At 71.0% G+C, this 56,400-nt stretch carries 56 protein-coding genes and 1 pseudogene (1 of these 57 only partly in view); 22 read left to right on the top strand and 35 right to left on the bottom strand.

Features of this window, described 5'->3' with window-relative positions; translation table 11 throughout:
- The 4 genes from DEI95_RS05170 to DEI95_RS05185 form a co-directional block, all read right to left on the bottom strand.
- Positions 1-411: transglycosylase family protein (locus DEI95_RS05170; RefSeq protein ID WP_146243600.1), on the bottom strand; the 411-nt coding region annotated here is incomplete at its 3' end.
- 338 nt (positions 412-749) lie between these two features.
- Positions 750-1,901 (bottom strand): 23S rRNA (uracil(747)-C(5))-methyltransferase RlmC, encoded by a 1,152-nt coding sequence (gene rlmC / locus DEI95_RS05175; RefSeq protein WP_111059601.1) that lies wholly within the window; start codon positions 1,899-1,901, stop codon positions 750-752.
- A 17-nt stretch (positions 1,902-1,918) separates the two neighbouring features.
- Positions 1,919-2,824: an SMP-30/gluconolactonase/LRE family protein gene (locus DEI95_RS05180; RefSeq protein WP_258367470.1), complete on the bottom strand. Its 906-nt coding sequence runs from the start codon at positions 2,822-2,824 to the stop codon at positions 1,919-1,921.
- Positions 2,825-2,918: 94 nt separating this feature from the next.
- The gene (locus tag DEI95_RS05185; protein WP_181419504.1) at positions 2,919-3,539 is read right to left on the bottom strand and encodes a DedA family protein; all 621 of its coding nucleotides are present in this window, start codon (positions 3,537-3,539) and stop codon (positions 2,919-2,921) included.
- A 215-nt stretch (positions 3,540-3,754) separates the two neighbouring features.
- Between DEI95_RS05185 and DEI95_RS05190 the strand changes: the two genes are divergently transcribed.
- Genes DEI95_RS05190 through mnhG form a run of 6 tightly spaced genes read left to right on the top strand, consistent with a single transcriptional unit; the run spans position 3,755 to position 10,190 of the window.
- Positions 3,755-6,628, top strand: coding sequence for a Na+/H+ antiporter subunit A (locus DEI95_RS05190; RefSeq protein WP_111059603.1), 2,874 nt, complete (start codon positions 3,755-3,757; stop codon positions 6,626-6,628).
- Positions 6,625-7,110 (top strand): Na(+)/H(+) antiporter subunit C, encoded by a 486-nt coding sequence (locus tag DEI95_RS05195; RefSeq protein WP_111059604.1) that lies wholly within the window; start codon positions 6,625-6,627, stop codon positions 7,108-7,110. The genes DEI95_RS05190 and DEI95_RS05195 overlap by 4 nt, the downstream gene beginning before the upstream one ends.
- Positions 7,107-8,840 carry a Na+/H+ antiporter subunit D gene (locus DEI95_RS05200; RefSeq protein ID WP_111059605.1) on the top strand — a complete coding sequence of 578 codons (1,734 nt, stop codon included), beginning with the start codon at positions 7,107-7,109 and terminating at the stop codon, positions 8,838-8,840. Before DEI95_RS05195 ends, DEI95_RS05200 begins: the two co-directional genes overlap by 4 nt.
- On the top strand, positions 8,837-9,418 hold the full coding sequence (locus DEI95_RS05205) for a Na+/H+ antiporter subunit E (protein ID WP_111059606.1): 582 nt from the start codon (positions 8,837-8,839) through the stop codon (positions 9,416-9,418). Before DEI95_RS05200 ends, DEI95_RS05205 begins: the two co-directional genes overlap by 4 nt.
- Positions 9,415-9,828, top strand: a complete 414-nt coding sequence (locus DEI95_RS05210) for a hypothetical protein (RefSeq protein WP_111059607.1) — start codon at positions 9,415-9,417, stop codon at positions 9,826-9,828. Before DEI95_RS05205 ends, DEI95_RS05210 begins: the two co-directional genes overlap by 4 nt.
- Positions 9,825-10,190 carry a monovalent cation/H(+) antiporter subunit G gene (gene mnhG / locus DEI95_RS05215; protein ID WP_110825610.1) on the top strand — a complete coding sequence of 122 codons (366 nt, stop codon included), beginning with the start codon at positions 9,825-9,827 and terminating at the stop codon, positions 10,188-10,190. Before DEI95_RS05210 ends, mnhG begins: the two co-directional genes overlap by 4 nt.
- A gap of 126 nt (positions 10,191-10,316) precedes the next feature.
- On the opposite strand, the gene DEI95_RS05220 is transcribed toward mnhG, so the two are convergent.
- Positions 10,317-11,405: a glycoside hydrolase family 26 protein gene (locus DEI95_RS05220; RefSeq protein ID WP_258367471.1), complete on the bottom strand. Its 1,089-nt coding sequence runs from the start codon at positions 11,403-11,405 to the stop codon at positions 10,317-10,319.
- Positions 11,406-11,594: 189 nt separating this feature from the next.
- Entirely contained in the window at positions 11,595-12,035 is a 441-nt protein-coding gene (locus DEI95_RS05225; protein ID WP_111059609.1) for a hypothetical protein, read from the bottom strand.
- A gap of 196 nt (positions 12,036-12,231) precedes the next feature.
- Here DEI95_RS05225 and DEI95_RS05230 point away from each other — a divergent pair, with 196 nt between their 5' ends.
- The gene (locus DEI95_RS05230) at positions 12,232-12,849 is read left to right on the top strand and encodes a hypothetical protein (protein WP_111059610.1); all 618 of its coding nucleotides are present in this window, start codon (positions 12,232-12,234) and stop codon (positions 12,847-12,849) included.
- 28 nt (positions 12,850-12,877) lie between these two features.
- Here DEI95_RS05230 and DEI95_RS05235 read toward each other — a convergent pair whose 3' ends face one another.
- From DEI95_RS05235 to mgrA, 3 genes are all read right to left on the bottom strand, one after another.
- On the bottom strand, positions 12,878-14,101 hold the full coding sequence (locus DEI95_RS05235; RefSeq protein WP_220036622.1) for an MFS transporter: 1,224 nt from the start codon (positions 14,099-14,101) through the stop codon (positions 12,878-12,880).
- A gap of 183 nt (positions 14,102-14,284) precedes the next feature.
- Positions 14,285-15,463, bottom strand: a complete 1,179-nt coding sequence (locus DEI95_RS05240) for a Fic family protein (RefSeq protein WP_111059612.1) — start codon at positions 15,461-15,463, stop codon at positions 14,285-14,287.
- 110 nt (positions 15,464-15,573) lie between these two features.
- The gene (mgrA, locus tag DEI95_RS05245) at positions 15,574-16,617 is read right to left on the bottom strand and encodes an L-glyceraldehyde 3-phosphate reductase (protein ID WP_110825616.1); all 1,044 of its coding nucleotides are present in this window, start codon (positions 16,615-16,617) and stop codon (positions 15,574-15,576) included.
- A 54-nt stretch (positions 16,618-16,671) separates the two neighbouring features.
- Here mgrA and DEI95_RS05250 point away from each other — a divergent pair, with 54 nt between their 5' ends.
- Complete coding sequence (locus DEI95_RS05250) at positions 16,672-17,130, top strand: iron chaperone (protein WP_111059613.1); 459 nt, start codon at positions 16,672-16,674, stop codon at positions 17,128-17,130.
- Here the strand turns inward: DEI95_RS05250 and DEI95_RS05255 are convergent.
- The 6 genes from DEI95_RS05255 to DEI95_RS05280 all read right to left on the bottom strand — a co-directional run bounded on the left by DEI95_RS05255 (position 17,111) and on the right by DEI95_RS05280 (position 24,342).
- Positions 17,111-17,836 (bottom strand): phosphatase PAP2 family protein, encoded by a 726-nt coding sequence (locus DEI95_RS05255; RefSeq protein ID WP_111059614.1) that lies wholly within the window; start codon positions 17,834-17,836, stop codon positions 17,111-17,113. The two genes, DEI95_RS05250 and DEI95_RS05255, sit on opposite strands and share 20 nt — an antisense overlap.
- A 106-nt stretch (positions 17,837-17,942) precedes the next feature.
- Entirely contained in the window at positions 17,943-18,860 is a 918-nt protein-coding gene (locus DEI95_RS05260; RefSeq protein WP_111059615.1) for an ROK family protein, read from the bottom strand.
- Positions 18,857-20,602 (bottom strand): ABC transporter ATP-binding protein, encoded by a 1,746-nt coding sequence (locus DEI95_RS05265; RefSeq protein WP_111059616.1) that lies wholly within the window; start codon positions 20,600-20,602, stop codon positions 18,857-18,859. The genes DEI95_RS05260 and DEI95_RS05265 overlap by 4 nt, the downstream gene beginning before the upstream one ends.
- A complete protein-coding gene (locus tag DEI95_RS05270; protein ID WP_110825621.1) occupies positions 20,599-21,495 on the bottom strand; it encodes an ABC transporter permease in 897 nt (298 codons plus the stop codon). Before DEI95_RS05270 ends, DEI95_RS05265 begins: the two co-directional genes overlap by 4 nt.
- Positions 21,492-22,451 carry an ABC transporter permease gene (locus DEI95_RS05275; RefSeq protein WP_110825622.1) on the bottom strand — a complete coding sequence of 320 codons (960 nt, stop codon included), beginning with the start codon at positions 22,449-22,451 and terminating at the stop codon, positions 21,492-21,494. Before DEI95_RS05275 ends, DEI95_RS05270 begins: the two co-directional genes overlap by 4 nt.
- A 94-nt stretch (positions 22,452-22,545) precedes the next feature.
- Complete coding sequence (locus DEI95_RS05280; protein WP_110891196.1) at positions 22,546-24,342, bottom strand: peptide ABC transporter substrate-binding protein; 1,797 nt, start codon at positions 24,340-24,342, stop codon at positions 22,546-22,548.
- Between the two features lie 188 nt (positions 24,343-24,530).
- Here DEI95_RS05280 and DEI95_RS05285 point away from each other — a divergent pair, with 188 nt between their 5' ends.
- From DEI95_RS05285 to DEI95_RS05295, 3 genes are read left to right on the top strand one after another with little or no spacing between them, the layout of a single operon-like run.
- Complete coding sequence (locus DEI95_RS05285; RefSeq protein ID WP_111059617.1) at positions 24,531-25,715, top strand: ROK family transcriptional regulator; 1,185 nt, start codon at positions 24,531-24,533, stop codon at positions 25,713-25,715.
- On the top strand, positions 25,708-27,246 hold the full coding sequence (locus DEI95_RS05290; RefSeq protein ID WP_111059618.1) for a M81 family metallopeptidase: 1,539 nt from the start codon (positions 25,708-25,710) through the stop codon (positions 27,244-27,246). The genes DEI95_RS05285 and DEI95_RS05290 overlap by 8 nt, the downstream gene beginning before the upstream one ends.
- A complete protein-coding gene (locus DEI95_RS05295; protein ID WP_111059619.1) occupies positions 27,243-28,016 on the top strand; it encodes a copper homeostasis protein CutC in 774 nt (257 codons plus the stop codon). Before DEI95_RS05290 ends, DEI95_RS05295 begins: the two co-directional genes overlap by 4 nt.
- A gap of 88 nt (positions 28,017-28,104) precedes the next feature.
- On the opposite strand, the gene DEI95_RS05300 is transcribed toward DEI95_RS05295, so the two are convergent.
- Positions 28,105-29,106 (bottom strand): AraC family transcriptional regulator, encoded by a 1,002-nt coding sequence (locus tag DEI95_RS05300; RefSeq protein WP_220036623.1) that lies wholly within the window; start codon positions 29,104-29,106, stop codon positions 28,105-28,107.
- A gap of 137 nt (positions 29,107-29,243) precedes the next feature.
- On the opposite strand from DEI95_RS05300, the gene glgX reads away from it, so the two are divergent.
- From glgX to DEI95_RS16610, 3 genes are read left to right on the top strand one after another with little or no spacing between them, the layout of a single operon-like run.
- Positions 29,244-31,262, top strand: coding sequence for a glycogen debranching protein GlgX (glgX, locus tag DEI95_RS05305; RefSeq protein WP_110825627.1), 2,019 nt, complete (start codon positions 29,244-29,246; stop codon positions 31,260-31,262).
- A 35-nt stretch (positions 31,263-31,297) separates the two neighbouring features.
- The gene (locus tag DEI95_RS05310) at positions 31,298-32,185 is read left to right on the top strand and encodes an SDR family oxidoreductase (protein ID WP_110825628.1); all 888 of its coding nucleotides are present in this window, start codon (positions 31,298-31,300) and stop codon (positions 32,183-32,185) included.
- A gap of 39 nt (positions 32,186-32,224) precedes the next feature.
- A complete protein-coding gene (locus tag DEI95_RS16610) occupies positions 32,225-32,398 on the top strand; it encodes a hypothetical protein (RefSeq protein WP_181419503.1) in 174 nt (57 codons plus the stop codon).
- A gap of 105 nt (positions 32,399-32,503) precedes the next feature.
- Here DEI95_RS16610 and DEI95_RS05315 read toward each other — a convergent pair whose 3' ends face one another.
- The 3 genes from DEI95_RS05315 to DEI95_RS05325 are packed head-to-tail and all read right to left on the bottom strand — an operon-like array spanning position 32,504 to position 35,402.
- Positions 32,504-32,959, bottom strand: a complete 456-nt coding sequence (locus tag DEI95_RS05315) for a DUF4396 domain-containing protein (RefSeq protein ID WP_258365852.1) — start codon at positions 32,957-32,959, stop codon at positions 32,504-32,506.
- Complete coding sequence (locus DEI95_RS05320; protein WP_110825629.1) at positions 32,956-35,175, bottom strand: cation-translocating P-type ATPase; 2,220 nt, start codon at positions 35,173-35,175, stop codon at positions 32,956-32,958. Before DEI95_RS05320 ends, DEI95_RS05315 begins: the two co-directional genes overlap by 4 nt.
- On the bottom strand, positions 35,175-35,402 hold the full coding sequence (locus DEI95_RS05325) for a heavy-metal-associated domain-containing protein (protein ID WP_181419502.1): 228 nt from the start codon (positions 35,400-35,402) through the stop codon (positions 35,175-35,177). The genes DEI95_RS05320 and DEI95_RS05325 overlap by 1 nt, the downstream gene beginning before the upstream one ends.
- 89 nt (positions 35,403-35,491) lie before the next feature.
- Between DEI95_RS05325 and DEI95_RS05330 the strand changes: the two genes are divergently transcribed.
- The gene (locus DEI95_RS05330; RefSeq protein ID WP_110825631.1) at positions 35,492-35,812 is read left to right on the top strand and encodes a metal-sensitive transcriptional regulator; all 321 of its coding nucleotides are present in this window, start codon (positions 35,492-35,494) and stop codon (positions 35,810-35,812) included.
- 116 nt (positions 35,813-35,928) lie between these two features.
- On the top strand, positions 35,929-36,393 hold the full coding sequence (locus DEI95_RS05335) for a DUF4383 domain-containing protein (RefSeq protein ID WP_110825632.1): 465 nt from the start codon (positions 35,929-35,931) through the stop codon (positions 36,391-36,393).
- An 81-nt stretch (positions 36,394-36,474) separates the two neighbouring features.
- Here the strand turns inward: DEI95_RS05335 and DEI95_RS05340 are convergent, their stop codons facing one another.
- On the bottom strand, positions 36,475-36,831 hold the full coding sequence (locus DEI95_RS05340; RefSeq protein ID WP_110825633.1) for a VOC family protein: 357 nt from the start codon (positions 36,829-36,831) through the stop codon (positions 36,475-36,477).
- Positions 36,832-36,988: 157 nt separating this feature from the next.
- Between DEI95_RS05340 and DEI95_RS05345 the strand changes: the two genes are divergently transcribed.
- Positions 36,989-37,288, top strand: a complete 300-nt coding sequence (locus tag DEI95_RS05345; protein ID WP_110825800.1) for a Dabb family protein — start codon at positions 36,989-36,991, stop codon at positions 37,286-37,288.
- A 56-nt stretch (positions 37,289-37,344) separates the two neighbouring features.
- On the opposite strand, the gene DEI95_RS05350 is transcribed toward DEI95_RS05345, so the two are convergent.
- The 5 genes from DEI95_RS05350 to DEI95_RS05365 form a co-directional block, all read right to left on the bottom strand.
- Complete coding sequence (locus DEI95_RS05350) at positions 37,345-37,803, bottom strand: BLUF domain-containing protein (RefSeq protein ID WP_110825634.1); 459 nt, start codon at positions 37,801-37,803, stop codon at positions 37,345-37,347.
- Between the two features lie 152 nt (positions 37,804-37,955).
- Positions 37,956-38,687, bottom strand: a complete 732-nt coding sequence (locus tag DEI95_RS05355; protein ID WP_110825635.1) for an OBAP family protein — start codon at positions 38,685-38,687, stop codon at positions 37,956-37,958.
- A 3-nt stretch (positions 38,688-38,690) separates the two neighbouring features.
- Positions 38,691-38,858 carry a hypothetical protein gene (locus DEI95_RS16615; RefSeq protein ID WP_181419501.1) on the bottom strand — a complete coding sequence of 56 codons (168 nt, stop codon included), beginning with the start codon at positions 38,856-38,858 and terminating at the stop codon, positions 38,691-38,693.
- 35 nt (positions 38,859-38,893) lie between these two features.
- Positions 38,894-39,610 carry an NADPH-dependent F420 reductase gene (locus tag DEI95_RS05360; RefSeq protein WP_111059620.1) on the bottom strand — a complete coding sequence of 239 codons (717 nt, stop codon included), beginning with the start codon at positions 39,608-39,610 and terminating at the stop codon, positions 38,894-38,896.
- Positions 39,607-40,686 (bottom strand): LLM class flavin-dependent oxidoreductase, encoded by a 1,080-nt coding sequence (locus tag DEI95_RS05365; RefSeq protein WP_110825637.1) that lies wholly within the window; start codon positions 40,684-40,686, stop codon positions 39,607-39,609. The genes DEI95_RS05360 and DEI95_RS05365 overlap by 4 nt, the downstream gene beginning before the upstream one ends.
- Positions 40,687-40,771: 85 nt before the next feature.
- Here DEI95_RS05365 and DEI95_RS05370 point away from each other — a divergent pair, with 85 nt between their 5' ends.
- Positions 40,772-41,281: a MarR family winged helix-turn-helix transcriptional regulator gene (locus DEI95_RS05370; RefSeq protein WP_110825638.1), complete on the top strand. Its 510-nt coding sequence runs from the start codon at positions 40,772-40,774 to the stop codon at positions 41,279-41,281.
- A 25-nt stretch (positions 41,282-41,306) separates the two neighbouring features.
- On the opposite strand, the gene DEI95_RS05375 is transcribed toward DEI95_RS05370, so the two are convergent.
- Positions 41,307-43,034: an AMP-binding protein gene (locus tag DEI95_RS05375; protein ID WP_111059621.1), complete on the bottom strand. Its 1,728-nt coding sequence runs from the start codon at positions 43,032-43,034 to the stop codon at positions 41,307-41,309.
- Positions 43,035-43,233: 199 nt separating this feature from the next.
- Between DEI95_RS05375 and DEI95_RS05380 the strand changes: the two genes are divergently transcribed.
- Positions 43,234-44,223, top strand: a complete 990-nt coding sequence (locus tag DEI95_RS05380) for a helix-turn-helix transcriptional regulator (RefSeq protein WP_181436203.1) — start codon at positions 43,234-43,236, stop codon at positions 44,221-44,223.
- Between the two features lie 22 nt (positions 44,224-44,245).
- On the opposite strand, the gene DEI95_RS05385 is transcribed toward DEI95_RS05380, so the two are convergent.
- Positions 44,246-44,581 carry a hypothetical protein gene (locus tag DEI95_RS05385; RefSeq protein WP_110825641.1) on the bottom strand — a complete coding sequence of 112 codons (336 nt, stop codon included), beginning with the start codon at positions 44,579-44,581 and terminating at the stop codon, positions 44,246-44,248.
- 158 nt (positions 44,582-44,739) lie between these two features.
- Here DEI95_RS05385 and msrA point away from each other — a divergent pair, with 158 nt between their 5' ends.
- Positions 44,740-45,261, top strand: a complete 522-nt coding sequence (gene msrA / locus DEI95_RS05390; protein ID WP_111059623.1) for a peptide-methionine (S)-S-oxide reductase MsrA — start codon at positions 44,740-44,742, stop codon at positions 45,259-45,261.
- Between the two features lie 104 nt (positions 45,262-45,365).
- On the opposite strand, the gene DEI95_RS05395 is transcribed toward msrA, so the two are convergent.
- The 5 genes from DEI95_RS05395 to DEI95_RS05415 all read right to left on the bottom strand — a co-directional run bounded on the left by DEI95_RS05395 (position 45,366) and on the right by DEI95_RS05415 (position 47,553).
- Entirely contained in the window at positions 45,366-45,872 is a 507-nt protein-coding gene (locus DEI95_RS05395; protein WP_111059624.1) for an ATP-binding protein, read from the bottom strand.
- An 81-nt stretch (positions 45,873-45,953) separates the two neighbouring features.
- Positions 45,954-46,253, bottom strand: a complete 300-nt coding sequence (locus tag DEI95_RS05400; protein WP_146243601.1) for a hypothetical protein — start codon at positions 46,251-46,253, stop codon at positions 45,954-45,956.
- 158 nt (positions 46,254-46,411) lie between these two features.
- Positions 46,412-46,675, bottom strand: a complete 264-nt coding sequence (locus DEI95_RS05405) for a DUF4190 domain-containing protein (RefSeq protein WP_220036624.1) — start codon at positions 46,673-46,675, stop codon at positions 46,412-46,414.
- Between the two features lie 122 nt (positions 46,676-46,797).
- Complete coding sequence (locus DEI95_RS05410; RefSeq protein WP_111059627.1) at positions 46,798-47,325, bottom strand: GNAT family N-acetyltransferase; 528 nt, start codon at positions 47,323-47,325, stop codon at positions 46,798-46,800.
- 48 nt (positions 47,326-47,373) lie between these two features.
- Positions 47,374-47,553, bottom strand: coding sequence for a hypothetical protein (locus DEI95_RS05415; RefSeq protein WP_111059628.1), 180 nt, complete (start codon positions 47,551-47,553; stop codon positions 47,374-47,376).
- A gap of 365 nt (positions 47,554-47,918) precedes the next feature.
- On the opposite strand from DEI95_RS05415, the gene DEI95_RS05420 reads away from it, so the two are divergent.
- Positions 47,919-48,347, top strand: coding sequence for a hypothetical protein (locus tag DEI95_RS05420; protein WP_146243602.1), 429 nt, complete (start codon positions 47,919-47,921; stop codon positions 48,345-48,347).
- A gap of 680 nt (positions 48,348-49,027) precedes the next feature.
- Here the strand turns inward: DEI95_RS05420 and DEI95_RS05425 are convergent.
- Positions 49,028-50,188: pseudogene (locus DEI95_RS05425) on the bottom strand (IS3 family transposase).
- 240 nt (positions 50,189-50,428) lie between these two features.
- Here DEI95_RS05425 and DEI95_RS05430 point away from each other — a divergent pair.
- Positions 50,429-52,912 carry a hypothetical protein gene (locus DEI95_RS05430; protein WP_146243603.1) on the top strand — a complete coding sequence of 828 codons (2,484 nt, stop codon included), beginning with the start codon at positions 50,429-50,431 and terminating at the stop codon, positions 52,910-52,912.
- A gap of 1,220 nt (positions 52,913-54,132) precedes the next feature.
- Here the strand turns inward: DEI95_RS05430 and DEI95_RS05435 are convergent.
- Together DEI95_RS05435 and DEI95_RS05440 are read right to left on the bottom strand one after the other, a co-directional pair.
- Positions 54,133-55,683, bottom strand: a complete 1,551-nt coding sequence (locus DEI95_RS05435) for a hypothetical protein (protein WP_111059631.1) — start codon at positions 55,681-55,683, stop codon at positions 54,133-54,135.
- Positions 55,684-55,970: 287 nt separating this feature from the next.
- A protein-coding gene (locus DEI95_RS05440) for a GIY-YIG nuclease family protein (protein WP_146243604.1) crosses the window boundary here: on the bottom strand, positions 55,971-56,400 show its 3' portion. Its footprint extends 206 nt past the window's final position; only the last 430 of its 636 coding nucleotides appear in the window; its start codon lies beyond the right edge, outside the window; its stop codon occupies positions 55,971-55,973.

Consider the following 56,400-nt stretch of genomic DNA (forward strand, 5'->3'; position numbering starts at 1 on the left):
CGCCGGGGCGGCGGGGGCCGGTGCCGGCGCGGCCGGCTGCGGCACCGGTGCCGGAGCGGCGCCGGTGGTGCCGCTCAGGCCCAGCTTCGCGGAGCAGGCCGGCCATGCGCCCCAGCCCTGGGAGGCGAGGACGTTCTCGGCCACCGCGATCTGCGTCTCGCGGCTCGCGGCGGCCGGGCTGCCGGTGCCGCCGTTGGCGGCCCAGGTGCTCTGCGTGAACTGCAGTCCGCCGTAGTAGCCGTTGCCGGTGTTCGCGGCCCAGTTGCCGCTGGCCTCGCATGCTGCCAGGGCGTCCCAGGTCGAGCCGCTGGCCGCACTCGCCGGTGCAGCCGCGAGACCGACGCCCGTCGCGGCGAGGCCGGCGAAGGCGAGTCCGCCGACGAGGGCGCGGGTTCGGGTGTGGTTCTTCATGTCGTTGCTCCACCGGGGCCGCACTCGTCGTTCCCGACGCCGGCTGCCCACCCCGACCGATCGCGGTCAGTCTGATGGCGTCACCGGGGGCAGCCTCCGCGCCGGTGTCACGGTCGGCCACCATAGGAAACTCTGGCTCGTTATCAAACCGAGACAAATGGTTCTGCCCATCAGTGGTATGTACCCCTCGGCGGAACCTGGGTGTCACGATCGCCGCGCCTGCGGCGATCGGGGTGTACCCGGGTACACGACCTTCCGAGTTCCCTGGCAATCCCGGCCCGACGATGTGCGAGGCGGACGGGAGGCCCGGGACGGACCCGAACCGCGCCTCCCGGCCGTCAGGCCCGCGAGAGCAGCGTCACGGCCTCGAGGTGCCCCGTCTGCGGGAACATGTCGAGCACGCGCGCCCGCCGCAACCGGTACGACGGCATCGCCGCGAGGTCACGCGCGAGTGTGACCGGATTGCAGCTCGAGTACACGACGTGCCGGACGTCCGACGCCTCGAACCACCCCGCGAGCTCGGCACCGATGCCGCGCCGGGGCGGGTTCACGACCACGAGTTCCGGGGTGGCGCCGGGACGAGCGCGGAGGGCGTGCGCCGTGGCGTCGTCCGCGGCGAACCGGACGTCGGCCAGACCCGCTTCACGGACGGACTGCTTGGCGGACACGATCGCCTCCCGGCTCGTCTCGATGCCGGTCACCGCGCGACCCGGCCGGGCCGCGTGCAGGGCGAACCCGCCGACCCCGCAGTACAGGTCCCACATCGACGCCGGGTCGACCTCGTCGATCCACGCGGACGCCTGCGCGTACAGCTGCGTCGCGACGGCCGTGTTCGTCTGGAAGAAGCTCTGCGGGCGCAGGTGCATCGTCACGGAACCGAGGCGCATCGGGAGGGTCTGCTGCTCGGTGAGCACGACCTCCCGGTCCCCCTCCGTGACGGCCTTGTGCTCCGGCAGGAGGTTCGCGGTCACGACGACCGCCTGCGGCAGCACCCGTCGGAGCACGTCGAGGTGGTCGCGGAGGCGCGGGAGCTGTCCCTCCGAGCGGAGGACGAAGCGCACCATGAGCTCGGCGTCGGGCGACTCGGTGACGAGCACGTACTTCAGCTCACCACGGCGCTGGCGGACGTCGTACGGGATGAGCCCGGCGGTCGAGACGAACTCGGCGAGCACCGGGAGCGCCCGCTGGATGCCCGGCGTGCAGATCCCGCAGTGCCGCAGGTCGACGCCGCGCTGACGGTCGTCGAGGATCCCGACGGTGGGGTGCTGCACGGAGCCGCCGACCACCATCTTCGCCTTGTTGCGGTACCCCGACTCCGGACTCGTGACCGCGGGGAGCCACTCGACCGCTCCCGGGCCGCCGGCGGCCTCGACCGCGTCGTGGAGGAGCTCCCGCGTCCGGAGTTCCTTGTCGAGCACCTGGTCGCCGTATGGCTGACCCATGAGGGTGCACGACCGGCACACCCCGCGGTCGAAGTAGTCGCACTGCATGGCCGGGTCAGGATACGTCAGCGGCGGGCGGCGTCCCGGGTCGTGGTCCGGATTCGGTGCACCGAGGTCGTCGCCGTGATGAAGAGGGTCCGGCCGTCGTCGCCGCCGAAGCAGAGGTTCGACACGACCTCGGGGACCGGGACCGTCCCGATCCGGACCCCGTCGGCGGAGCAGACGACCACCCCGAGGGCGGAGGACGACCAGATCCGTCCGGCTTCGTCGACGCGGATGCCGTCCGGCACGCCCTCGTCCGGAGCGAAGCGCACGAGGTCGCGGCCGTTCTTCACCCGCACGGCCGGGGCTCCGGCCGCGTCCGGGTCCACCACGACGTCGTACACGCGGATCACCGGCCGGTCACGGTCCGAGCTCGCGACGTACAGCACGCGCTCGTCGGGCGAGAACGCCAGGCCGTTCGGCTCGTCGACGTCGAGGACGACCGGGCGGAGGTCCTCGCCGGCGGGTCCGCAGCGGAACACCCAGTGGTCGCCGTACTCCCGCACGCCGGGGTGTCCCTCGCGGGGCTGGGTGATGCCGTACGCGGGGTCGGTGAACCAGACGCTGCCGTCCCGGGTGACGACGACGTCGTTCGGGGAGTTGTAGCGGACCCCTCCCCAGGACGACGTGATCGGGGTCACGGTGCCGTCCCGGTCACGCTCGACCCGGCGCAGCCCGTGCGAGCACTGCACCACCGACCCGTCCCGGTCGAGGGTCCGGCCGTTCGTGTACTCCACGTCGTCGGCGTACACCGACACCGTGCCCTCCGCCGCGGACCACTGCATGATCCGGTCGCCGGGGATGTCCGACCAGCGGAGCGTCCGGGTCGCGGGGATCCAGCACGGCCCCTCGGCCCAGGTGCTGCCGGTGTCGAGGGTCTCGAGCGCGGTGGGGTCGGGGACGAGCTCGGCGGTGCGCAGATCGGGCACGGGTCCTCCTCCGGACGCGGACGGTCCCACCACGCTACGGGCGCGCGTCCGTGCGGCACCCAGTCCGTCGCGGCCGATCGGCCGCCGCGGGCACTCAGCGCGCGGCGACCGCTTCGCTCCGCCGGCGCAGGGCCTTCTCGACGGCGGAGATGCCGAGTCCGAGGAGGATCGACGCCACGACCGCCACCACCGTCACGAGGAACGGCTGATCGCGGCTCCAGCTCCCGGTCGCCGCCGCGATCGCGACACAGTACGCGGCCCACACGACGTCGGCGAGCAGGCAGGCGAGCAGGAACCGCCGGGCGTCGAGCCCGCTGTCGGCACCCACGAGGTTCGTGGTGAGCCGGCCCATCGGGATGAACCGGCCGAGGACCGCGATGCGCCCGGGTGCCGACCGGTAGCGCTCGTCGATGGCCTCCCGCGCCTTCCTGACCTTCGGCCGCGTGAACCAGGACTTCGAGCCGAGGTCCGCCGAGCGCGCCAGGTGGTAGAGCCCGAGGTCACCGAGCACCATGCCGGTCGTCGCCGCGACGACGAGGAGGAGCACCGGCAGGAGCCCGCCGTCGCCACCGACCAGGAGCGTGCCGATCGCCACCACCATCGCCTGGCTCGGCAGGAACACCGCGACGCTGCCGACGGCGAGCACGAGACCGACGGCGAGGAACGCCCACGGGGTGCCGACGAGTTGGAGCACCACCTGTTCTGCTGCGTCCACCGGGTCACCCTCCGCGGCACGCGAGATCGGCACCGTCCGTCCGATCATCCCAGATCGGCAGGCCGGGCTGCACCGGACGGATGCGCGGAAGCGATCAGTCTGCTCCGGCTCGGCCCATCCTGTCCGCCCGTACAGGCTCTGCTCATCCGCCTCTCCGTAGGCTGTGAGGAACCAAGAGAGCCGGACTGCAGCCCGACCCCCGAGGAGGTGTCCGCTTGTCCACCGTCCTCATCGCGTTCGGCGTCATCGCACTCGTCGTCCCCGCACTCACCCCCCTGCTCGGGCGCCGCGTCTTCTTCGTCGCAGCCCTCGCACCCGCGGCCGCCGCCGTCCTGACGGTGACGCAGACCCCTGCCGCACTGGGCGGCGGTGTCACGGAGCGGGTGCGGTGGATCCCGCAACTCGCACTGGACCTCGCGTTCCGGGTGGACGCCCTGTCGTGGGTGCTCGCACTGGTCGTCACCGCGGTCGGCGCCCTCGTGCTCGTCTACTGCGCCTCGTACTTCGACGCCGACGAGCCCGGGCTCGGTCGGTTCGCGGGCGTGCTGACCGCGTTCGCCGGGTCGATGTACGGCCTGGTGATCGCCGACGACGTCATCGTGCTGTTCGTCCTGTGGGAGGCCACGACGGTCTTCTCGTACCTGCTCATCGGCCACGACGCCGTGAAGCGGGCCAGTCGCGCAGCGGCCATGCAGGCGCTCGTCGTCACCACCGCGGGCGGGCTCGCGATGCTGGCGGGCCTCGTGGTGATCTCGGTCGCCGCCGGGACGACCTCGCTGTCCGGCATCATCGCCGCGCCCCCGACCGGCACCGCGGTGTCGGTGTCCGTCGTGCTCGTGCTCGTCGGCGCGCTGACGAAGTCCGCGATCGTGCCGTTCCACTTCTGGCTGCCGGCCGCGATGGCCGCGCCGACCCCGGTGAGCGCATACCTGCACGCGGCGGCGATGGTGAAGGCGGGGATCTACCTCGTCGCGCGCCTCGCCCCGGCGTTCGCGCTGCTCGACGGCTGGCGTGAGACGGTCACCGTCCTCGGTGTGCTCGGGATGCTCGTCGGCGGGTACCGGGCGCTCCGGCAGACCGACCTCAAGCTCCTGCTCGCCTACGGCACCGTGGCCCAGCTCGGCTTCCTGCTGCTCGCCGCCGGGTGGGGAGCGCCGGAGATCGCCGTGGGCGGCATCGTGCTGCTCGTGGCGCACGCCACCTTCAAGTCGACGCTGTTCCTGGTCGTCGGGACGGTCGACCACGTCGCCGGCACCCGCGACCTCGGGAAGCTCAGCGGTCTGGGCCGACGCCTCCCCTGGCTGGCCGCGGTCGCCGTGCTCGCGCTCGCGTCGATGTCCGGGATCCCGCCGCTGGTCGGCTTCGTCGCGAAGGAGGCCGTGCTCACCGGCTTCGTCGAGGAGCTGCACGGCACGGACGCGGTGTGGGCCTGGACCGCGCTCGTGGGCATCACCGTCGGCTCGGCCCTGACCGTGGCGTACTCCTGCCGGTTCTTCTGGGGCACCTTCGCCCGCAAGGCCGGGGTCGCGCAGACCGAGCCGCACGCCTTGCACGGGATGGGGGTCGTCCCGTCGCTGCTCGGCGTCACCGGACTCGTGCTCGGCCTCGCGACCCCGTTCGTCGCGCACGGCTTCGAGTCCGCCGCCGAGACCACGCGGCACGGCTCCGGCGAGGTCCCGCACCTGGCCCTCTGGCACGGGCTCGAGCCCGCGCTCGGCCTCTCCGCGCTGACGCTCGTCGCCGGGATCGCGCTGTTCCTCGTCCGCGCCCGGGTCGAGGCCGTGCAGCACCGCTTGGCCGGCTCCCCCTCGGCGTCGGGCACCTACCGCCGCCTGATGCGGGCACTCGACCGGTTCGCGACCTGGCTCACCGCGAGCCTGCAACGCGGCTCGCTGCCGTACTACCTGACGGTGATCCTGTCGGTCTTCGTCGCCGGCGCGCTGCTGAACCTCGTCGTCGGCGGCCCGTGGGAGTTCCACGTCCGCTTCGCCGACACGTGGGGGCAGCTCCCGGTGGCCGTCGTGATGTCGGCCGCAGCGGTGGCCGTGCTCGCCGCGAAGACCCGGTTCGCCGCCGCCGTGCTGGTCGGGGTCACCGGGTACGGGACGTCGATCCTGTTCCTGCTGCACGGCGCCGTCGACCTCGCGTTGACGCAGCTCGTGGTGGAGACCGTCACCCTCATCGCCTTCGTGCTCGTGCTCCGACGCCTGCCCCCGAAGATCGGCACCGCCAACCCGTCGCGCTTCCGGGTCCTCCGGGCGCTGTTCGCCGCCCTCGCCGGCGTCACCCTGGCGACCGTGGTCATCGTCGCCGCCTCGGCCCGTACCGCCCGACCGCTGTGGCCGGACCTGCCCGCGCTGACCAGTTCGTTCGGCCACGGGCTCAACGTCGTCAACGTCGCACTGGTCGACCTCCGCGGATGGGACACGCTCGGCGAGCTCACCGTCGTCGTGGCCGCCGCGACCGGGGTCGCGAGCCTCATCTTCGTGAAGTCACGGGAAGACACCCTGCCCCGCCTGCGGGACATGCCGGCCGGGGTGGCGAACGGCGACGACCGTGCCGACGGGGAACCGCGCGCCTGGCTGCCGACGAGCGCAGCGATCCCCACCGGCCGCTCCGCCCTGCTCGACATCGTCGTCCGGCTGCTGTTCCACGGGCTCGTCGTGCTGTCGCTCTACCTGCTCTTCGCCGGGCACAACTCGGCCGGTGGCGGGTTCGCGGGCGGACTGGTGGCCGGCATCGCCCTGGCCGCCCGGTACCTCGCCGGCGGACCGGCCGAACTCGGCGCGGCGGCCCCGATCCGAGCCGGACGACTCCTCGGGCTCGGCGTCGCCACGGCGGCGGTCACGGCGATCGTCCCGATGGTCGCCGGCAAGGAGGCGCTGTACTCCGAGTTCTTCGAGGCGACCGTCCCCGTGCTCGGGCACGTCGAGTTCGTCACCGCCACGTTCTTCGACATCGGCGTGTACCTCGTCGTCGTCGGACTCGTGCTCGACGTCCTCCGCTCGCTCGGCGCCGAGGTCGACCGCCAGCGCATCGAGGACCGCCGCACACCCGCCGCCGACACCATGGAGGAAACCAACGCATGACCGTCACCCTCGTCCTCGTCATCGCGATGGCCGTGCTCTTCTCGTGCGGCGTCTACCTGCTCCTCGAACGCTCCCTGACCCGGATGCTGCTCGGGTTCCTGCTGCTCGGCAACGCGCTGAACCTGCTGCTCCTGACGATGTCGGGTGCCGCGGGCGACCCGCCGATCGGGAAGTCGGCGGACGGCATCGCCGACCCGCTCCCCCAGGCCTTCGCCCTGACCGCCATCGTCATCACCTTCGCGGTGAGCGCGTTCCTGCTCGCGCTCATCCACCGCTCGTGGCGGCTGTCCCGCGCCGACGAGGTCGAGGTCGACGAGGCCGACGTCGCGATCCGGCAGGACCGCCAGGACCCCGCCGACGACGACCCGGAGCTCGCCGAGGAGGACGACGCCGCATCGCGCGACCCGAAGGCCCCCGAGGACGAGGACGACCCGCACGTCAGCGCTCCCCACGACACCGACCGAGAGCAGGCCCGCCCGTGACCGCCCTCGTCCCGCTCCTCGTCCTCGTCCCGCTCCTCGGGGCAGCCGTCGCCCTCGGGCTGCTCCGGCACCAGCAGCTGCAGCGCGCCATCACGGTCGCGGTGCTCGTCATCGCCGTCGCGGTCGCCGTCACGCTCATGGTGCTCGTCGACCGCCACGGCACGATCGTCGTGCAGGTCGGCGGGTGGCAGGCGCCGTACGGGATCTCGCTCGTGGTCGACCGGCTGAGCGCCCTGCTCCTGACCGTGTCGGCGTCGGTGCTGCTCGTCGTCCTGCTCTTCTCGATCGGCCAGGGTCTGGCGGACGACGACGAGGACGCACCGGTCACGATCTTCTACCCGACGTACCTCGTGCTCGCGGCGGGCGTCCTCGACTCGTTCATCGCCGGCGACCTGTTCAACCTGTACGTGGCGTTCGAGATGCTCCTGGTCGCGAGCTACGTGCTCATCACCGTCGGCGGCAGCGTGCAGCGGGTCCGCGCCGGCACGACCTACATCATCACGAGCCTCATCTCGTCGTCGATCTTCCTCGCCGCCATCGGCCTGGTCTACGGCGCGACCGGCACGGTGAACATCGCCCAGATCAGCGAGCGCGTGGCCGACCTGCCCGACCACGTCCAGCTCCTGCTGCACACCATGCTGCTCATCGGGTTCGGCATCAAGGCAGCGGTCTTCCCGCTCGCGTTCTGGCTGCCGGACTCGTACCCGACCGCCCCGGCCCCGGTGACGGCGGTGTTCGCGGGCCTGCTGACGAAGGTCGGCATCTACGCGATCATCCGGCTGGAGACGATCATCTTCCCCCGGCCCCAGCTGAACACGGTCCTGCTCGTGGTCGCCACGCTGACGATGATCGTCGGCGTGCTCGGCGCGGTGTCGCAGACGGACGTGAAACGGTTGCTGTCGTTCACCCTGATCAGCCACATCGGCTTCATGGTGATGGGCATCGGGCTCGGGTCGGTGGTCGGTACGGCGGCGGCGGTCTTCTACACGGTGCACCACATCGTCGTGCAGACGACACTGTTCCTCGTCTCCGGGCTCATGGAGCGGGTCGGCGGCACGACGTCGACGCGGTCACTCGGCGGTCTCCTCACGGCGGCCCCGCTGCTCGCGGCGCTCTACCTCGTCCCCGCGTTCAACCTGGGCGGGATCCCACCGTTCTCCGGCTTCATCGGCAAGCTCGGCCTGTTCCGCGCGGCAGCCGAGGACGGTTCGCCACTCGCCTACGTGACCATCGGCGCCGGGGTCGTGACGAGCCTCCTGACCCTGTACGCGTTGATGCGCGTCTGGGACGCCGCCTTCTGGCGGCCGAAGCCCGCCGCCGAGGCGGCCGCACCGCACGCCAGCGTCGCCGAGCCGCACGAGCACCTCCGGGCACCCGAGCCCGCCCCGGTCACCGTGCCCGAGGACGCGACGGACGAGCGGACGGGAGGCACGGCCCCCGCCGGCGTGCCCGGCGCGGTCGTCCGCGCCCCGGCCGGGGACGGTTCGGTCGGCACCCTCGACGACCCGACGCGGTCCGACGCCCACAGCACGGGCGACGCCCCGTCCTCCGAGCACGCCCGGTCCTCGCTCCCACGGATGATGGTCGCGGTGACGACGGTCGCCGTCCTCGGCTCGGTCGCCCTGACGGTCGTCGCCGGTCCGCTCTACGGGTACGCGACCCGCGCCGCCGAGTCCCTCGAGTCGCCGGACCGCTACGTGCAGGCCGTGCTCGGAGGTGACGAGCGATGAGCGACGCCCGCCGCTACACGAACGCACGCCGGATGGCCCTGGCCTGGCGGTACGACGTGCCCCTGGTCGCCGGCCTGACCGTGCTGTGGGCGCTGCTCTGGGGCAACTGGACGCCGCTGACCCTGCTCTGCGGGATCGTCGTCGCGCTGCTCGTCACGCAGCTGCTGCCGCTGCCACCGGTCCCGCTGTCCGCACGGTTCTCCGTCCTGCACGTGCTCCGGTTCCTCGTCGTGTGGGCCGGGTACGTCGTCGCGGCGTCGTTCCGGGTCGCCTGGGTCGCCGTCCGGCCGCGAGGGGTGCGGAAGAGCTCGATCGTCCTCGTGCAGTTGCACTCCACCTCGGAGATGACGTTCACGCTGTCGACGATCGCGATCTCGCTCGTCCCCGGTTCCTACGTCATCGACGAGGACCTGCGGCGCCGACGCCTGCTGCTGCACGTGCTCGACACCGAGCGCACCGGACAGGTGGACCACGCCCGTCGAGAAGCGATGACCATCGAGGCGCTCGTCATCAGGGCGATCGGGTCGCAGCAGGACGTGTCCGAGCTGTCCGAGCCGCTGCCGGAGGTGACCCGGTGAGCGCCGCCGTCGTCGTCATGGCCGTCGGGGTCGCCCTCGTGCTCCTGCTGCTCGGCGCGACCCTCGCGCTCGCGGTCGGCCGGATCGTGCGCGGACCGACGATCCTCGACCGGATGATCGGGTCGGACATGGTGCTCACCACCGTGCTGCTCGTCATCGCCGCGGCGATCGTCGTCCGGCAGGACCCCAGCGCGGTCCCCGTGCTCGTCGTCATCGCCGCGACCAGTGTCTTCGCGACCGTCGCCGTCGCGCGGGCCGTCACGCCCTCCACCGACCCCGAGGACGAGGGCATGGACGCCACCACACCGGAGCATGCCGTCCAGGCAGCGGACGAAGCGGCGGTCGCCGGCCAGGCCGACGACGCCGCGGCCGAGGACGACCACGGCCACACCGCAGGAGGCCAGCGATGACCGAGATGACGGACATGCTCCAGGCGTTCCTCGACGACGCCGGGATCCGCGCCTGGATCGCCCTCGCGCTGCTGCTCGTCGGGGCATCGCTGTCCCTGGCCGCGGCGATCGGCATCGTGCGCTTCCCGGACCCGCTGGTCCGGCTGCACGCGATGTCGAAGCCGCAGGTGCTCGGCCTCGCCTGCTGTCTGGCGGCGGTCGTCGTCGCCGTGTGGACGTGGACGGCGCTCTGGGTGGTCCTGCCGGCGATGGTGTTCCAGCTCGCACTCGTGCCGGTGTCGACGCACATGATCGCCCGGGCCGGGCTGCGTTCGGGCGACTACCGGCACGAGGAGCTGCTGGTCGACGACACCGAGGGCTGATCGCCGGCGAACGGGGTGTTCGGACCAGGTGAGGCTCCTGGATCCGTGTGCCCTGCCCGGAAGTCCGGTGACTGCTCGGTCCTCCATCCGCCGCGCTTGTTCCAGGAGGAGTTCGCCTGAGGTGGCTCAGTCGTGCGCGTTTGGCGTCGCGGGTGCTGGGCACCCCTCCGTGCCCGTTCCGAACCGGAGCCAGTCGGGCAGGGCTGCGGTGAAGGCGTCTCGGGTGTCGGAGTCATGCAGCACGGTCCAGTCGACTCGTTGCCCGACTTCGACTTCGTCCTTGTCCCACTCGAACCAGTTGATCATCCGGAGATCAGGGAAGCGGGCCGCGGTGTCGGCGGAGAACACCTGCGACCACCACGCTTGCTTGATCGCTCCCTCGCCTGCCGCATCACCGCGGGGAACCACGAGCGCCGCGGTCTCAGGGACGGCCACGGGCTTCCCGTGCTCGGTGCCGTAGATGCCGTAGAAGTCGGGCACGGCGCTCTGGTCCCCGTCGAGACCGTCGTACTCGCCACTGAGCTTGGCAGCGAACTTCCCCTCCTCCGGCATCTCGTTCTCACCCCAGGGCGGTACTGAGCCCCAGTGGTAGAGGGAGACGCCGACCCAGTCGACCACGTCGTCGCCCGGGTAGTACGGCGCGTAGGGGTCGTCGTGCATCGTCAGGACGCCGTCCCCGTCGGTGTCCAGGAGACCGAAGTCCGCCGTTCCGGCCACGGCTTGGGAGGGGCCGCCGGAGAACGGGTATCCGCCACCCTCGTTCGGTGCCCACATCATCCGGCTGCCCGGCGCCCCGCTGCCCAGCGCGTGAGCGACCCGGCGGAACGTCGCGACGTACTCCTCCGGTTGCTGGCCCCAGGCGTACCAGGAGCCGTTCATCTCGTGGGCGAAGCGGACGATCACGGGCACGCCGGTGCTCTGGATCCGCTCGACGAGCGCGGCGACGTCATCGGCCACGTCGACCGTGACGGCAGGGAGGCCCTGCTGCGGCTCGAGCGTCAACAGGAGCGTTCCGCCCTGGGCCCGCACCTGCTCACCAGCGGCCAGCACGTTCTGACGGTCCTCCTCGCGGAACGGCACGTCCGCGAACGACACAGCGACCGCGGGGTGGTGGCCCAGCAGGCCCGCGTACTCGGCGAGGGTCTGATCGCCCCAATCCGGGTTCACTCCGAACAAGACCCCGACGTCGGGAGCGACGTCTGCATCGGCGTCCACGCGACAGGTCGTCGAAGCGGTGGGCGTGGGTGTCTCCGCGGTGCATCCAGCGAGCAACGCTGCGCCGAAGACGGTCAGGGACATGAGTGCGGCCGAGGGAACCAGGCGACGACGGGAAGAGCGGACCACGATCATCATTCTCCCGGACCACCGACGGCGCCTGCCGTCAGGCCTCGATCACGAGTCGAGTCACCCGACCCCCTCCGACGCGATCCGCCAACCGTGCCGGGTGTGCCGCTCGCAGAACCCCCAGGTGGTCTCCCCCGCCTCCATCCCGACGAGCCCGGACTCCCGGAGGGAGTACTCGAAGCACCGATCGGCGTCGGCAGGAGCCGAGACGTCCCGGAGTCCTCCCCAGGAGTGCATGGTCGGGTCGCCCTCGCCGGTCCACCGGGCCCACAGGCTCGCAGGGCACCAGCTCGTGTCGTCGGGGCTCGACAGCGCCCGCATCCCGTCGCAGTCGCGGCCGACGGCGGCGTCCAGGAAGGCCCGGCCCACCGTGCTCGCCGACGCGCCGGCCAGTGGGAGCGGCGCGGACGGCCCCGACCTCCCGGGGACGGACACGACGACGATCGCGGCGACCAGGACAGCGAGGACGGACCCGAGACCCACGACCGTGATGCGACGCACGGGCTCATCATCGCGACGGCCACGCCGCGAGGGGAAGGCTACCGGCTGAGAACCGGTGCAGGCGCCCCATCCCGCCGCGGTCAGCGCACGCTGTCCCGGCGCGACAGCACCAAGTCCATCGTCCCCGGCGGGACGGTGACGACGGCAGCCAGCACTGGGGCATCCTCCCGACAGGCGCGACGGTACGGTGGCCGTCATGGGCGGGCGCCGATCAGCGGGTGAGCGACTGCGAGCGTGGTGGCGCGCCGCGAACGCCGTCCCGGTCCCGAGTGTGGCGGCACCGGGACGTGCTGCAGTCCCGTACCCGCGATTCGAGCGCCGGGCACAGCGCGTCTTCGCGAAGGGTGAGGAGTACCTGCTCCGCGAGATCGTCGAGTCCGCCGCCGCGCAGCACCGAGTGGCGGCGCCGGGCGACCTGTCGTTCGACGTCCCCTGGATCGTCCAACCGCAGCGAGCCCGGTCCGCGATGTCCGACGACACGAAGGGCCACGGGGTGACGGCCGCGCAGATGCAGGAGGTCGTGGACTGGCTGGTCCACGAGGGGGCGCTCCGACCGCTCACCGATGCGCACCGGGACGAGCTCGTGCAGTCCGGCATCGCGGCTCGGCTCCGGTGTACCGCTCAGGGCTGGCCGCCGACTTCCGGGCCCCCCGGGTACGCGGAAGCCGTCGAGCAGTCGTACCGTGAGTCCGACCGGGACACCTGGGTCGTCGTGCCTGCGGTGATGCTGGCGGTCTACCCGCACCTCGCGGATGCGACTCCAGCCTGGCGACGCGTCGCCGAACGACCGGACCGGCCAGGGGCATCGGCCTGAGCCGCCCGGGCCGCGGCGTCGCCGGTGCTCAGCGCACGCTGACCCGACGGGACAGCACCAGGTTCGCCACCGCGGCCAGCACGACCACGGCCGCCGAGATCGCCGGGAACGCCATCGCAGCGGGCGTACCGGCACGCTCCGCGACCTCACCGACCACGGCCGAGGCGATCGACTGCCCGACGATGACCGCCGACCCGAGGACCGTCATGGTCGTCGCCGAGCGGCCCACCGGCGAGCGGTCGGACCCGAGGCTGTACTGCGTGACGAGGGTCGGCCCGATGCCGATGCCCATCACCGCGAGGACGATCCCGACCGCGAGCACGGAGTCCGCGGTCGCGAAGACGATCGCCGAGCCCAGGAGCACGGCGCCGAACACCAGCCACCGCCAGCCGAGCCGGAAGGCCCGCGGGAACGCCGCCGACCCGAGCGCGAGCCCGGCCGAGCCGATGCCCATCAGCCCGTAGAGCAGGCCGGCGCGCGACGACCCGCCGTGGTCGGCCATGAACGCGGTCAGCGAGGTCAGGGTCGACCCGAAGAAGAACCCGATGCCGAGGATGCCGACGACCACGACCACCAGACGGGGCCGGAGGAGCTCCCGGGCCGGCGCGGGACGGGGGTCGGACGCGGGCGCGATCGTGAGCCGACCGGTGGGGTGCAGCGCGAACGCCGTCACGAAGACGAAGGTCAGCACCGAGGCCCCGGCCACGGCGACCCACGGCGCGATCGCGCTCGCGAGGACACCGACCAGGAACGGCCCGACGATGAAGACGGTCTCGTCGGCCGCGGACTCGTAGGCCATCGTGCCGCTGAGGACCCGCTCGTGCCGCTTCGGGTCCATGCGGTTGCGGATGATCGCGACCAGCCGGGTACGCGACATCGGCGCGACCTGCGGTGCGCTCGCACCGATGAGGAAGGACATCGCGAGGACGGCGAGGTCCGGCGCGGCGCTCTGCACGACGAACGGGAGCGCCCCGAGCAGCACCGCGTTGGCGAGCCCGACGGGGACGAGCACCGCCCGCTGGCCGTACTTGTCCGCAGCGGCGCCGACGAGCGGACCGAACAGCGCCGAGCCGATGCCGACGGACGCGGAGTTGACGCCACCGAGGGCGACCGAGTCGCGAGCGGCGACCACGAGGGTCAGGACGCCGACGACCATCATCGCGAACGGGAGCCGCGCGATGAAGGCGATGGGGAAGTAGGACCGCCCGGCGAGGGTGATCAGGGACGCGCTGGTGGAACGCGGTTGGAGCATGGTGGGGGTGTGCCTTCTCGGCCCGCCCCTGTCAGGCGGACCCATCGGGTGCCGCCGCTGTCCGCCGGGGTGCCGGCGTCCGGTAGATACACGGTTGTTGCTGGATTGCCTGTCCAGGGTACCCGCCGGACGGGAGGCGCGTTCCGGGCTGGTGCCCAGCCTCCCGTCCGGCGGTCCCTGCGGTCAGCCGCGCCGGCCGGCGCGTGCCGCGAAGGCGTCGAGCGCCTGGAGGACGTCGTCACTGCGGTAGACGCGCGACCGCAGTGAGTACTCCGACTTCGCCTGCAGCACCCCGGCCGACGTGAGCGTGTCGAGGGCACGGTAGACGTTCACGGAAGGTCCGAGTTCCACCCCCAGCGTGGCCGCGGTGACGACAGGTTGGCGCGCGACCACCTCGAGGACGCGCCAGACGGCGGAGTCCGACCGGGACCGGACGGTGTCCCGCCAACGCTCCCGAACCGCGTGCACATCCGCGACCAGGACGGTCGCGTTGTCCACCGCTCGGAAGCAGGCCTCCGCGGTGGCCGTGACGATCGCGGCGACGTCCCCCGCGCGGTAGGCGTCGAGTGCCGCGTGGTAGCCGGCCGTGTCGGTCAGCAGGCCGGCGGAGACCGGGATGGTGACGTTCCTGGTCAGCCCGGTCCCCCGGAACATCGCCTGCATCAACGCGCGGCCGGTGCGGCCGTTGCCGTCCGTGAACGGGTGGATCGTCTCGAACTGTGCGTGCGTCACGGCGACCTGGACGAGCCGGGGCAGGTCGGACCGGCGGGCGAACCGCATGACGTCGTCGACGAGGCCGGGCACGCGGTCAGCGCGTGGAGCCACGAAGTCGGCACCCCGCGGGCTGTCCGCCGCACGACCGATCCACACCGGTTCGTCCCGCCAGGTGCCCGCGTCGTGGTGTGGGTCGCCCTCGAGGAGCGCAGCGTGCATCGCCAGGACCGTCTCCGGCGTGAGGTCGGCCGCCAGCTCGAGTGCCGCCTGCATCGCTCGCGTGTTCGCGACGATCTGCGCGGCGTTCTGACGGGACGAGTCCCCCAGTTCCGCGGTGAAGATCGCTCGCGCGCTCGCCGTGAGGTGTTCGATCTGCGAGGACGCCGCTGCCTCGGACCGCAGCAGCAGTGGTGCGAACGCCGCGATCTCGCCACCGAGGCCCGCATCGAAGCGGACGAGTGCCTCGGTCGCTTCGTCGACGATCGCTGCGGTCGCGGACGGGACCACCGGATCCAGGTCGGCGATCAGCGGCGGGACGGCTGCTCGGTAGGGGTGACCAGTGGTGGACCGTCGGCTGGCGGCGATGCCGAACGACGCGTAGCGGGACTCGAACCAGAGTTCCTCGGAACCGATCGCGGGCCATCCCATGCCGACCTCCTGTCACCCTGACGCCTTATCGTTGACACTTAGACTACCAAGTGTCGAACTCGGGGCGCGCTGGTGACACTTCGGCACCGGGCGGGACGGCCCGCGTCGGATCAGGAGACCTCGCCGGCGCGGGCACCCGCCCACAGGTCGACGTCGGCGATGCCGACGGTGTGCTCGTCGATGGTGCGGAGCTCCTCGTCGGAGAACGTCGTGTTCGCGAGCGCCGCGACGTTGTCCTCGAGCTGCTCGACGCGCGACGCCCCGATGACGAGCGAGGTCACGCGCTCGTCACGGAGGGCCCAGGCGAGCGCGAGCTGCGCCATGCTCTGCCCACGCGCCTCCGCGACGGCGTTCAACGCGTTCAGGTGCTCGACGACCTCCGGGGTGATCGTCGACGGGTCGAGCGACTTCCCCGCTGCGGCCCGGCTGCCGTCGGGCACGCCGTTCAGGTACTTGCCGGTGAGGAGCCCCTGCGCGAGGGCGGTGAACCCGATCACGCCGAAGCCGAGTTCCCCGGCGGCGTCGAGCAGTCCCTCGGTCTCGATCCAGCGGTTGAGCATCGAGTACGAGGGCTGGTGGATGAGCAGCGGCGTGCCGAGGTCCCGGAGGATCGCGGCGGCCTGGCGGGTGCGGTCGGCGTCGTACGAGGAGATGCCGACGTAGAGCGCCTTGCCCTGCTGGACGGCGGTGTGCAGGGCGCCCATCGTCTCCTCGAGCGGCGTGGACGCGTCGAGCCGGTGCGAGTAGAAGACGTCGACGTAGTCGAGGCCGGTCCGGCGCAGCGACTGGTCGAGCGAGGCGAGCACGTACTTGCGGGAACCGCCACCCTGGCCGTACGGGCCGGGCCACATGTCCCAGCCGGCCTTCGTCGAGATCACCATCTCGTCGCGGTACGGGGCGAAGTCCTCGCGCATGAGCCGGCCGAAGTTGACCTCCGCGGCACCGTACGGCGGGCCGTAGTTGTTCGCGAGGTCGTGGTGGGTGATGCCGAGGTCGAACGCCCGGCGGCTGACGGCGCGCTGCGTCTCGAAGGGCACGTCGTCGCCGAAGTTGTGCCAGTAGCCGAGGCTCAGCAGCGGCAGGTCGAGGCCGGAGTGGCCGGTGCGGCGGTACGTCATCGAGTCGTAGCGGTCGTCGGCAGCGATGTAGGTCATGGACCCGAGCCTGCCACGGCGCTACCGTGATGCCCACCGACGAAGGGACCCGCCATGGCAGCACGCGACGAGACCTCGGACAGCACCTTCACCGAGGAGGAGCGCGCCGCGATGCGCGAGCACGCGGCCGAGGTGAAGGCCAGTCGCAAGCGCGGGACCTCCAAGGCCGAGAAGGCCGCCCTCGACGCGCAGGCCGTGCTCGACAAGATCGCCGCGATGCCCGAGCCGGACCGCGGCCTGGCGGAGCGGATCCACCGGATCGCGCTCGAGGTCGCTCCGGACCTCGCGCCGAAGCTCTGGTACGGGATGCCGGCCTACGCGAAGGACGGCTCGGTGGTCTTCTTCTTCCAGGACGCTGCGAAGTTCGGGGCGCGGTACTCCACCCTCGGGTTCCAGGACGCGGCGGCGCTCGACGACGGGTCGTTCTGGCCGACGTCGTTCGCGGTGACGCCGGAGTTCTCGCTCGACGACGAGCGGACCGTCGCCGAGCTCATCAGGCGCGCGGTCGGCTGAGCCCGTACTCGGCCCGGCGGAGCACCGGGATCCGCGGCATCGCCCAGTCCGCCCAGACGAGCCGTGCCGCCGGTGCCACGGCGAGCGCCCACAGCACCGAGGCGACCGTGTCCGTCGGGAAGTGCACCGCGTCGATCGTGAGCGCGAGCACGACCACGATGACGACGACCGAGCCGAGCACCACCGCGAGTCGGTGCCACCGCGTGTCCCGGAGCACCCACGCCAGGGCGATCACGAACGCGACGACGAAGACGGTGTGCCCGCTCGGGTACGAGGGGTCCGGCTGCGTCGCGAAGGGGTGCGGGAGCGCGGACGTGTCAGGACGGGGCCGCTGCACGAACTCCTTCACGAGGTCGGACGGCACCCAGGTGATCGCCACCGTCCCCGCGAACCCCGCCGCCGGCCGCACGTCCCGACGGACGAGCCAGACGACGCCCGTGACCACGATCGTGATGCCGATCGCCGGCACCGGGCTGATGACGTGGTAGACCGCCGTCGTGACCGCCCCGAGCGCACCGACGTGCAGCGCGTTGAGCGCCCGCGCGAGCCCGAGGTCGACGTCCCCGAGCACGAAGCCGACGATCGTGATGAGGACCACCGCGCCGACCGCGATCGCGATGGTGCTGAGCGGATGGGGCGTCGGGACGAGGATGCCGCGCTGCGCGGGCTTCCGGCGGGCAGGCGTCACGAGCGGCGCATCGGTCATCCGGCCATGCTCCCAGTCGACCGACCGGGCCGAGCCGGGAGACCAGCGGGCGGAGATCAGAGAGCGCTCAGCCCGCACCGTCCGGGCGTGACACCGCGCTGAGGCGTCAGCCCCCGAGCACGAGCCGCCGCACCTGCGCCGCTGCCCCGAGTGCCACCGCGTCCGCCCCGAGCACCGACTGCTCCACGCGGATCGCCGCCCCGCTGACCGGGGGCTCGGCCGCGAGCGCCGCCGTGACGGCCGGTTCGAGGAGGTCCCACGACCGGGCGACCCCGCCGCCGATGACGACGGTCGTCACGTCGAGGATGCCGACGGTGAGCAGCACGGCCCGGGCGATGCCCCACCCCGCGGTCGCGAACACGTCCTGCGCGTCCCGGTCACCCGTGCGCGCCGCCGTGGCGACCTCGTGCGTCCCGATCCGGCGACCGGTGCGCTCGGCGTACCGGTCGGCGATGCCCCGGGCACCGGCGACGGTCTCGAGGTGCCCGCGCGCCCCGCAGGTGCAGACGGTGTCACCGAAGCCGGGGACGTGGCCGATCTCCCCCGCGGCGCCGTGCGGTCCGCCGAACAGCGTCCCACCCAGGACGAGCGCGCCGCCCACCCCGGTGCCGAGCGTCATGCCGAGGACGTCGGGCTCCCCGGCGACCGCCCCCGCGGCGACCTCGCCGAGCAGGAACGCGTTCACGTCGTTGTCGAGGGTCGCCGGGACCCCGAGCCGTGCGGCGACGGCGGCGGTGACGCCGTAACCGGCCCAACCGGTGAACGAGTTCGCGGTCACGAGCACGGTGCCCGTGGTCGGATCGACGACACCGGCGGCGCCCACCCCGACCCCCGCCAAGGAGGCCCGGTGCCGGTCGAGCAGGGACCGCACCGCCGCCTCGGCCGCGTCGAGGATCGCGTCCCCACCGTCGTGCGCGGGGGTCGGCAGGTCGATGCGGTCGAGGACCCCGAGGTCGGGGGTGGCGAGGAGCACCTTCGTGTTCGTCCCGCCGACGTCGATGCCGGCGAGGACCGCGCCCGTCACGGTGCCACCGCAGCGAGGGAGGCCAGGCGCTCGGCCCGGCGCTGCCGTTGCACCACCGGGTCGGGGACGGGCACCGCGGCGAGCAACCGTCGCGTGTAGTCGGTGGTCGGGTGCAGGAGCGTCGACGTGGTGGGCCCCTGTTCCTCCACGGCACCGGCCCGCATCACGACGACGCGCTCGGCGAACTGCTGCACGACGGCGAGGTCGTGCGAGACGAACAGGCACGCGAAGCCGAGGTCGCCCTGCAGCTCGGTGAGGACCTCGAGCACGGCCTCCTGCACGCTGACGTCGAGCGCACTGGTCGGTTCGTCGGCGACGAGCAGCCGTGGGTCGAGCACGAGCGCCCGGGCGAGGCTGACCCGCTGACGTTGCCCGCCGGAGAGCTCCCGCGGGGCCCGTGTCGCGAGGGAGCGCGGCAGCCGGACGGCGTCGAGCACCTCGTCCACCCGGCGGCGTCGGTCGGCCGAGGACGTCCCGCGGCGATGGACGGCGAGTGGTTCGGCGATGCAGTCGGCGACGGACATGCGCGGGTCGAGCGAGGCGACCGGGTCCTGCAGGACGACCCCGATGCCGGACCGGAGCGCGCGGCGGTCGCGGCCCCGGGTGCGGCGGAGGTCGGACCCGAACAGCCGGACGCTGCCGGCGGTGGGTCGGACGAGGCCGAGGGCGACGCGGGCCGCGGTCGACTTGCCGGAGCCGGACTCGCCGACCAGACCGACGGTCTCCCCCGCGTGGACCTCGACGTCGATGCCGCGGAGGGCGTGCACGGCGCGGGCGCCGCGGCCGAAGGTGACCGACACGTCGCGCAGGTCGACCACCGGGGTGCGGTCGGGCCTCCCGTCCGTTGGCGGGGCAGCGTCGGGCACGCGAGACGCCTCGGTGACCTCGGCGCGCCGCGGTTCTCGGCGGCGTGTGGACGACCCGGCGGCGTCCTGCGCCGACGCCGCCGTCTCGAGCCGCGGCACCGCGGCGAGCAGCCGCTCGGTGTACTCGTGCTGCGGGCGGAGGAGCACGTCCTCGACGCCGCCGGTCTCGACGATCCGTCCCCGCAGCATCACCGCGACCCGGTCGGCGAAGTCGGCGACGACGCCCATGTTGTGGGTGACGAGGAGCACGCCGGTGCCGGTGTCGGCGGCGAGCGCCCGGAGGAGTTCCAGGATCTCGGCCTGCACCGTGACGTCGAGCGCGGTGGTCGGCTCGTCGGCGATGAGGAGCGCCGGCTCGTTCGCGATCGCCATCGCGATGACGACGCGCTGCCGCTGCCCGCCGGAGAGCTGGAACGGGAAGGCCTTCGCGCGTTCCTCCGGCGACGGGATGCCGACGCGGCGGAGCAGGTCGACGGCCTGGCGGGCGGCGTCCTGCGCGGAGACCTGCCGGTGGTTCCGGATGACCTCGGCGATCTGCGCGCCCACCCGGGTGAGCGGGTCGAGTGCGGTCGCGGGCTCCTGGAACACCATCGAGACGGTCTTCCCCCGCAGCCCGCGGAGGGCCGTCTCGGCGGCGCCGACGACCTGGTGCCCGTCGACGACGGCGCTGCCGGTGACGGTCGCGTTGCCGGAGAGCAGCCCCATCGCGGCGAGCGCCACGGTGGACTTGCCGGAGCCGGACTCGCCGACGAGCGCGAGGGTCTCGCCGGGTGCCACGGTCAGGGACACGCCCTGCACGGCGTGCACGTCACCGGACTCGGTGCGGAAGTGCACGCCGAGGTCCTCGACGGCCAGGATCGGTTCGGTGGCGGTCATCCGCGGCCCTTCACGTCGAATGCGTCCCGGAGTCCGTCGCCGACCGCGTTCAGGGCGCAGACGACGAGGATCACGGCGAGTCCCGGCGGCACGATGAGCCACCAGCGACCGGAGTAGGCGGCGGTGAGGCCCGCCGAGAGCATGCCGCCCCAGTCCGTGGCCGGCGGCTGCACGCCGAGCCCCAGGTAGGAGACGTAGGCGACCAGGAGGATCGCGTCCGCCACCTGGAAGGTCGCGGCCACGACGATCGTCGAGACCGAGTTCGGCAGCAGGTGCCGACCGATCGCGCGGGCGTGCGAGCCGCCGATCGCGCGGAGGGTGAGCACGAAGTCGCGGTTCTTCAGCGTCAGCGTCTCGGCACGGATGAGCCGGGAGGGCACGAGCCAGGACACGAACCCGAGGATCACGACGAGCCCCCACACGCCGGGGGTCGTGATCGCCGAGATGACGAGGAGGATGAACAGGGCCGGGATCGCGATGCCGGCGTCGACCACGCGCATCATCGTCGCGTCGACCCAGCCGCCGACGTACCCGGCGACCGAGCCCCAGAGCGTGCCGACGACCGTCGCCAGGAGACCCGCGGCGATGCCGACGAGCAGCGACACCTTGCCCCCGTACATCAGCCGGCCGAGCACGTCGTGCCCGACGGCGTCGGTGCCGAGCAGGTGGCCGCCGCCCGGGCGCTGGTTCGCCTGTTCGAGCATCGTGTGGGTCTGGTCGGTCGGGTACAGGAACGGCCCGACGAAGCAGAACAGCACGATGAGGACGAGCACGACCAGGCCGATCACGGCGAGGGTGTTGTGGCGGAACCGGCGCGCGGCGAGCCGGAAGCCGGTGGCGGCGGCCGTGACGGGGGCGCCGGGGGTCTCGGGCGCGAGCTGGACGGTGGTCATGCGCGGCCTGCCTTCACACGGGGGTCGATGAGGGACTGGGCGACGTCCGCGAGCAGCGTGCCGATGACGGTCGCGACGGAGATCACGAGGACGCAGCCGAGCAGGGTCGGGTAGTCCGAGGTCTGGGCGGCGTTCCAGAACAGCAGCCCCATGCCGGGGTAGTTGAACAGCTGTTCGGTGACGAGCGCGCCGCCGAACAGCACCGGCAGGTAGTAGCCGAGCATCGCGACCACGGGGGTCAGCGAGTTCCGGAACACGTGCCGCCGCAGGATCGTCGCCGTCGACGAGCCTCCGGCGCGCGCGGTGCGGACGTAGTCCTCCTGCAGGTTCTCCAGCGTCGCGGCTCGCATGTACCGGCTGAAGACGGCGATCATCGCGAGGGCGCCGGTGAGCACGGGCAGGACGAGTCCGGCCGGCTGCTGGAACACCTCGGCGAGGGTCGTGCCGCTCGGCGCCTGGGACGGCAGCCACGGCAGCTGCTGGCTGAACACGACGATGAGCACGAGCCCGAGGAAGAACGCGGGCGTCGAGTAGAACACGAAGGCGAGTGCGGTGGCGGCGTAGTCGATCGCACCGTTGCGTCGGGCTGCCTGCCACATGCCGACCGGGATGGCGACGACGAGCCCGAGCACCGCCGACAGGCCGGTCAGTACGAGGGTCTTCGGGATGCGCTCCTGGATGAGCTGCGACACCGGTTCGTTGAGCGTGTACGAGGTGCCGAGGTCGCCGGTGAGCAGCCGCCCGAGGAAGCGGAGGTACTGCACGGGGAGCGCCTGGTCGAGTCCCTGCGCCTGGTTGAACGCGGCGATCTGCGCGGGGGTGGCCGCGACGCCGAGCACGCCGCGGGCGGGTCCGCCGGGCAGCGCGTGCAGCAGGCAGAACACGACGATCGTGACGATGAGCACCACCGCGAGCGCCTGGAGGACGCGGCGGGTGAGGTAGAGGGCAGTGGTCATGCTGCTTCCGTCGTCGGGGTGGATGGTGAGGACCCGGGAGGCTCGGTGCGCGACGGGCGCGCACCGAGCCTCCCGGAGTGGCCGCGTCAGCGGCTCACTTGCTCCACTTCCACTGGGCGGGGTGGAAGTTCGCGAGCGAGTCCTGGTCGAACCCGGTCAGGCCGCTCTTCTTGACGGAGATCTGGTAGTCCGGGCTCGGCAGCCAGATCACCGGCAGGTCCTTCGCGACCGCGGCGCTGTAGTCCTGCACGGCGCTCGTGTCGGTCGAGGTGGTGGTCGCGTCGATGAGCGCGTCGACCTCCTCGTTCGAGTAGCTGCCGAAGTTCGCCGAACCACCGGTCGAGAAGAGCGACTCACCGGTCGGGTACGCCGGGAAGTACCAGCTGCCCGCGGTGCCGAAGAACGACAGGTCCCAGTCGCAGCTGTCCTCGTCCGACGTGCAGGTCGGGGTCTGCGAGAGGACGCTCGACACCGGCGCGGTCTTGATCGTGAAGCCGATGCCGGTCTTCGCGAGCGACGACTGGACGGCGCTCATCATGTTGTCGGTGACGGTGGAGCCGGACTGCGACAGCACCTGCATCGTGAACTCCGTGCCCTCGGCCACGCCCTCGCCGCACTGGTCCGCGCCGCTGCCGGCGTCGGTGCACACCATGGTGCCGCCCTTCGCGGTCCACCCGTGGCTGGTGAGCAAGGCCTTGGCCTTCTTCGTGCTGAACGGGTACGGGTTGTCCTCCTGCACGTCGGAGACGTAGTCCGACTCCTGTGCCTGCGGGATCGGACCGTACGTCGAGGTGGCGGTGCCGTTGAAGACGACCTTCGACAGCGCTTCCTGGTCGATCGACATCTGCACGGCCTGGCGGGCGTACAGCTGCTTGAAGACGGCGCCCATGTCCGGGTTGTTGAAGTTGTACGGCATGTACGTGATCGCCCAACCGGTCCACGGGTCGACCTCGTAGCCCTTCGCCGTGAAGGAGTCCTCCTGGTCGAGGTCGGTGGCGTTGATGTAGCCGTAGTCGACCGCTCCGGAGCGCAGCGCGTTCGTCTCGGCGTCGGCGGTGGTGAACGGCAGCAGGTTGACCGTCGTGATGGACGCCTTCTCGCCACCGTCGTACTTGCCGTTCGCGGTGAGCTGGACCTTCCCCGCGGTCGTGAAGGACGACAAGCCGTACGGGCCGGAGATCGTCTTCCACAGTGGGTCGGAGTCGTAGTCGGCGATCTTGCCGGCGGCGGTGTTGAGGTACTTCCACACCTGCTTGGCGCCGGCCGGGGTGCGGTCGGCGTCGGTCACCTCGGCCGAGGCGCTCGTCTTGTCCCAGGCGTGCTGCGGCAGCGGGATGATGTAGCTCAGCTGGTTGGCGAGCATCCAGTCCTGGTTGTACGCCTGGTCGAACGCGATGGTGAAGTGCGTGTCGTCGACCGTCGTGAACGAGCTCCAGTTGTCCGGGGCCTTGCCCTCGGAGTAGGAGCCCCAGTCCTGCGCGTTCGCCTTGATGAGGTTGAACCAGAACTCGACGTCGCGGCTCGTGATCGCCTCGCCGTCGGACCAGTGCCGGTCCCCCAGCGTGATCGTGACGCTCTTGCCGTCGTCGGCGAAGTCGGCATCGGTCGCGACGGACCCGGCCTTGTTCCACGCGATCTTGCCCGTGGACCCGTCGTAGGCGATCAAGCGCTCGTACAGCGACTGCGCGATCGAGCCGTTGTTCGTGTTGAGGTGCGCCGCGGTGCCGATCGGCAGGATCCAGTTCGGCGTGAAGTTCGCCGGCAACGCGTAGTTGATCTCGTCGGACTTCGTGCCGGTGGTGGCGGAACCGCCTCCAGAACACCCGGCGAGCAGTGCACTCACCGCGAGCGCGGCTCCGGTGAAGAGGGCCCAGCGACGGGGCTTGGTCATGTGGACTCCTTGAGCGAGGGTCGGCGTGGTCCGCACAGTCAATGGCCGAAGTCGTTGGAAAAACAAACGTTCCCGTGTAAATAGTGTGTTTCTGCGGATCGACGGAAAGCGTCGATCGACCCGTCCGCCCCGTAGGCTCGGGCGGGTCGGGCGGTCAGCGCGTCCGTCGCCGCGGATTGGAGAAAGTCGTGCCGAACCTCAGCTCCCGCGTCCTCGAACTCATCGCCAGCGGGCAGGCGTCGAGTCGCACCGAGATCGCGCAACTCCTCGGCGCCGCTCCGTCGACCGTGTCCCACGTGGTCGGTCAGCTCCTCGGGCACGGCATCCTCGCCGAGGAGGGCACCGACGTCTCCACGGGCGGCCGCCCGCGCAAGGTCCTCCGGATCGGCGGGACGGACGAGTACGCGGTCGCCGCGGACGTCGGTGGCGGGCACGTCCGGATCGGCATCGTCCTGCCGGGAGGCGCGCTCGAGTCCGTCTCGACCGTCCCGTTCGCCCTCGCCGACGGTCCGTCCGCCGGCCTGGCAGCGCTCGCGGCGCTCCTCGACGACCTGGTGGCGGCGCGCGGACGCGACGGCCTGCGCGGGGTCGGGTTGAGCCTCCCGGGTCCCGTCGACGTCGAGGCGGGGGTCGTCGACCTGCCGAGCCGGATGCCGGGGTGGAACGGGTTCCCCGTCGCCGCGTGGCTCACCGAGCACTTCGGGGTACCCGCCGCGATCGACAACGACGCGAACTGCATGGCCGCGGGCGAGCAGACCGTGCAGCCGGCCACCCGTCGCCAGGCGATCACGGTGAAGGCCGGCTCGGCGATCGGCGCCGGGATCATCATCGACGGGCACCTGTACCGCGGCTCGACCGGTGCCGCCGGGGACATCACCCACGTGCGGATCGACGCCGCCGGTGACACCCCGTGCTCGTGCGGCAACACCGGGTGCCTCGAGACGGTCGCATCCGGGGCCGCGCTCGTGCGGATCCTCCGCGAGGCCGGGGTCGACGTCACGACCACCCAGGACGTCGTCCGCCTGGCGTCCGAGGCGCACCCGGAGACGACCCGTGCCGTCCGGCTCGCGGGCCGGTACCTCGGCGAGGTCCTCGCCGCGAACGTGAACTTCTTCAACCCGGACGCCGTCTCCCTCGGCGGCATCCTCTCCACCCTCGACCCCTTCGTCGCTGCCGTGCGGAGCCAGCTGTACGAGAGCTGCCACCCGCTCGTCACACAGCACCTCGTCATCGAGCGCGCCTCGCTCGGGGCCGACGCCGGGCTCGTCGGCGCCGGCCAGTTCGCCCTGCAGCGCGGCCTGGCGGCGTCGCTCGAGGAGCTGTCCACCCCCGTCCCGCTGCGCACCACCAGGAACAGGAGCACCCGTGTCTGACACCGGAACCACCCCCGGCGCCCGTCGTCCGGTCATCGCCATCGCCGGCCTGGCCATCGAGACGTCGACGTTCACGCCGACCCGCACCCCGGCGGCCGCCTTCCACCCGGACCGCGGCGACGAGGTCATCGCTCGGTACGACTTCCTGGCACCGATGGCCGAGCGCGCCGACTTCCGGGGCGCGCTCATCGGGCACGCGCTGCCCGGCGGAGTGGTGCTCCGCGAGTCCTTCGAGGAACTCAGCACCGAGATCACCGACCGGCTGTCGGCGATCGCCGCTGAGACCACGATCGACGGCCTGTGGTTCGACATCCACGGCGCGATGGTGGTCGAGGGGCTCGACGACGCCGAGACGACACTGCTCGAGCGCATCCGCGCCGTCGTCGGGCCGGACGTCGTCGTCTCGGCGTCGATGGACCTGCACGGCAACGTCTCGCGGGAGCTCGCCCACCAGTGCGACCTCGTCACCTGCTACCGGATGGCCCCGCACGAGGACGCCCTCGAGACGAAGGAGCGCGCGGTCCGCAACCTGGTCGACGTGCTCACCACCCGCCCGGCCGGAGCACGACGCCCGGTGAAGGCGTGGATCCCGGTCCCGGTCCTGCTGCCGGGTGAGAAGACCTCCACCCGCATCGAGCCCGCGGCGTCCGTCTACGCACAGGTGGCCGACGTCGAGGCGACCGACGGCGTGCTCGACGCAGCGATCTGGGTCGGGTACGCCTGGGCCGACCAGCCGCGGAACCGTGCCGTCACCGTCGTCACCGGGTGGGACGAGGCCGCGGTCACCGCCGGTGCCGAACACCTGGCGCGGGCGTTCTGGGACGCGCGGGAGGACTTCGCGTTCGTCGCCCCGACCGGGACGTTCGACGAGTGCCTGGCCACCGCCCTCGCCCCCGGTGCCGCACGTCCGTACTTCGTGTCCGACTCCGGCGACAACCCGACCGCCGGCGGCTCGGGCGACATGACGTGGGGGCTGACGCAGCTGCTCGCGCGCGAGGAGTTCCGGAGCGCCGACGGCCCGGTCGTCCTCTACGCCAGCGTCCCCGGCCCCGCCGCGGTCGCCGCCTGCGTCGAGGCCGGTGTCGGAGCGACCGTCACCGTGACCGCCGGCGCCGAGGTCGACGACCTGCACGCCGGGCCGCTCACGATGACCGGACGGGTGCACGCGGTCAAGCACGGCGACCGGGACGCCCGGACCGAGGTCGTGCTGCAGGTCGGCAGCGTCTTCGCCGTCCTCACCGAGCTGCGGAAGCCGTACCACCACGAGCACGACTTCACCGACCTGGACCTCGACCCGCGGAGCGCCGACCTGGTCGTCGTGAAGATCGGCTACCTCGAACCCGAGCTGTACGACATGGCCGCGGACTGGATGCTCGCGCTCACGCCCGGTGGTGTCGACCAGGACCTGGAACGCCTGGGCCACCACCGGATCGAACGGCCGGTGTTCCCCTTCGACCGGACGTTCCCGGAGCCGCCGGACCTGCACGCCCGGATCATCCCCGCGTCGGACCGACCGCTCGTGCACGCGTGAGCACCGACGACCGCCGGGCCCCGGCGCCGACCAGGCCGCCGACACTCGAGATCGCCGTCACCTCACCGACCGGCGCCACGATCGCGCGCGCTGCCGGAGCCGATCGGGTCGAGCTGTGCAGCGCGCTCGAGCTCGGCGGCTTGACGCCCTCGCAGGGGCTCGTCGAGGCCGCCGTCGCCGTCGGACCGCCGGTGCACGTCCTGGTGCGCTGCCGCCCGGGCGGGTTCGTGCACGACCCCGACGAGGTCGACCTCATGGCGCGGGAGCTCGTAGCCGTCCTCCGCTCCGGTGCCGCCGGGGTCGTCGTCGGCGCGCTCCGTCGGGACCGCACGCTCGACACGGACACGCTCGCCCGGTTCATCGACGTCGCCCGGTCGGAAGTGCCCGGTGCGGAGGTCACCCTGCACCGGGCGATCGACCACGCGGCCGACCCCGTGGCCGCGGCTGCGTGCCTCGGCGACCTCGGCTTCACGCGTGTCCTCACCTCGGGCGGCGCCGCGACCGCACTCGTCGGCGCGGACACCATCACGCGGATGGTCGCCGTGGCGGGGGACGTGCAGGTGATGGCGGGCGCCGGGGTCACACCCGCTGACGTCCCGGTCCTGCTCGGCACGGGGGCGGCGGCCGTGCACCTGTCCGCCAAGCGCCTCGCCGACACCGCGCACGGGGGCGTCCCGATGGGCGCCGGGGACACCGGGACCGGGCACTTCGAGACCGACGCCGAGGTCGTCCGGGCAGCGCGGGCGGCGGTGGACGCGTACCGGGCCTGACCGCGCTGGCGACGGGCGGCGCGCCCTGACCGGACCGGTCGACACGGACCGCGTCCGGCCTCCGGTGCAGCCAGGAGCCGGTGCCGGTTCAGGAGCCGGCGCCGGCGCCGGTGCCGACCACCCCGTCGGTGTCCGCGCTGCCGCCGCGGTCGGCACGCAGGGACGCACTCGGCAGCTCGCCGAAGCGGTCGCGGTACGCGCCGGAGAACCGGCCCAGGTGCGCGAACCCCCACCGCCGTGCGACCTCGGCGACCGACGCCGTGAGCGGCTCCGAGCGCACGAGTTCGTCGTGCACGGCGTCGAGCCGGACGTTCCGCAGGTGCGAGAGCGGGGAGACGCCCACCGACCGGTTGAAGGACTGCTGGAGTCCGCGTGCGCTCATCCCCGCGGCGGCGGCGATGTCCGCCAGCGTGACCACGGTGTGCGCGTGCTCCTGGATGTACGTCAGGGCGTCCCGCAGACGTTCGCTGCTCGTGGTCGCCGGCACGTCGACCGGGAAGGTGCCGACGACGACCCGGGCGACCCGGGCGTTCAACTCCGCCCGCTGCCTGCCGGCCACGTCCGGGTCGGTGATCGTCCGCCCGAGGGACTGCAGCACGGTCCGGAGCTCCGCCAGGTCGGCGTCCGCGGTGGTCCGGCGGAACCGCAGCGGCCCGACGACCTGCGTGCCCTCCGCGGTGAGCGCCGCCCGGAGCAGCCGGTCGGACAGGTGCATCATCGAGACGCGGCTCGTCGCGGCCTCGAACCGGTAGCGGACGGTGGCGGCGAGGAGGAACGGTCGGCCGGGCCGGACCACGTCACGGGTGCCGTCCTCGTCCGTGATCGTCGCGGTGCCGTCGCCGATCCAGAACAGGATGTGCGTCGGTCGCGGCTCCATCGTGCCGGAGCGCCGGCCCTCGACCGCGGAGCCGCTCAGCGTGAGGTCGGCGTCACCCGCACCGGTGTACCGGAAGGCGGACCGCTCGTCACCGATCCCGGCACCGGTGCCGTAGGCCTCGTCGAGGACCGCGGGTCGGGTCGCACTGGTGCCCTCGAGGCGCACGGCACGGAACCCGTCAGGGCTCCCCGGTACCGGGTGGAGATGGGTCACGATCTGATCTTCCCATGCCCGTCCTCCGATCGCGAGCGGCCCCGAGCCGGACCAGGCCCGTCGCCACGGGGCGGTACGCCCGGACCCGGGGTACGCGGATCGGCGGCGGGCTCAGTCGGCGACCGGTAGAACGGATCATGACCTCTTCCACACGGAACCCGCTCGGCGTCACCCTCGTCGAGGGCGGCGCCAACGTCGCCGTCTTCTCCAGCACCGCCGAACGCGTCGAGTTCTGCCGCTTCGACGACGACGGCACCGAGCACCGGACCGAGCTGACGAACCGCACCGGCTACACCTTCCACGACGTCGTGCCGGACGTGACCGTCGGGACGAAGTACGGCTTCCGTGTGCACGGGCCCTGGGACCCGGCGAACGGCCTGCGGCACAACCCGGCCAAGCTCCTCCTCGACCCGTACGCCACGGCGATCGACGGCGACTACGCCTGGGGCCAAGAGCTGTTCGGCCACGACATGAACGAGCCGGACCAGATCGACGAGTCCGACTCCGCCGCCGCCATGCCCCGCTCCGTCGTGGCCGACCGCTCGTTCGACTGGGAGGGCGACACCCGCCTCGACACCCCGTTCGCGGACACGATCGTCTACGAGGTGCACGTCAAGGGCTTCACGAAGCAGCACCCCGACGTGCCCGAGGAGATCCGCGGCACGTACGCGGGCCTCGCGCACCCGGCCGCGATCAAGCACCTGACCGACCTCGGCGTCACCGCCGTCGAACTGCTGCCGATCCACCAGTTCGTGCAGGACTCCACCCTGCAGGACAAGGGCCTCCGGAACTACTGGGGCTACAACAGCATCGGCTTCTTCGCCCCGCACAACGAGTACGCCGCCTCCGGCACCGCCGGCCAGCAGGTCGCGGAGTTCAAGGAGATGGTGAAGGCCCTGCACGCCGCGGGCCTCGAGGTCATCCTCGACGTCGTCTACAACCACACCGCCGAGGGCAACCACATGGGCCCGACGCTGTCCTTCAAGGGCATCGACAACCAGTCGTACTACCGCCTGGTCGAGGGCGACGAGGCGAACTACTTCGACACCACCGGCACGGGCAACAGCCTCAACGTGTCGCACCCGTCCGCGCTGCAGCTCATCACCGACTCGCTCCGGTACTGGGTCGAGGAGATGCACGTCGACGGCTTCCGGTTCGACCTCGCGACGACGCTCACCCGCCAGGACGGCGCGGCCGAGAAGCACTCCGCGTTCCTCGACATCATCCACCAGGACCCGGTTCTGCGCGAGGTGAAGATGATCGCCGAGCCGTGGGACACCGCGGGCTACCAGGTCGGCGGGTTCCCGGCCGACTGGTCCGAGTGGAACGGGAAGTACCGCGACGACCTCCGCGGGTACTGGCGCGGCGACGAGGGCACGCTCGGCGACGCCGTGCTTCGCGTCCTCGGCAGCCCGGACGTCTACGAGGGGTCGCGCCGTTCCCCGCTCTGCTCGGTGGACTTCATCACCGCACACGACGGCTTCACGCTCGCCGACCTCACCATGTACGCCGAGAAGCACAACGAGGCGAACGGCGAGGACAACAACGACGGCGAGAGCAACAACACCTCCTTCAACGGCGGCATCGAAGGTCCGACCGACGACGGGAGCGTGAACGACTACCGCAACCGCCAGCGCCGGAACTTCCTCGGCACCCTGCTGCTCTCGGCCGGTGTGCCGATGATCCTGGGCGGTGACGAGATCGCCCGCTCGCAGGGCGGCAACAACAACGCGTACTGCCAGGACGACGAGATCTCGTGGTTCGACTGGGCGGCCGCGGACCAGGACCTGCTCGCCTTCACCACCGCCGCGATCGCGTTCCGCAAGGAGCACGTCGCCCTGCGCCCGCAGTGGTACCGCACGGCTCCCGGCATCTCCCCCTCGACCGTGCAGGTGCTCCGCGCCGACGCGAACGACTTCGAGGAGGGCGACTGGACCGACGGCGGCAACCGTGCCGTGATCCTCGTCCTCAGCGAGGGCGACGACTCGGTCGCGGTGCTGCTGAACGCCTCGGAGACGACCGTCGAGTTCACGCTGCCGGAACGTCCGGGTGGCGGCACCTGGACCCTCGGGCTGTCGAGCGACCCCGACCAGGCCGTGGACGGCGACGCGACGACCCTGCTCGTCCGCGACGCCTCGTTCACCGCGCTGCACTAGAGCCCCGTCAGCCGACCGAGAGGACAGTGGCCCCCATGAGCCAGTACGAGAAGAAGGACCCGACCACCCTCTACCCGGTGCCGCCGTTCCCGAAGCAGGAACAGTCGCTGCCGGGGGCCGCGTGGAAGATGGACCCGAAGCCGGACCACGGCGAGGAGAGCTACGTCGGCAAGGGCCGGCTCGAGGGCTTCCGCGGCATCGTGACCGGGGCGGACTCCGGCATCGGCCGCGCCGCCGCGATCGCGCTGTCCCGCGAGGGCGCCGACCTCGTCCTGTCGTACCTGCCGGACGAGCAGGAGGACGCCGAGGAGGTCCGCGACCTGCTCGAGGGCGAGGGCCGCAAGGCCGTGCTGTTCCCGGGTGACATCTCCGACGAGCAGTACTGCATCGACCTCGTGCAGAAGGGCGTCGACGAGCTCGGCGGACTCGACACGCTCGTGATGGTCGCGGGCCGGATGGACAGCAACGACGACATCCTCACCCTCGAGACGTCGATGTTCGACTCGACCTTCAAGACGAACATCTACTCGCTGTTCTGGCTGACGAAGGCCGCCGTGCCGCACCTCGAGCCCGGCTCGACGATCGTCACGACGGGCTCGATCCAGGCATCGACCCCGTCGCCGGACAAGATCGACTACGCGGTGTCGAAGGGCGCGATCAAGCTCTTCACCGAGGCCGTCGCCCAGCAGCTCGCACCGAAGGGCATCCGGGTCAACTCGGTCGCGCCCGGTCCGGTGTGGACCCCGCTGCAGCCGGGCTCCGACGACGCCGAGACCGTCTCGACCTTCGGGCAGCAGTCGCCCTTCGGCCGACCGGGTCAGCCGGCCGAGCTCGGTGCGGCGTACGTCCACCTCGTCAGTCCAGAATCGAGCTACCAGTCCGGGTCGACGATCACGATCGCCGGCGGCACCCCCGCCTTCTGACGGTCGTCGCACCCGGCCAGCACTGCGAAGGAGCACACGATGAGCAACGACAGCACGGCGCACGACCCCGAGGGCACGCCGAAGGCGGACGGCCTGGGCGACGACGGCACGGTCCCCAACGAGCCCGAGGGCCTCGCGGCCGGGTTCGTGGGCGACGCATCGCACTTCAACCCCGAAGAGGACGACGCCGCCGAGGGTGACTCCGAGGCCTGAGCGACGCGGCGCACGCGCGACCACACGACGACGGGAGGCCCGGTACCAGCTGGTACCGGGCCTCCCGTCCGTTCCGTGGTCCGTCGCGTCGGCGATGTCCACCGCTCAGTGGTGCGCGTGCACCTTCGCGTGCCCGAGCCCGCGGCGCATCAGCGCCCGGTTCACCGGCGTCGTGACCACGAAGGCGATCGCGAGCGACAGCGCCAGGGCGCCCCAGAACAGCCACTGGTCGAGCCCCGCGTCGAGCGCCCCCGGGATCGCGACGACCACGGTGTTGTCGACGACCTCCATGACGGCGATGGACACCGTGTCCGCGGCGAGCGCCACCCGGAGCGCCGCGCCGAGCGACAGCCCGGACCGGAGCACACCGCGCATGGTGAGCGCGTACCCGAAGACGAAGGCCAGCACGATCGACAGCACCACGGTGCCGGCGTTGTGCAGACCGGTGGCGCTGCCGATCACCATGCCGAGGACCTCGCCGATCGCACACCCGGTCAGGCAGTGCAGCGTCGCCTGGGCGGCCATCGACCACGTGGTCGTGCCGTGCGCGTGCCCGCTCACCGTGCGCTCCCGTCGACGGACCGGAAGCGGCGGAGGCGCAGGCTGTTCGTCAGCACGAAGACCGACGACAGTGCCATGGCGGCTCCCGCGATGACGGGGTTCATCAGGCCGGCCATCGCGAGCGGGATCGCGGCGACGTTGTAGGCGAAGGCCCAGAACAGGTTCGTGCGTATCGTCCGGAGGGTCCGGCGGGCGAGCCGGACCGCGTCGACCGCTGCCCGGAGGTCGGCGCGCACGAGGGTGATGTCCGCGGCCTCGACCGCGGCGTCGGTTCCGGTGCCCATGGCGATGCCGAGGTCGGCAGCGGCGAGCGCCGCCGCGTCGTTCACCCCGTCGCCGACCATGGCGACCGTCCGGCCCGCGGCCTGCAGCTCGGTGACGATGCGGTACTTGTCCTCCGGTCGGACGCCGGCGGTGACGCGGGTGATGCCGACCTGTGCGGCGACGCTCCGGGCGACCCCGTCGGCGTCACCGGTGAGGAGCATGGTCTCGAGACCGAGCTCGTGCAGGTGCCCGACGGCTTCGGCGGCACCCGGCGCGACCGTGTCGGCGACGACGACGAGGCCGCGGATCCGACCGTCCCAGGCGACGGCGACCGACGTCCGACCGGACCGCTCGGCATCGGCGGCCGCGGTGGCGAGCGCGCCGGTCATCGGGACGGACCACGCGTCGCGCAGCCAGGTCGGCCGCCCGACGAGCACGAGGACGCCGTCGACGACGGCCTGCACGCCCAGACCCGCGGTGGACGTGAACGCCTCCGGTCTGCCCACGTCGGGGACCGCGGCGACCAGGGCCCGGGCGATGGGGTGCTCGGACCCGGACTCGGCGGCGGCCCCGGCGCGGAGGACCGCGTCGGGGTCCTCGCCGTCGGCCGGCAGCACCTCGGTGACCCGCATGATGCCGGTGGTGACGGTCCCGGTCTTGTCGAGCAGCACGGTGTCGATCCGCCGCGTGGCCTCGAGGACCTGCGGCCCGCGGATGAGGACGCCGAGCTGCGAGCCGCGACCGGTGCCGACGAGCAGCGCGGTCGGCGTCGCGAGGCCGAGCGCGCAGGGGCAGGCGATGACGAGTGTGGCGACGGCGGCGGTCAGGGCGGCCTCGACGTCGCCGGTGAGCAGCAGCCACCCGACGAGGGTGAGCGCGGCGAGCCCGAGCACGACGGGGACGAACACGCCGGAGACGCGGTCGGCGAGCCGTTGGACGTCGGCCTTGCCGGTCTGCGCCTCGGTCACGAGCTTGCCGATCCGCGCGAGCTCGGTGTCGGCGCCGACGCGGACGGCCTGCACGGTGAGCATGCCGCCGACGTTCACGGTCGCGCCGGTGACGGGGGCACCGGGTCCGACCTCGACGGGGACGCTCTCCCCGGTCATGACGCTCGTGTCGACGGCGCTCGTGCCCGCGACGACGGTGCCGTCGGTGGCGATGCGCTCCCCCGGGCGGACGACGAACCGGTCGCCGACACGGAGCGACCCGACCGGCACCTCGACCTCCCGGCCGTCGCGGAGCACCCGTGCGGTGCTCGCGCCGAGTGCCAGGAGCGCACGGAGCGCCGCGCTGGACCGGGTCTTCGCGCGGCCCTCGGCGTACCGGCCGGCGAGCAGGAACACCGTCACGGCGGCGGCGACCTCGAGGTACGGCTCCGGAGCAGCACCCCGGGGCGCCGTGAACGCGAAGGCCATGTGCATGTCGGGTCCACCGGCGCCGCCGAACACCAGCGCCCAGACCGACCAGAGCCCGGCGGCGACGACGCCGAGGCTGACGAGCGTGTCCATCGTCGCCGAACCGTGCCGGGCGTTCAGCGCAGCCGCACGGTGGAACGGCCAGGCGCCCCAGGTCGCGACCGGGGCGGCGAGCACGAGTGCGACCCACTGCCACCAGGGGAACTGCAGCGCGGGCACCATCGACAGCGCGACGACGGGGACCGCGAGCGCGGTGGAGACGACCAGGCGACGCCGGAGCGGAGCGAGCGCGTCGCCGTCCGGCTGCTCGGGCTCCGGCAGCCGCGCGCCGTACCCGGCCTGCTCGACCGTCGTGATGGCGTCGTCGACCGCGGTGCCGTCCGGCAGCGAGACGGTGGCCGTCTCGGTGGCGTAGTTCACGGTGGCCGAGACACCCGGCATCCTGTTGAGCTTCCGCTCGATGCGGTTCGCACACGAGGCACAGGTCATGCCCTCGATCGCGAGCTCGACCGGGGTGCCCGTGGTCGTGCCCGCCATCAGCGCGCGACCAGGGTGTAGCCCGCCTCGTCGATCGCGGCGCCGACGGCGTCGTGGTCGAGGGGTCCGGTGCTCGTCACGGTGGCGGTGGACCGGCCGCCGGCCACCAGGTCGACCCGGACGTCGGTGACCCCGGGGAGCTCGCGGAACGCCTCGTCGACGCTCATCACGCAGTGGTCGCAGGTCATGCCGTCGATGCCGTAGGTGACGGTCTGCTGGTCGGTCATGGCGGTCCTCCTCGTCGTGCACCCCGGATCGGGCGGATACCCTAGGGGGGTACCACTACCGTAACGCCGACGACGAGGATCTGTTCCCGATGCCCGAACCCACCGCATCCGACACGACCGAGCACCAGCACCACGGCTACATCTCCGCGAAGGACGACTACCTCACGCGGCTGCGGCGGATCGAGGGCCAGGCGCGCGGACTCCAGCGGATGGTCGAGGGCGAGGAGTACTGCATCGACATCCTCACGCAGGTGTCCGCGATGACGAAGGCACTGCAGGCGGTGTCGATGGGCCTGCTCGAGGACCACCTGCGCCACTGCGTCACGGACGCGGTCGCCCAGGGCGGACCGGCTGCGGAGGAGAAGATCCAGGAGGCGACCCTGGCCATCAAGCGCCTCCTCCGGTCATGACGACCACTTTCCGTGTACTGCTGGGTTCTCCCACCAAACCGACTGCTGGTCCACTCCGAATGTCCTGCGAGGCGCATGGCAACCGACCGCGTCGACTCCTGACGAAAGGTTCCTTCATGACCACCAACGCATCGACCCGCACCGACCACGGCTACGGCCGGACGCTCACGCAGAAGGGCGCGCTGGTCTTCGGCGTCGTCTTCCTCATCGTCGGCATCGCCGGCTTCATCCCCGGCCTGACCATGGACATGGGCAGCATGATGGCCGCCGGCAACGACTCGAACGCGCAGCTCCTGGGCCTGTTCCAGGTGTCCGTCCTGCACAACATCGTCCACCTGCTGTTCGGCATCGTCGGCCTGATCGCCGCGCGCTCGTTCGGCTTCTCGCGCCAGTACCTGCTCGTCGGCGGCATCATCTACGCCGTGCTCTTCATCTACGGCCTCTTCACCGCCGGCATGTCCAGCGCCGCGAACTTCGTGCCGCTGAACAGCGCCGACAACGTGCTGCACCTGATCCTCGCCGTCGCGATGATCATCCTCGGCATCGTCCTCCCGCGCTCCGGGGCCCGCACCGCCCGCTGACCCCAGCGTCGGACGCACCCCACCAGCAGCATCGACAGAGCCCCCGGGTCACCCCGGGGGCTCTGTCGTGTCCGCGGCCGCTCAGCCCTGCGGCGGCGTGTACAGCTGCAGGTCATTGCCCTCGCTGTCCTTGAACGGGATGATCTTGCCCCACGGGTGCTCGCTGATCTCGCCCTGGATGTCCGCGCCGCGGCTCCGCAGCGCGGCGACCTCGTCCTCGATGCTGCCGTCGGGCTGGAACGAGACGACCGCGCCGCCGGAACTCGACCCGCCGGCCGACTCGCGCCCGTTGAGGCCGATCATGAGCCCACCGGCATCGATCTCGCTCCAGTCCTCCGACTGGTCCTGCACGGTGAGACCGAGGGTGTCACGGTAGAACGCGACCGCGCGCTCCATGTCGCTGACCGGGACCCAGACTGCTGCGACTCCACTTGCCATGGTGTTTCCTCTCGTCGTGGTGTGCCCTGGACGGTAGGCCGCGCCGTGCCGAGGACACCCAGTCCGGCGGCGCTCCGGGGTACGTCCAGGCCCCGCGGCGCAGGCTCGGTCCGGACACCGTCGGACGGCCGGTGGTGCAGTGGAGGAGGGGTCGCCGATGACCGAGATCGTGCACGTCGTGCTGGTGGAGTGGGACACGGAGGACACTGCCGTGCCGGAACGGGCGACGGCGCTCGCACACGAGCACCTGCCCGGCATCGACGGCGTGGTGTCCGTCGAGACCGGCCCGAGCGTCAGCCCCGAGGGGCTCGAGGGCGGCTTCGACTGGATGCTCGTCGTCAGGTTCCGGGACGCCGCTGCGCGGGACGCGTACCTGCCGCACCCGGCGCACCAGCCGGTCGCCGACCACATCGGCGCGCACAACGGGCGAGTGGTCGTGTTCGACGTGGCTGCCTGACGGACGGGAGGCCCGTGGCACGCTCGCCACGGGCCTCCCGTCCGGCGCACGCCCGGTCAGGCGGTTCGGAAGCGGTCCGGTCGCGCCTCGAACCAGCGGATGAGCTCGCGGAGCGCCGGCGAGGCCACCGACGAGACGGCCCCCGGTGCCGGCGTCTCGGTCGAGACGGCCTCGACGTCCTCGAAGGTCGAACGGTACCCGGGCACGTCGTCGAGGTCGGCCTCGGACGTCGGCGCGAACGCCATCGTCCACCCGGGGAACTGTCGCTCCTCGATGAGCTCCTCGACCAGCATGGTCACCTTCGTGTGCCGCGGGTCGGTCTTGATCGTCGCCATCTTGCCGCGGACGGCTGCGTCGGGACCCTCGAGCAGCTGCAGGAAATAGCCGTTCCGGAACAGCAGCATGCCGGTGACGTCGTTCCGCTCGTTCGCGTCCCGGCTCTGCGTGAGCAGGTCCGCGAGGGCATCGTCGTCGAACACGTCCGTCGCGACGCTCGAGTAGATCAACGACAGCATCTGGGCACCGCTTCCGGTCGACCGGCCCGGCACACCCGTGGTGGACGGGCGAGGAACCGGATGCCAGCGAACTCCGGCACGGCTGGGAGGACCGTCCCGCTGTCCGATCAGGGACGGTCGCGCCGGCGCGGGCGCCGGCGCCGGCGCGACCGTCAGGGTCGGCCGTCCTCCGCGTCCACGACGCCCGGCGTCGGGGTCGTGCCGGTGAAGTCGTCGCGCATCGTGCCGACGCCACGCTGCGGGTGCGCCCGGTCGAGGTGCTTCGCCCGCGAGGCCTTCCGCGGCTCGGGGTCGGTGTGCATCGCGGTGTTCCGGTCGTCCTGCAGCGCGGACTGCACCTCGCCCTCGCGGTTGAACGACCACATGAGCATCGGGTCGCCGACGGGCAGCGGGTCGGCCTCGTGCCCACCCATCGGGGCGCTGTGCCAGGTGTGCCAGGTCTTGCCGTACGAGTTGACGAGGTGCCCCATCAGCTCGGTCTCGACCGCGATCGGCAGCCCCGGGGCGACGAGCTCGCCGGAGAAGACCTCGTGGTTGTGCGGGTGCCACGACGGCTTCTCGTCCTCGGGCAGCCCGTCGAACAGCCGCTCGGAGACGATGTACTCGACGCCGATCAGGTTCGCGTCCGCGGTGTTGCCGTCGAACAGGACGCACTGCAGCATCTCGGCGTTCACGACCTTGCAGTAGTGGTGGGCCTCCATCTGCACGTCGGGCTCGCCCTTGACGCAGTGGAACCCGACGACGTAGACGTCGAACCCCTTGAGCGGGTCCGTCGGCTGCAGCAGGTCGGCGCCACGGTCGAGCAGGGCCAGGCGGAACCCCCGGTCCGCGCCCGGTGGGGTGACGCCGGTGGCACGGGCCGGGACCGCGGGGTTCCGCGGCACGGGTCAGCCCTCCTCGGGCTCGGTCGGCTCCCCGCCGGAGTCCACGTCGCTGTCCTGCTGCGGGTCCTGCGTGGCGTTCCCCGAGGCGGAGCCGTCGGGCAGCTCCTCGGTGCGCCGGGCCTCCTCGTCGGAGATGTCGTCCGGGCCGGTTCCGTTCGTCGTGTCGCTCATGGACGCGACCGTACGCGGTGGCGGTCCTCGCCGGTTCAGGCCGGGAGGCCCGCCCGCGCCGCCGCGACGGCCCGCCCCCGGTCCGTGGTCGGGAAGCGCTCGATGAGCGCCACGAGTTCCGGAGCCGGGACGTTCGCCCCGAAGGCCTCGGCGTGCGGTTCGAACGCCACGCTGTCGCTGAGCGAGCCCGCGGCGACGGCGTCGAAGCCGAGCTCGTCGACGAGCGCCGCGACGGCCGCCACGGCCGCCTCGTCGTCGCCCGCGACGGCGATCGCCTTCCGCTCGGGGTCGCCCGCGGGACGCGCGCCGGCGTCGAGGTCGTGGTACCCCATGTGGTTGAACGCCTTGACGACGGTGGCTCCCGACAGGTGCTGCTGCACGAGCGCACTCGTCGACACGCGGCCGTCCTCGAGGTCGGGGCGGTGCCCGTCGACCTCCCACCAGTGGTTCATCGCGTCGATGACGACCGTGCCGCGGAGCCGCTCCGCGGGGATCGTGTCGAGGCGTCCGAGCGGCAGGGCGAGCACGACGACGTCGGCCTGTTCGACGGCGTCGGCGGCGCGGACCGCCTCGGTCCCGGGTGCCACGACGGACAGGATCAGGCGGATGCGGTCCGGGTCGCCCGAGCCCGCGACGAGGACGCGGTGGCCGGTGTTGACGAGCAGGCGACCGAGGACCGTCCCGAGCTTCCCGGCGCCGAGGACCGCGACGGTCCGGAACGGCTGGGTACCGGTGGTGTCCGTGCCGCTCATGCTGCGGCCTCCTGGCGATCGGTGTCCTCGGTCCGGGCGGTGTCGCCGCGGTCGGCGAGCAGTTCGCGCACCCGCGGGACGACGACGCCGCCGTACAGCTCGACGGCTCGGGTGCGGGCCCGCATCGACTGGCCGCCGGAGGTGTAGATCATGTCGAAGCGGCCGACGCCCATCGTGTCGACGGCGTGGGCGATCCGCTGCGCGACGGTCTCCGGCGAGCCGATGTACATCGAGCCGGTGGCGACCTCGCGGTCGAACTCGGCGCGCGTCACCGGCGGCCACCCGCGCAGGGCGCCGATCCGGTCGCGGACGACCCGGTAGTGCGGCCAGAACAGCTCCGTGGCCTCCTCGTCCGTGTCGGCGACGAAGCCGGGCGAGTGCATGCCGACCGGGTGCGCCGTCGTGCCGAACTGCTCGGCGGCCCGGCGGTACAGGTCGAGGTACGGCGCGAAGCGCTCGGGCTGCCCGCCGATGATCGCGAGCATGAGCGGGAACCCGTACTGCGCGGTCCGCACGACCGACTGCGGAGACCCGCCGACGCCGACCCAGGTGCGCAGGCCGTGCTCGGTCTTCGGGAAGACGTCGGCGTCGACGAGCGGCGCGCGGGTCGTCCCGCTCCAGGTGACGGGCTCCTCGCGCAGGAGCTGCGCGAACAGCTCGATCTTCTCCTCGAACAGGACGTCGTAGTCGGCCAGGTCGTGGCCGAACAACGGGAAGGACTCGGTGAAGGACCCGCGGCCGAGGATCACCTCGGCACGACCACGGGACAGCGCGTCGACCGTCGCGAAGCGTTGGAACACGCGGACGGGGTCGTCGGAGGACAGGACCGTGACGCCCGACCCGAGGCGGATGCGCTTCGTCACCGTGGCGAGACCGGCGAGCACGGTCTCGGGGGACGACACGGAGTACTCGGGCCGGTGGTGCTCCCCGACCGTGAACACGTCGACGCCGAGTTCGTCGGCGATGACGGCCTCGTCGACGAGCTGCCGGATCGACCGGGCGTGGCTGACGAACGCGCCGTCGTCGTCCGTGGGGACGTCGCCGAACGTGTCGAGGCCGAAGGTGATGTCGGGCATGGTGCCTCATTTCGTTGTCGCTTCAACCAAGTGATTGACGTGTCAATCATGTGCCGCTACCGTCGAGGAGTCAAGAGGAGGCCGCATGGGTGACGACGGACAGCAGACGCGGGGCCGGCGATCGCCGACCGTCGACGAACTGGCGACCTGGCGCGACTACGTCGAGACGTCGGAAGCGGTCCGCCGTGCGCTCGCCGCGGCGCTCCAGTCCGCGTCCGGGATCTCCGACGGCGACTACCGCGTGATGCTCGCGCTGAGCGAGGCGCCGGAGCGCACACGCCGCTCCGCGGAGCTCGCCGACGAGGTCGGGTGGGAACGCAGCCGGCTCTCCCACCACCTCCGGCGGATGGAGGAACGCGGCCTCGTCACCCGCGACCGGGTCGGACCGGACGCCCGCGGCACGGCCGTGACCTTGAGCGCCGAGGGCGTCCGGCTCTACCGGAGCTCCTCGGCCGCCCACCTCCGCGCGGTCCGACAGGTCTTCGTCGACGCCTTCACGCCCGAGGAGCTCGCCGCGGTCCGCGTCGTGTCCGGGGCCCTCCGCCGCCACCAGGCCGCGGGCCTCCCGGACCGAGGCCGGGCCGACCGGACCTGACCCGTCCGGTCACACTCGCCGCGGGTCAGGCGTCGCGACGCCCGGTGCGGAGGCCCGGGAACTGCTCGTCGCGCCACTCCCCCTCGAGCTGCGGGCCGCCGAACGCCTCCTGTTCGCGGGCGCGCAGTTCGACGCGGCGGATCTTGCCCGACACGGTCTTCGGCAGCGCACCGAACTCCACGCGTCGGACGCGCTGCCAGGCCGGCATCGCGGAGCGGGCGTGCGCCAGGATGTCCCGCGCGGTCTCGGCGGTGGGCTCCCACCCGGACGCGAGCGTGACGTACGCCTTCACCACGGTCAGGCGCTCCTCGTGCGGCGCCGGGACGACCGCGGACTCGGCGACCGCGGGGTGCTGGAGCAGCGCGCTCTCCACCTCGAACGGCGAGACCTTGTAGTCCGAGGACTTGAACACGTCGTCGGTGCGGCCGACGAAGGTCAGCGAACCGTCCTCGTGCCGGGTGGCGACGTCGCCGGTGTGGAAGAAGCCGTCGCGGAGCGCGTCGTCGGTCCGCTCGGGCGCTCCGAGGTACCCGGCCATGAGGTTCACCGGTGTCGTCGTCAGGTCGAGGCAGACCTCGCCCTCGCTGGCGCCGGGTTCGCCGGTCACCGGGTCGAGGAGCGTGATCGCGACCCCCGGCAGCCCGTGGCCCATCGCCCCGGGCCGCACGGTGTCGCCCGGGGCGTTGCCGACGATCGCGGTGGTCTCGGTCTGGCCGTAGCCGTCGCGGATCGTGCGGCCCCAGGACTCCTCGACCAGCCGGATGACCTCGGGGTTGAGGGGCTCGCCGGCCGAGACGACCTCGCGGAGGGCGGTCGGCCGGCTGCCGAGGTCGGCCTGGATGAGCAGGCGCCACACGGTCGGCGGGGCGCAGAAGGACGTGACCCGGGCCCGCTCGAGCTGGTGCAGCAGGCCCACCGGGTCGAAGCGCTCCTGGTTGTACACGAACACCGTGGCCTCGGCGATCCACGGCGCGAAGAAGCAGCTCCACGCGTGCTTGCCCCATCCCGGCGAACTGATCGCCAGGTGGACGTCGCCGGGCTCGAGCCCGATCCAGTACATGGTCGTCAGGTGCCCCACGGGGTAGGACGTCTGCGTGTGCACGACCATCTTCGGCTTGTCCGTGGTCCCGGAGGTGAAGTACACCAGGCACGGGTCCGTGGCCGCCGTCACCACCTCGGGCTTCCACTCCCCCGCGGGTGCGGGTTCGCCGAGGTCGCTCGGGTACGTCGTCCAGCCGTCCACGGTGCCGCCGACCACGATGCGGGTGAAGTCCCCCGTCAGGCCCGCGTACTTCGGCGTCTCGCGCAGCGTGGTGACGACGTGCGCGACCTGGCCGCGGTCGATGCGGTCCTGCAGGTCCGCGGCGCCGAGCATCGTCGACGTCGGGAGGATCACGGCGCCGGTCTTCATGACGGCGAGCATCGACTCCCAGAGCTCGAGCTGGTTGTCGAGCATGAGCAGCACGTGGTCGCCCTTCGCGACGCCGAGGTCGTGGAACCGGGCCGCGAGCCGGTCGGAACGCGCGGACATCTCCGCGTAGGTGGTGTGCGACTCGCGCCCGTCCTCCTCGACGATGACCAGGGCGTCCCGGTCGTTGCCCGCCGCGATGACGTCGAACCAGTCGATCGCCCAGTTGAACGTGGCACCGACGTCCGGCCACCGGAACGTCTCGCGCGCCGCAGCGCTGTCGGTGCGGGCGGCGATGAGGGCGTCTCGGGCGGCGCGGAGGGCGGCGGCGGGTTCGGTGCGCATGTACCGACCTTGCCCCATCGAGGTGGGTCCGCGCACGGCCGACGCCCAACTACCACAGCATGGAGAAGCGATCAACCCCTCGCGGGGATGATTCCCGGTCCGTAACGTGCTCTTGGAGGCACCGAACGTGTGCTGCTCGCTTCCGATGCGGGGCCGCCCGGGCCAGCACGACACCATGAGCGAGAGGATCGGACCGACGATGACACTGATCGACGAACGGCCCGGCCTGACGGGCACCGCCCCTCGCAGCACCGTCCGCATCGAGGCCATGGGGCATGCACCCGACGCAGCGGTCCTCGACCTCAGCGGGTTCTACGCCGGGCGGCAGTGGTCCGCCCGAGCGACCGAGCAGCCCTTCCGCTACCGCTACACCGCGGTCGGCGACGCCGACCTGACGCTCCGACGGGCGCAGGTCTCCGGGTTCCTCCGCGGAGCCATCCCGGCGTCCGACGAGTACATCGTCCAGTGGCTCACCGCGGGGCAGGGCGTCCCCGACGTCCTGCAGGACCGCGTGCCGATGACCGGTGACGTGCCGATGCTCTTCCCGACCTGTCGGGACTTCGTGTTCGAGTACCAGGACTACGACCAGCGCGTCGTGCACCTGTCCCGACGGGTCGTGCACGAGGTCGCTGACGAGCAGTTCCACACCGGGCAGGTCGCGGACCTCGGCCTCGACCACCTGCGCACCCTCGACCCGGCCGCCGTGGCGCAGTGGAAGAACAGCCTGGCGCTGCTCTCCCGCGAGCTGCGGACGGGCGGCGTCGACTCCCTCCTCTGGCACACCCTCGTCCGCGGGACCGCAGGTGCGTTCCTCCGGATGTACCCGCCGACCGTGACCGCGTTGCCGCCGGCCGTGCTCCTGCCCCGACGCGCACGCCTCCGCGCCGCCGTCGAGTACGTCCACGAGCACGTCGCCGAGCCGATGAGCGTCTCGGACGTCGCCGGTGCCGCCGGGCTCAGCGTCCGAGCGACCCAGGAGGCGTTCCAGCGCCACCTGGGGCTGACGCCCATGCAGTACCTGCTGCAGGTGCGCCTCGAGCAGGTCCGCCGCGAGCTGCTGCAGGCCGATCCGACCACCGCGGCCGTGCAGACGATCGCCCGACGGTGGGGGTTTGCGCACCTCGGTCGCTTCTCCGCCGCGTACCGGAACGCCTACGGCGAGTACCCGCGGAACACGCTGCGCCGCTGACGTCGGTCCGGACGGGCCGCGGTCAGTCGAAGTCGTAGTCCTCCGGGCGGACGTCCGGGTCCTCGTGGACCGGGCGCACCGGCCCGGCGATGTCCGCCAACCGGTGCACGTGCTCCACGAACGCGGAGTCGTCGACGTCGACACCCCGTCCGTCGTCGGGTGCCGGGCTCAGGGTGATCTGGCTCGACGGACCGATCAGCAGGGTCTCGACGACCGGCAGTCCCTGCTCGTCGACCGTCGGGACGTCCAGGGTGTCGGTCTTCCGGTTCGCCCCGAGCACCGCCGCGTAGTGGATGACGGCGTCGGCTGCGTCGTCGCTCGTCCGGATCGCCCGACCTGCGTACTGGATGTCCTTCATCCGCCCAGTCAACGCGCGACGCGCGCGGCGGGGCTCAGGTCCTCCACGAGACGCAACCGCCCGGCCGACGCGGCATCCGCTCGGATGGAACAGACGGAGCCGTCCCTCTGTTGCACCGGGTACTGTCGCAGCCAGCGTCACGAACCACGGAGGTACCGATGACCACCACCGAGACCGCGATCCTCGCCGGCGGGTGTTTCTGGGGAGCGCAGCAGCTCCTCCGCCGCCGACCGGGAGTCATCAGCACCCGCGTCGGCTACTCGGGCGGCGACGTCCCGAACGCCACCTACCGCAACCACGGCACGCACGCCGAAGCGGTCGAGATCGTCTTCGACCCGTCGGTGATCTCCTACCGCGAGCTCCTCGAGTTCTTCTTCCAGATCCACGACCCGTCGACGAAGAACCGCCAGGGCAACGACGTCGGCATGAGCTACCGCTCCGCCGTCTTCTTCACCTCGGACGAGCAGCGCGACGTCGCCCGCGACACCATCGCCGACGTCGACGCCTCCGGTCTGTGGCCGGGCAAGGTCGTCACCGAGGTCACCCCCGCCGGCCCCTTCTGGGAGGCCGAGGAGGAGCACCAGGACTACCTCGAGAAGATCCCGAACGGGTACACGTGCCACTTCGTGCGCCCGGGCTGGGTCCTGCCGAAGCGCAGCGAGGCGGCCGCCACGGCCTGACCGGTCGCGCCGTCACAGCCCACGGACGGGAGGCCCGGTACCAGCTGGTACCGGGCCTCCCGTCCGTCGTCGGGTCGTCGCCGTCGGCCCGGCGACCAGGCGCGTCAGCGCTGGGCCTCGCCGCCGGTGTCCTCCGCGACGTCGTGCTCACGCTGGAGCGACTTCGGGAGTCCCATCACGAGGCGCCACCGGTTGCCCTCGGGGTCCCGCTCGTAGGAGAAGTCGTCCATCAGGAGCTCGATCATCGCGATCCCGCGGCCGGACTCGGCCATCTCCTCGGGGTCCGGCATCTCCGTGCGGAACCGCACCTGCACCTCGGCGCCGCTGTCGCTGAGCACCGCCTCGAGCGTGGTCGACGTCCGCCGCAGCGTCAGCTGGCACACCAGCCGTTCGTTCCCCTCGGCGTGCTCGATGACGTTCCCGGCGAGTTCGAGCAGCGCGGTCTCGAACCGCATCCGCTCACCCGCGCCGAGGTCGGCGTTGCGGTGCCAGAGGTCGTCCACCGAGTCGTGCACCTCGTCCACGTCGTTCGGCGGCACGACGAGCAGCACGGTGCGCTCCCATGCCGGGCCGGAGATCGCCGAACCGTCAGCCGTGCCGTCAGTCACCATGCGCACATCCTCACATCTCGACGGCCGTCTGGGGCAGTGGGATCGCAGCACGACCACCGCTCGCTCGGCACCGGGGTGCGCTCAGGGGTGCCGATGCGGATCGTGGCCGGCGAGTGCCGCTCGCGTCCGAGCACGGAGGTCCCTGACGAAGGTGCGGTCGTCGGGCTCGAGCAGGTCCTCGGGGGCGGGCATCACCATGAGGGGCACGGCGGGAGCCAGGAGCATCTGAGCCGTGACGGGCGTCCCGCTCACGTCGAACGCGGGAGCGGCGACGACATCGGTGAGGCCGGCCTGGTTGAGCGCCGCCGCGTACTCGAGGAGGACGACCGCAGCGGCGTCACCGGTCATCACGGACCAGAACCCGTACAGGACGTACTTCATGGCGACGATCCTGTTCAGCCAGGTGTTCGCCCGGTCCGCGACGCGGACCGGTGGCTGACTCGGTCCGATGGTATGCGCCGCGACGTGCACGGGCTCGGTGCTTCCAGCTGCCCGGCGTCGTCCTCCGTCTCGGGGCTCGTTCCGCCGGCGGGAGGCCGTCAGCCGCCGTGTGCGCTGGTCACCACCGCGTGGAGGACGAGCGCACCGCCGAACGCCGCGAACCAGAACCCGCCGACGACGATGCCCGCGATCGCCAGCCCGCGGCCGCGCTCACCCGTCCGGCCGATCTGGACGAGCGCGATGACCGACACAACCAGTCCCACGACGTTGGCGACGAAGGCCAGCACGAACCCGACGACGGACAGGGTGTTGAGGCGGTCGGTGGGGTTCAGGGCTGTGGCGTGCTGTTCGACGGTGGGCATGGTGTCTCCTCCAGGGTGTGGTCGGACGACGTCCTGCGTGGTCCGTGTCATCAGCGTGCGCTCGCGGAGCGGACGGTTCGACGACCGTGCGGATGATGCCCGTCCTCCGTGAGCATGATCGTTCAGCCGCGGTACCACCCGGTCGGTGCGGTCGGCGTCGTCTCCGGAAGTCGACGCCGCTCCGCAGTTGCACGGACGCGCCCTGTGGGCGGCGTCCGCACCATGAGGCCGCGGTTCCGGTGGGACGGCAGCGTGCCGCCGGTGTTGATCGAAGCGACTGCGCCGACGACGTGCACGGCGCCGGCACCGACGAGCTCGTCCCCGTCCCAGGCGCCGAACACCCGCGCGTCCGGGTCGTCGAACACCCCGCGGAGCATCGGCGTGAGGTCCGGGTCGGTCATGCCGAACGCCTCGCGGATGATCCGTGCCCACGCCGGCGTCTCCCGCGCCGTCAGCTCCCGCACGTCGAGGTCCGTCTCGCCGGGGACGAACTCGTCGACCGGGCACGCGAACTTGGCCCACGCCGAGGTCCACGTCAGACCGCGCTCCGTGCAGACGGCGCCCCAGTCGTCCGGGACCACCTGGGGCGCGACGGCGATGAGCGCGGACTCCCGACCGGACTCCCGGAAGAAGGCGATCACGTCGTCCACGACGGAGCGGTCGAGCGGGACGTCGAACCCGAGGCCGAGGCTCTTGCTTCAGTACCCGGACGGATCATCGGCCATCGCCGCAGCCATCCCGCCACCGAACCTCGCGGTCCGGATGCCGAGCACCTCGCGGTCCGCAGCCGCTGCTCCGGCGAGGAAGCGGCGGAAGTACTCGCCCTCCGCTTGCTCGATCGACTGCACGTCGGCGATGGGGAGCGTTCGAAGTGACATGCGGGGCCTTCCGATCGGGAGCCTCCTGGTCGCGGCTCGGTGGTCGAGCTTGACGACGCCATCGCCGTCGGGACCTCCGTGCTCCCACCGGGATCCCGTCGTGGAGTCAACGAACCTGCAGCAGAACCGAGCACGGCCCAGGACGGGTGTGCTGGACGGAGATCGCGGCTCTGGGACGACCGGTCGTCCGCATTCGCCGAGCACGGCCGGTCACGCAACTGCCGGAGCCGCTGAGCTCCGATGTGACCGTCGACCATGTCGGGCAGCTTCCTGGAGCCCCCCTCTGGGTGGCGGCAGTGTGTGAGACGCGGGACGGCCACGAGGATGGACCGGACCACGCGAGCGCGTCGGTCGGAGAGGACATCGTGTCGGACGACAGCAGCAATGCCGGACTGCAGGCGATGATCGACCGAGCCGGGCGGATCACCGCCGAAGAGGCAGAGTCGCTCGACGTCGCATGGAAAGCCGACGAGGCCATCCTGCTGCCGGAACCGAGTGCTTCCCTCGCGATCCAGGGAGGCGCTGACGGGCGGATGGTCACGAACGCCGACCTCGTGGCCGCTTGGCAGCACGCGCTCGATGCCGCCGGCGCTGCGGGACGCGTCGCGGAGATCGAGGCCGCGCAGGAGGCCGGACGCGCGGTGCGGCACTCGGATGCGCGTCGACGCGACCGGGCGGGGGCAGAGGAAGCAGTCCGATCCGCGGTGCTCGCGAGCGGGGTGCGCGACCTCGTGTCCGACGACGAGTACGCCACGCTGACGGCCGCCTGGCGGAAGGTGCTCGGGGAGGTCTGACCCGTCGGCTGCTCGCTCTCCCCCAGAGGCCCTGACCACATGGTGTCGAGCCGGTGACCTCAGGAGCGGGCGACGCCGCGGAATCCGGGCTGGCCGTCCGTTGCCGCCGGCAGCGGCGTCCCCTCGACGTAGCGCGGCTACGCGAGTACGCGGGCGCCGTTCGATCGACGCGCGTGGAGCAGGTCGTCGCGGCCCGCGACCGTCACCGCCCTGTCCCGGGACGTCACACGCAGTCCGCTGGGGTCGACATTCGCCAGGGCGCCCCTCCAAGCAAGAAAACCCCGCATGAGCGGGGGTTTTCTGTGGCGGTACCGGTGGGATTTGAACCCATTGCCGTTGATCTGAGGGGGCGCGCCCGAGCATTCGATCGTTGTTATCACGGGCTTGTTGCGCACAGGTCGAGCCAGGTGAAGCCGTCCCCGGCCAGGTGTTGGTGCACCAAAATGCACCGCGGTCGCGGCCTCAATGTGCAGACCTAGTCCTGCGTAGCCGCTAGATCGCCTCTCAGGTCGCTCGCTCGCACACCGGGCTCGAGACCAGTCTGCGGACAGAGAGGATCTCTGCGCGATTCGGCGGGGACCTGCTGCGGAGGCTGGTGCCGTCGACCGGAGGGGAGGGGCTAGTCGATGGGTCTTTGTCAGCTTGAGAATAAGCCCTCGACGTCCACAGTACTCGTTCGTCTAGGCCGCGAGTGCGACCTGTGGGTTGATGATGGTCTCGTACTCGATCAGGGTCAACTTCCCCAGACCTCGCTGGCGCCGTTTCCGGTGGTAGGTGGCCTCGATGCAGGTGATGATCGCCAGTCGGAGCTCTTCCCGGGTCGCCCATCGTTTCCGGTTCAAGACGTTCTTCTGCAGGAGCGCGAAGAACGATTCCATCGCAGCGTTGTCCGCGCATGCACCGACTCGCCCCATCGACCCGAGCAGCCCGGCGTCGCCGAGCGCGCGCATGAACTTCTTCGACCGGAACTGACTCCCCCGATCCGAGTGCACGACCGTCCCGATCGGGTTCCGGCGCTGCACCGCCATCTGCAGAGCCGCGACGGCAAGCGAGGATCGCATGCGGTCACTGATTGAGTAGCCGACAATGCGCCGCGAGCAGGCGTCCTCGATTGCGCAGAGGTAGAGCTTGCCCTCGCCTGTCGGGTGCTCGGTCATGTCCGTCAGCCACAGCCGGTCCAGGTCTGGCGCCGTGAACGCTCGCCGGACCCGGTCGTCGTGCACCGGAGGACCGGCCTTGCGGTTCAGGCCACGCTTCTTACGTGCAGCGACCAGAGCCGCTGCTGGGAGCACAGCCGCCATACTCGGCGTTCCGAGACTCGTGGCCGGCCGCATGCAGGTCGTCGGCGATGAACCGGTACCCGAACGTCGGGTCGTCGCGGTGCGCATCGATCGCCGCGTTGGTCAGATGCGCATCCGCCCAGTCGCGGTCGGTCACCGGACTGGCGCGCCACCGATAGAACGCCTGCTTTGAAAACCCCAGCACCCGTCAGGCCACCGCGACCGGGATCCGGTCTGCGGCGAGTTCGAGGACCAGCGGGTAGATCATTTTGGGAGTTGCGACTGAGCGAAGTACGCCGCTGCCCGGCGGATCATCTCGTTCTCCTGCTCGAGCAGCCGAATTCGTTTCTGCGCTTACCGCAGCTCCGCCTGCTCCACCGCCTTCATCGACGGCGAGGCACTATCACCGATGCCGTCTTCACGATCCGCGAGCCGCAACCAGCGGGCTGAACAGGACTCGGACACACCGAAGTCGTTCGCGACCTGCCACACTGACGTCTCACCCTTCCGGGCGACCGCGATCACGTTGCGGCGGAACTCTTCCGGATACGCCTTCACCATGGCGCACATCCATCCAGCAGGAACCAACGCCCCTACCTCTCAGGAGTCAACCAAACCGACAGCAGTCCCATCTGAAGAGTGATCTTTGCTGAATAAGCGTTAAGCCCGTCGTGGAACTACCCCACCTGATCGGGCTTTCTCGAATGCGACCCCTGTATGGGGGTCTAGTCTCAGTGAAGCTTGCCCCTACTCTGCGAGAGCTGACAGCGACCCGTGCTGTCGCCTGACCTAGGGGGTCTCGTGCGCTCGTTGCTGCACAGTCCACGCAGAAGGAAGCACAGCATCGCTGTAGCAACCCTCAGCGCTCTCGCACTACTTGGCTCGCTCCTGGTGGCAACACCGGCGCAAGCCCTCAATGACACTGGCACTGGTGGCATGTTTGTGCCGTCGACCGGCCGCATACTCGACACCTTCAAGGGGACCGGCGGGTTCAGCACGCCGATGGAGGCGGGCAAGTACCGCACGATCAAGGTGGCGGGTCTCGCTGGCTTGCCCGATGACGGCTCGGTCGGCGCTGTCTCGCTGAACGTGACCGTGGGCTCCGCGCCGGGTAACGGCACGCTCTTCGGCCGTCCCGACACGGACAGCAACCGAACCACGATGGTGATCTACAACGGCAACCCGGGTGAGTACACGTCTAACAGCGCCACGGTCGCTGTTGGAGCGGACGGCACGATCCAGGTCATGACGGAGACCTCCGCACGGCTCATCTTGGACGTCCAGGGCTACTACACCGCGAACAGCGACGGCACCGCTGCCGGTGGATTCGTTCCCGTCGCCAAGCGCATTGTCGACACTCGCTCCGGCACGGGAGCGGCGAAGGCCGCAATCGCTCCGGGGAAGAGCATCGACGTGCAGATCACCGGCGCCAACGGTATTCCGGCAGGAGCGTCCGGCGTCGTGGTCAACCTCATCGCAGCGAACGCCACCGACGCTGACGGCTACCTCACCCCGTACGCGACCGGCGGCACGAAGCCCGCGAACTCACTGCACTACGCCCCATCAGCGAACACATCGATCCAGGCGCAGGTGCCACTGTCCGCGGCCGGGAAGATCACGATCGCGAACTCGTCGACGACCACGAACCTGCTGGTCGACCTGCAGGGGTACTTCACCGCCGCTGGCAAGGGTGGCGCGGTCTTTACTCCGGCCTACGGACGTGCGTATGACTCGCGTGCCTCGGGCAATACCGTGCTGGGCGAGCAGGAGACCAGGTCGATCCAAATCGCTGGGGCCGCCGGTGTCCCGGTTATGGGTTCCGGGATCACGGCCGTCGTGCTAACTCTGATCGTCGCGCACGGCGGTGGGGACGGATACGCCGATGTCTGGGCTGACGGCACCTCCAAGCCCAACACCACGGCGATCAACTTCAACACCAACGAGATTCAGACCAACACGATCACGGTCCCGCTCGGCGCGAACGGGAAGATCTCCCTCCGCAATGCCGCAAAGGCAACCAACTACGTCGTCGACGTACAGGGGTGGTACTCCAACCCGGCGGCTCCCAAGATAAACTGCCCCACGCCAGCAGGTACCTGGCTACTTAGCCGGCCGGCCGAAGGCGTCACCTGTACGGCGCAATTCCCGCCTGCTTCCGCCTCCGGGATCACGGGGTCAATCACCCTCGACGGTAACTTCTATGAGGACGTAGCACTGTCCGCAAGCGCCCCCGTCGAGCGTGCTATATCGATGCCGCTCGGTGGCAACCACCACCTGAGTGCCGCATTCGAAACCAGCGGAGCCGTTCATTCCACCGAGTTTGCGTTCGGCTTTGGGGATTGGACAACGGCGACGCTGTCGCCCGTGCCAGCTGCCGGGTCTGTAGTTCGCCCCGACTTCATCCTGGGCGTAAGTGCCGAAAATGACGGCATCCCCGATGCCGCCGTTGCCGAGTACACCATTGCCACAGATTCAGCGTTCACCAATATCGTGTGGAGTAGCCCTGCAGCTTCGGGCGCCGTCGAGGTGCCGATCGACGCGGTAGTCGACAAGACAAAGTACTGGTGGCGGGCGATTATCCGAGCACCTCGAGGCAACAGCGGTCCTCAGATTGAGCGTTCAGTTTTTGGTGAAATCACCGTTGACTCCGAGTCAGAAACCGACAACGGAGAGACTGCCGATTGGTTCGACGACACAACTGATGCCGCTCCGATCGACGACCCCAACTCGCCCGAAAACTCGAACATCTATATCTCACCTAACGACGCCACCGAAGGCCCCAGCACATCTACGTCACGCGCGGCCAGCGCCGGTACGTACATCACGCCGGCAGCCTGGCGCCCCTGCGGCTACAAGGACAAAGACAAGCTAGTATCCGAGTACACGCGTGTGAAGGCAACCTCTGGTTCTCACAAGATGAGCGGTTCCGTGGCTGACTTGCGGTGTGGAGATTCGACCTACGGCTACGTCCACATCCTTGAAGGAAAGATGCCAGCCTGGAACGGTCTTACTTTCGGGACAGTCAGCAATTGGCGCGATATCGCGCACTGGGCAACTACATGGGTGCTGCAGGATCCCGACCACAAGGTGTTTGTTCCAAAAAACCCCGCGAAGAAGTACAAGACAGACCGTTGGTGCTACGATCGAGACGTCTTCCTCAAGGACAAAAGAACAGGCAAAACGGTCAAAACGAAAAAGATCAAGGTAATCATGGGTGAAACCGGCGTTCGCATCATTACGAGCTACCCGACGGACAAGAGATGCGATTCAAAGTCTGCGAGCTAGCATGCGGCGAATAGGTCTGCAAGCTGAGCACCTAGAGCTACCGGTTCGAGAGCTTCCCGCAAACAGCGGCATACCCTTGCAAAATCTCCCTATTTCCACGTCGTTGCGCCAGCGCATAGAGGACTGGGACGGCTCCTTCCAGTCAGAGGAAATTGCCAATGATTTTGTCCGAGCTGGCCGCTTCATCGCCCGAGATATGCAACGCGAGTTGGGTGCAGGCTGGGTCGTAGTATATCTCGATAACAGGGACGTGACGCCGCTCGAGGTGCAACCTTCAGCGGACGATTTCTATTGGTCAAGTGATTCCTAGCTCGCCTATCATTCGCTCAATTTATTAGATGGCACTCAGAGGGCGCGATCCGTGTAGGGTCGCGCTCTCTGCTTAATGCAGGGTCGTCTCGGTCTGGCCGGTTACTGATTGAAATCGGTCCCGCAGCGACGTGCGCGTCACCTCTTATAAAAGAAGTAACGCCGGTCGTGATCGGTCTGCGTATCACCCGCCGCAGGGCGTCCTGACCTCCGGCTAACGCGGCCGCCATTGCCTTCCAGGCTGTAGGCACATGAACGCACCCCTCGCCAGCGCAGTGGCGTGTTTGCTGCTGACAGTCCGAACCCCAGCACCGCGGGGCCTCTGGCGGCCTTCCTCTTCGTAACCGTGGCAATCTTCGGCACGATTACAGAGGTCCTTCTCGACTAGAGCTGAGAAACCCGTTCCCGAGAGCGGGACGAGCTCGCTCGGAAGCAGATGGCGGGTCAGGCGATCAACGCGCCGACACCAGGCCGCCAGGCGTTGGCGGATCCAGGCCAAATGCTCCATCTAAGGCATATGCGACTTGTCTAAGGCACGTCGTACTGACGAGGCGCCGACCTGCAGAGTGGTGGCGCTGCCGCGGCCAAGCCTGCGCGCATGCGGTCAGAGATGATGCGCCCGTTCATAGACATGATCGTTCGGCTTCGCAACGACGAGGTGTGATGTGGTTGTCGTCGCGCGAGCTTGACCGAACACCACCAGACGAGCCCGACCCGCATCCGCGCTACGCCTCGTGGGAGGACGTCACGATCGGATTCGCCGGCCCGGGGCGTTAAAGACGGCCGCCCTGGGAGGTTTCCAGCCGTAGTACGCATCGCGCAGACCGTGCGCGATGCGTACGACACCGCGCACTGAGCGTTCGGGCGCGAGCACCCACCCACAACGCCGCCGCCCGTCTCGCGAACCCGACTCAGCGCGAGCACACAGGATGCGTCAGCAGTCCCTGTTCGACCAGGAACGTCGCGACCGGGAGCCCGCAGCGCGCGCACGCGCGTTCGCCCGGTCCCGGCCCCCTGGAGATCGACGGCACCGGCGGCATCCCTGAGAGCAGTCGCCGAGAGCTGCCCGTGAATGCGCCAGGGCCGCGCCGGTAGTCGGCGCTCGACGTCGTACTCCCGCTGCCGCCGGCAAGTCTCGCCTCGCGCTCCGACGCCCGCCGCGTGACCTCCGAGCGCTGCCCTGGTGTCAGTGGCTCGCGAACGCTGCCCCTCGTGAACCAAAAGTGCTTCACGCCAAAGCGCTTCTGCTCATGCCGCGACACCAGGCTCGGCCGCCGCATCGCGTTCAGCATGGCGATGACAGCCGCTCGTAGGGGTCCTCCTGGCGCGTCTGGCGTGACGCCCCCTACGGCGTCGCCGAACCGCGTGAGCAGGTCCGCGAGCAGATCGGTCGAGCGGACGTGCTCGTCCTTCGCGATCGGCCGGATCACCTCCGACCAGAGAAACCAGCGCCAGCGTTCGCCCGAGACCCGCACACCGACCGGGTCTTCGCCGGCAAGCCACGTCGGCCACTCCCCCAGCGCGGCCATCGCGGCAGCCCGCTCGCTGCTCGCCAACCACGCCTCGTGATCGCGCTCCCGCGCCCCCACGATCTGGTCTCGCAACGCCTGTCGAGCGGCCTCGTCGGCGGCCCGCCTGGCGGAGGCCGCTGCCTCACGGGCCAGGTGCGCGACGGTGGTGTCCCTGAGTTCGACGAGCTCCCGCGTGAACATCCCGTCTTCGAGGAGTCGCCACTGCGTCAGCGGCACGACGCGAAGCTGACCCTCCTCCTGCGCCAGGATCGTCGCCCGCCCGCTCGACCACGCCGTGCTCGTTGCGTACGCGACCTCCTCCGTGAGCGGATTGATCCAAAGCACCGGTGCCCCTGACGCCGCGATCTCCCGCTGGGTGGCGTTGAGGTGCATGACCCCACCACGCCACCGCGACTGCTCGCCGGTGTGGCCGAAGAGCCACACGTCGACGATGTCGTCCCGCCGGTAGGACTCATGCCGTTCCCGCCACGCCTCAACGCTGAGTGCGGAGTACTGCACTTCGAGCGCGAACTGCGCGCCATCGGGCAATCTCACCATGACGTCAGCGATCCGCTCGCGGGCATCGTTCGACGGGTGTTCCTCGATCGCGGTGGCTCCGGGCATCGCCCATCGCGCCCACCGGGCCAGGAGCCCCTTCGCGAGCACATGGTGCATCCGCTCGGCACCGTGATCGACACCCTTCGCCAGATGCCGGTACCCATCCCGCCGACCCGCCCTGCTCCGGTCGACCGTGGTGAGCTCCGGCGATGGGCAGCCCGGCACCGGACACATCAGCTCGCTCTTCGTCGGTGCCCGTCGAGCCTCGGCTGCACCCTCGGGAAGTAGCACGAGCCCACGTGCGCCGTCACGCCGCGCGGCATAGATGAACCGCCGCTCGCCTTCGTGCACGAACGTGGCATGGTGCTGCGCGTCTTCGTCCGACATCCCCACTCGCGCATCGTAGATCTAGGCGCTGACGATGTCGCCGGTGACCGATTCAGTCCTTCGGACGATGCAGCCGCTCGTCGCCCATCCGTCCATGGCAACCGGACGCGCTGCCGGCCTGGTGACTCGCATCGTCCGCGTCCGCAGACGGACACAGCCTCCGGCCACTGCAAGGGGTGCGACTCACGCCGACGGTAATGGCCCTTAACGCAGCTTTTCGGCGCAAGGGTGACGCGTGCAGCTGTTGCGTGTGAGCGGCGCAAGGTCACGGCGAACCAACGATCTCGGCCTATTCAGTCGCTGACTGGCTGCCAGGCTCGTGCTTCTGCACTCATCGCCTTCCGCGCCGCCTTCAGCCGCGCGAGCTTCTTCGGGTTCTTGTCTAGGTTGATCACGGGCGTGAAGCGCCGGATCAACTCAGTCTCGACATCGACGAGCGGGGTGCGCATGCCCTCCGGCCTCGGCCAGACTGCGAGCGTGAGCCGGGCGTGCATCCACGCCGTGAGCTTCGCATCGCCGTCGCCAGCAAGCCCGTACATGCTAAAGTACCCCGGGTTCTTGAGGCTGCGCGGTACACTGTGCAGGTCGAGTTCGTCGCGCAGCAACGCAGCGAACGACCTCCGCACCGTGGATCCGCCGGTGCGCGCGATGCTGTCTGGCAGCGCAGCGAAGTGGTCGCCGAGATCGCGCGAGACGAAGCTCTTTCCGGCCTTGCCGATGTAC

The sequence above is a fragment of the Curtobacterium sp. MCBD17_008 genome (assembly GCF_003234475.1).
Taxonomy (GTDB): Bacteria; Actinomycetota; Actinomycetes; order Actinomycetales; family Microbacteriaceae; genus Curtobacterium.

Coding starts and splice junctions, on each gene's coding strand:
- rlmC (WP_111059601.1), bottom strand. CDS start 1,901: ATGCAGTGCGACTACTTCGACCGCGGGGTGTGCCGGTCGTGCACCCTC.
- DEI95_RS05195 (WP_111059604.1), top strand. CDS start 6,625: ATGACCGTCACCCTCGTCCTCGTCATCGCGATGGCCGTGCTCTTCTCG.
- DEI95_RS05205 (WP_111059606.1), top strand. CDS start 8,837: ATGAGCGACGCCCGCCGCTACACGAACGCACGCCGGATGGCCCTGGCC.
- mnhG (WP_110825610.1), top strand. CDS start 9,825: ATGACCGAGATGACGGACATGCTCCAGGCGTTCCTCGACGACGCCGGG.
- DEI95_RS05230 (WP_111059610.1), top strand. CDS start 12,232: ATGGGCGGGCGCCGATCAGCGGGTGAGCGACTGCGAGCGTGGTGGCGC.
- DEI95_RS05235 (WP_220036622.1), bottom strand. CDS start 14,101: ATGCTCCAACCGCGTTCCACCAGCGCGTCCCTGATCACCCTCGCCGGG.
- DEI95_RS05240 (WP_111059612.1), bottom strand. CDS start 15,463: ATGGGATGGCCCGCGATCGGTTCCGAGGAACTCTGGTTCGAGTCCCGC.
- mgrA (WP_110825616.1), bottom strand. CDS start 16,617: ATGACCTACATCGCTGCCGACGACCGCTACGACTCGATGACGTACCGC.
- DEI95_RS05250 (WP_111059613.1), top strand. CDS start 16,672: ATGGCAGCACGCGACGAGACCTCGGACAGCACCTTCACCGAGGAGGAG.
- DEI95_RS05255 (WP_111059614.1), bottom strand. CDS start 17,836: ATGACCGATGCGCCGCTCGTGACGCCTGCCCGCCGGAAGCCCGCGCAG.
- DEI95_RS05265 (WP_111059616.1), bottom strand. CDS start 20,602: ATGACCGCCACCGAACCGATCCTGGCCGTCGAGGACCTCGGCGTGCAC.
- DEI95_RS05270 (WP_110825621.1), bottom strand. CDS start 21,495: ATGACCACCGTCCAGCTCGCGCCCGAGACCCCCGGCGCCCCCGTCACG.
- DEI95_RS05275 (WP_110825622.1), bottom strand. CDS start 22,451: ATGACCACTGCCCTCTACCTCACCCGCCGCGTCCTCCAGGCGCTCGCG.
- DEI95_RS05280 (WP_110891196.1), bottom strand. CDS start 24,342: ATGACCAAGCCCCGTCGCTGGGCCCTCTTCACCGGAGCCGCGCTCGCG.
- glgX (WP_110825627.1), top strand. CDS start 29,244: ATGACCTCTTCCACACGGAACCCGCTCGGCGTCACCCTCGTCGAGGGC.
- DEI95_RS05310 (WP_110825628.1), top strand. CDS start 31,298: ATGAGCCAGTACGAGAAGAAGGACCCGACCACCCTCTACCCGGTGCCG.
- DEI95_RS16610 (WP_181419503.1), top strand. CDS start 32,225: ATGAGCAACGACAGCACGGCGCACGACCCCGAGGGCACGCCGAAGGCG.
- DEI95_RS05320 (WP_110825629.1), bottom strand. CDS start 35,175: ATGGCGGGCACGACCACGGGCACCCCGGTCGAGCTCGCGATCGAGGGC.
- DEI95_RS05325 (WP_181419502.1), bottom strand. CDS start 35,402: ATGACCGACCAGCAGACCGTCACCTACGGCATCGACGGCATGACCTGC.
- DEI95_RS05330 (WP_110825631.1), top strand. CDS start 35,492: ATGCCCGAACCCACCGCATCCGACACGACCGAGCACCAGCACCACGGC.
- DEI95_RS05335 (WP_110825632.1), top strand. CDS start 35,929: ATGACCACCAACGCATCGACCCGCACCGACCACGGCTACGGCCGGACG.
- DEI95_RS05340 (WP_110825633.1), bottom strand. CDS start 36,831: ATGGCAAGTGGAGTCGCAGCAGTCTGGGTCCCGGTCAGCGACATGGAG.
- DEI95_RS05345 (WP_110825800.1), top strand. CDS start 36,989: ATGACCGAGATCGTGCACGTCGTGCTGGTGGAGTGGGACACGGAGGAC.
- DEI95_RS05350 (WP_110825634.1), bottom strand. CDS start 37,803: ATGCTGTCGTTGATCTACTCGAGCGTCGCGACGGACGTGTTCGACGAC.
- DEI95_RS16615 (WP_181419501.1), bottom strand. CDS start 38,858: ATGAGCGACACGACGAACGGAACCGGCCCGGACGACATCTCCGACGAG.
- DEI95_RS05360 (WP_111059620.1), bottom strand. CDS start 39,610: ATGAGCGGCACGGACACCACCGGTACCCAGCCGTTCCGGACCGTCGCG.
- DEI95_RS05365 (WP_110825637.1), bottom strand. CDS start 40,686: ATGCCCGACATCACCTTCGGCCTCGACACGTTCGGCGACGTCCCCACG.
- DEI95_RS05370 (WP_110825638.1), top strand. CDS start 40,772: ATGGGTGACGACGGACAGCAGACGCGGGGCCGGCGATCGCCGACCGTC.
- DEI95_RS05375 (WP_111059621.1), bottom strand. CDS start 43,034: ATGCGCACCGAACCCGCCGCCGCCCTCCGCGCCGCCCGAGACGCCCTC.
- DEI95_RS05380 (WP_181436203.1), top strand. CDS start 43,234: ATGACACTGATCGACGAACGGCCCGGCCTGACGGGCACCGCCCCTCGC.
- DEI95_RS05385 (WP_110825641.1), bottom strand. CDS start 44,581: ATGAAGGACATCCAGTACGCAGGTCGGGCGATCCGGACGAGCGACGAC.
- msrA (WP_111059623.1), top strand. CDS start 44,740: ATGACCACCACCGAGACCGCGATCCTCGCCGGCGGGTGTTTCTGGGGA.
- DEI95_RS05395 (WP_111059624.1), bottom strand. CDS start 45,872: ATGGTGACTGACGGCACGGCTGACGGTTCGGCGATCTCCGGCCCGGCA.
- DEI95_RS05400 (WP_146243601.1), bottom strand. CDS start 46,253: ATGAAGTACGTCCTGTACGGGTTCTGGTCCGTGATGACCGGTGACGCC.
- DEI95_RS05405 (WP_220036624.1), bottom strand. CDS start 46,675: ATGCCCACCGTCGAACAGCACGCCACAGCCCTGAACCCCACCGACCGC.
- DEI95_RS05415 (WP_111059628.1), bottom strand. CDS start 47,553: ATGTCACTTCGAACGCTCCCCATCGCCGACGTGCAGTCGATCGAGCAA.